The following is a 56,592-nucleotide window of genomic DNA, read 5'->3' as shown; positions in this document are numbered from 1 at the left end:
TACTACACCCGCACCACCTTCGAGTTCGTGCACGACGGCCTGGGCTCGCAGTCCGCGGTCGGCGGCGGCGGCCGCTACGACGGCCTGTCCGAGATGATCGGCGGCCCGGCGCTGCCGTCGGTGGGCTGGGCGCTGGGCGTGGACCGCACGGTCCTGGCCCTGGAGGCCGAGGGCGTCGAGCTGGACATCCCGCCGGTTGCGGAGGTCTACGCGGTTCCGCTGGGCGACGAGGCGAAGCGCGTGCTGTTCGGCGTCGTCACGCAACTGCGCGCGGCCGGCATCGCCTCGGACTTCTCGTACGGCGGGAAGGGCCTGAAGGCGGCGATGAAGGGCGCGAACCGCTCGGGTGCCCGCTTGGCGATCATCGCGGGCGAGCGGGACCTCGCCGAGGGCGTCGTCCAGGTCAAGGAGATGGAGTCGGGCGAGCAGACCGCCGTGGCTCTGGACGGGCTCATCGAGAGCGTGCGCGCGAAGCTCGCGTGAGGCTGGGAGGCCGGACGGGCATACCGTCCGGCCTCGTTCTCCGCGGGTGGCCGTACGCGGTTGCTTGCCGGCCGGGCTCAAAGAACCGTGCGGCAGAATGCACCGCATGACGACTACAGGCGAGAAAACCGTGCGGACCGTCGGCGCGAGCCGGGCGCTGGCCTGGCTGCTGGTGATAACCGGCGCGGCCGGGCTGCTCGCGGCCTGGGTGATCACGATCGACAAGTTCAAGCTGCTCGAGGACCCGAACTTCACCCCGGGCTGCAGCCTCAACCCGATCGTCTCCTGCGGCAGCATCATGAAGAGCGAGCAGGCCTCCGCCTTCGGGTTCCCCAACCCGATGATGGGCCTCGTCGCGTACGGCATCGTGATCTGCGTCGGCATGAGCCTGTTCGCCGGGGCCCGGTTCCGGCCCTGGTACTGGCTGACCTTCAACGCCGGGTGCCTCTTCGGCGTCGTCTTCTGCGCCTGGCTCACCTACCAGTCGCTGTACAACATCAATGCGCTGTGCCTGTGGTGCTGCCTGGCCTGGGTCGCCACGATCCTCCTGTTCTGGTACGTCACCGCGCACAACGTGCGCGAGGGCCTGCTGCCCGCCCCCGGCTGGCTGCGCGGCTTCCTCGACGAGTTCACCTGGGTCCTGCCCGTGCTGCACATCGGCATCATCGGCATGCTGATCCTGACCCGCTGGTGGGACTTCTGGACCTCCTGAGCCCGCCGGCTCTGTCAGCGGGAGCGCATAGGCTTCCGGTGTGGAACCAGACCTGTTCACCGCCGCAGCCGAAGACCGCCGGGAGAAGGATCCGGCGAGCTCGCCGCTCGCCGTCCGCATGCGCCCGCGCACGCTGGACGAGGTGGTCGGCCAGCAGCACCTGCTGAAGCCCGGATCGCCGCTGCGGCGGCTGGTCGGGGAGGGCGCGGGCGGCCCGGCCGGCGCCTCGTCGGTGATCCTGTGGGGCCCGCCCGGCATCGGCAAGACCACCCTCGCGTACGTGGTGAGCCAGGCGACGCAGAAGCGCTTCGTGGAGCTGTCCGCCATCACGGCCGGCGTCAAGGAGGTGCGGGCGGTCATCGAGGGCGCCAAGCGGGCGGCCGGGGGGTACGGCAAGGAGACCGTCCTCTTCCTCGACGAGATCCACCGCTTCAGCAAGGCCCAGCAGGACTCGCTGCTCCCGGCCGTGGAGAACCGGTGGGTGACGCTGATCGCGGCGACCACCGAGAACCCGTACTTCTCCGTGATCTCCCCGCTGCTGTCGCGCTCGCTGCTGCTGACGCTGGAGCCGCTGACCGACGAGGACCTCAGCGGGCTGCTGCACCGGGCCCTGGCCGAGGAGCGGGGGCTCGGCGGGGCCGTGTCCCTGCCGGCGGACGCCGAGGCGCACCTGCTGCGGATCGCGGGCGGCGACGCCCGGCGGGCGCTGACGGCGCTGGAGGCGGCGGCCGGGGCGGCGATCGCCAAGGGCGAGGACGAGATCACGCTGCGGACGGTCGAGGAGACCGTGGACCGGGCCGCCGTGGCCTACGACCGGGACGGCGACCAGCACTACGACGTGGCGAGCGCGCTGATCAAGTCGATCCGCGGCTCCGACGTGGACGCCGCGCTGCACTACCTGGCCCGGATGATCGAGGCGGGGGAGGACCCGCGGTTCATCGCACGGCGTCTGATGATCTCGGCGAGCGAGGACATCGGCCTGGCCGACCCGGCGGCCCTTCCGCTCGCGGTGGCCGCGGCCCAGGCGGTGGCGATGATCGGCTTCCCGGAGGCGGCGCTGACGCTGTCGCACGTGACGATCGCGCTGGCGCTGGCCCCGAAGTCGAACACGGCGACGACCGCGATCGGCGCGGCCCTCGCGGACGTGCGGGCGGGCCTGGCCGGAGCGGTGCCGGCGCACCTGCGCGACGGCCACTACAAGGGCGCGGCGAAGCTGGGGCACGCGGTGGGCTACGTCTACCCGCACGACGTGCCGGGGGCGATCGCCGCCCAGCAGTACGCCCCCGACGCGATCCACGGCAAGCGCTACTACGAACCGACCCGCTACGGGGCGGAAGCCCGCTACGCGGACGTCGTGGAAAAGGTCCGCGACCGCCTCCGCGGCACCGGCGCCTCCTGACCGCCCACCGGGCGCCGCCGGCCGACGCCCGGCGGCCTCATGCCGGAGCAGGCCCCAGCGTGGCCCAGGGGTCGGCGGGCCCGCCACCGCCCGGACGGCCGTCGGGGCGCCGGTTGATCCAGCCGAGGCCGCCGATGTCGAGCCGCAGGCGGGCGCGGGTGACGGCGACGTAGGCGAGGCGCGCCTCGGCATCGTCGATCTCGCCCGGCAGCGGATCCCCGTTCTCGTCGGTCTCCTCCGGGTCCACCGGTTCGGTGAAGTCCTCGCCGATGCGGACCGAGGCCCATTCACGGCCCTTGGCCTTGTGGGCGGTGGAGACCACGATCTCGGCACCCTGCTCGGCCGAAAGCCGCTCCACGGCGGCCAGGATGACCTCGACCCCGTGCTCGTCCACCAGATCGACGAGCGGCAGCAGGTCCCGGCCGGACGGGTCGTACTCGGCGTACTCCTGGAGCTCGCCCCAGGAGTCGAAGAGGATCAGCTCGGGGTGCGTCGTGCGCTTGCCGGCCTTGAGGTCGCGGGCGGCCCGGGCGAGGGCGCTGAGCGCCTCGCCGCCGCCGACGAGGGCGACCCTGCGGCCGCCCTCCAGCAGCCGCATCACTTCGAGCATGGCGCCGACATTGGACCGGCACAGGATCGCCTCCGGCTGCTCCACCCGCTCCAGCCGGGTGTCGATGGCCGGGGTCCCGGTAAGCCGGAGCGGTGAGGCGGCGAGGTGGAGCCACCGGTTGGCCTCCTCGGCGAGCGCGGAGCCGAAGCGGAAGGACCGGGACAGGGCCAGCTGCGTCCCGTCGAAGCCGGTCATCACGTCCCTGGCACCGCGCCATCCGTAGATGGCCTGGGCCGAGTCACCGACCATCACGAGCTGGGCGTGGTCGCGCTGCGCAGTGAAGATCTTCTCCACCACCGGGTTGGTGTCCTGGGCCTCGTCCAGCAGCAGGAAGTCGGCCGGGATGACCGGGTCGGTGAGGGCCCAGATCTTCAGGTAGTGGTCGTGGTCGAACCGGACCACGCCCTCGTGGGGGTTCTGCAGGTCCTCCCAGGCCTTGACCGCGTACGGCAGCACGACGTCGACGAGCTGGGCGTGCAGGTGCTCGGCCTCGATGCCGCGCAGCCGCGGGACGTGGTGGCGCCTGATGGTGCTGTCCGCGGACTGGCAGAAGCGGGTGACGGTCCGCAGCGCCGTGTAGGACAGCGCCTTGTTGGTGACGTTGCGCTCGCCGATGCGCACGCGCATGTTGACCGCGATGCCGAGTAAGGCGCCGGTCTTCCAGCCGGGGACCCTCGGGGCGTTCAGCCGGGAGGCGTAGTGGCGGCCCACCGCGCCGAAGGCGAGGGAGTGGGCGGTACGGCAGTCCACGGTGGCGGGGAACTTGCGGGCCGCGTCGACGGCGATGGACTTGTTGAAGGCGATGTACCGGCCGCGCGCGCCCGTGTCCTTCGCGAGCATGGCCAGGGTCGTGGTCTTGCCCGTCCCGGCGCCTGCCTGGAGCACCAGGTGGTCCCCGCGCCGGAAGGCGTCGACGGCCGCGCTCTGCTCGGGGGTCGGGACGGTCATGGGCTCCTCCGTGTCGCTGTGACGTCAGCGGGCGACTTCACGGTGGCACACGGAGATCATCCGTGTCCGGCGATCACGGTTTCCCCGGTCCTACGGAGCCGCCGCGAGCAGCGTCGGCCGCGCAGCCCGTGCGCTTCTCGGCGGGCACCGGGGTGAGCCACCCGGCGAGCCAGGCGAGCGCGGCCTTGGATACGATGGCCGCGGACGTCGGCGCCGTGCCGTGATCTCGGTCACGGGTGTGAGGTCGTCGTCCTGGGCGTGAGCGGCTGCCCCGGTGGCCGCAGCTTCCCCTGGTACCAGGGGAAGGCGCGCCCCCGCCCGGGGTGGCGGCCGAGCGGCCGGCATCCCTGTCCGGCCCTCCGCCTGGTCACGCGGCCTCTTCTGGTCGAAAGCACCCGGCGGCGTGAGGGATACTGAGGCGTTGGACTCTACGAGGGTTCGTACGCGTTCGGCTCCGGTGAGCTGCCGAACGCCTTCCCTGGGACGCGGCTGACCTTGCACATCGTCGTCGAAAGCGGATTCCGTTTCGTTGGAATCCGAACTCCGGTGCGCTCTGGGCAGGGGGATCCCATGTGGTCGAGACATTACGTCCTCCTCGACAAGGTAAGCCTCACCTAACTACATGGAGGTAGGTTCCCCGTGAACCAGAAGCGACCCAAGGTCAAGAAGTCGCGTGCTCTCGGCATCGCCCTGACGCCGAAGGCCGTCAAGTACTTCGAGGCCCGCCCCTACCCGCCGGGCGAGCACGGCCGTGGCCGCAAGCAGAACTCGGACTACAAGGTCCGTCTGCTGGAGAAGCAGCGTCTGCGCGCTCAGTACGACATCTCCGAGCGCCAGATGGCCCGCGCGTACGACCGCGCCAAGAAGGCCGAGGGCAAGACGGGCGAGGCGCTGGTCGTCGAGCTCGAGCGTCGTCTCGACGCCCTGGTCCTGCGTGCCGGCATCGCCCGCACCATCTACCAGGCCCGCCAGATGGTCGTCCACGGCCACATCGAGGTCAACGGCGCCAAGGTCGACAAGCCGTCCTTCCGTGTTCGTCCGGACGACGTCATCACCGTCCGCGAGCGCAGCCGCGAGAAGGTCCCGTTCCAGATCGCCCGCGAGGGTGGCTACGCAGGCGAGGGCGAGACCCCGCGCTACCTGCAGGTCAACCTGAAGGCCCTGGCCTTCCGCCTGGACCGCGACCCGAACCGCAAGGAAATCCCGGTCATCTGCGACGAGCAGCTCGTCGTCGAGTACTACGCCCGCTGATCCGGCGGCCGTAGCACCACAGGCTGGTCAGCCCGCCGGTTCCCCCTCGGGGAGCCGGCGGGCTTCCTTTTCCCCGCCCTGCGCCACGGTGGGTGCCGCCCCGGACGCCCTGCGTGCCCGGCCGCCCCGGCCGGTCCTGCATTCCGGTACGGCAGCGGATCTCCGGCGCGATAGGGTCGGAGAACGAATTTTCCTCCGTAGTGTCGACATGCAGAGAGCGGTGCAACGTGTCCGGTGGAGAGGTGGCCGGGATCCTCGTGGCCGTCTTCTGGGCCATCCTGGTCTCCTTCCTCGCCCTGGCGCTGGCGAGGCTGGCCCAGGTGCTCAAAGCGGCCACCAAGCTGGTGGCCGACGTGACCGAGCAGGCCGTCCCGCTGCTGGCGGACGCCTCCACCACCGTCCGCTCCGCGCGCACCCAGCTCGACCGGGTCGACGCCATCGCCAGCGACGTGCAGGAGGTCACCTCCAACGCCTCCGCCCTGTCCTCCACCGTGGCCTCCACCTTCGGCGGCCCGCTGGTCAAGGTCGCCGCCTTCGGCTACGGAGTGCGCAAGGCGCTCGGCCGGGACCGGGACGGGGCGCCGCGCGCCGCGGAGCGACGCACCGTGATCGTTGGCCGTACGGTGCCGGCGGCCCGGCGCCGCAAGCAGAAGGGCTGAAGACGCCGATGTTCCGCCGAGCCTTCTGGTTCACCGCAGGCGCTGCCGCCGGCGTGTGGGCCACCACCAAGGTCAACCGGCAGCTGAAGAAGCTGACGCCGGAGAGCCTCGCCGCCCAGGCCGCCGACAAGGCCGTCGAGGCCGGCCACCGCCTCAAGGACTTCGCCCTCGACGTCAAGGCGGGAATGATCCAGCGCGAGGACGAGCTGAACGACGCACTGGGGTTGCACCAGGACCCCGACCGGCCCGACAACGTCACCGCCCTGCCCGGGCCGCGGCGGACGCGGGCCATCGAGAACGACAAGCGCCTCCGGGCCACCGACCGACCGAACCTTACGTACATCAACCGGAATGAGGACCACTGATGGAGTCGGCTGAAATCCGCCGCCGCTGGCTGAGCTTCTTCGAGGAGCGCGGTCATGCCGTTGTCCCTTCGGCGTCGCTCATCGCGGACGACCCGACTCTGCTGCTGGTCAACGCCGGCATGGTCCCGTTCAAGCCGTACTTCCTCGGTGAGACCAAGCCGCCGGCCCCCCGGGCCACCAGCGTGCAGAAGTGCGTGCGCACCCCGGACATCGAAGAGGTCGGCAAGACCACCCGCCACGGCACGTTCTTCCAGATGTGCGGCAACTTCTCCTTCGGCGACTACTTCAAGGAAGGCGCCATCAAGCTCGCCTGGGAGCTGCTGACCACCCCGGTGGCCGACGGCGGCTACGGGCTGGAGCCGGAGAAGCTCTGGATCACCGTCTACCAGGACGACGACGAGGCCGAGCAGATCTGGCGCGACGTCATCGGCGTCCCCGCCGAGCGCATCCAGCGCCTGGGCAAGAAGGACAACTTCTGGTCCATGGGCGTCCCCGGCCCCTGCGGCCCCTGCTCCGAGATCAACTACGACCGCGGCCCCGAGTTCGGCGTCGAGGGCGGCCCCGCCGTCAACGACGAACGCTACGTGGAGATCTGGAACCTGGTCTTCATGCAGTACGAGCGCGGTGCGGGCGAGGGCAAGGAGGACTTCCCGATCCTGGGGGACCTGCCCTCGAAGAACATCGACACCGGCCTCGGCCTCGAGCGCCTGGCGATGATCCTGCAGGGCGTGCAGAACATGTACGAGACCGACACCCTGCGCGTGGTCATGGACAAGGCCACCGAGCTCACCGGCGTGCAGTACGGCGCCGCCAAGGAGACCGACGTCTCCATGCGCGTGGTCGCCGACCACATGCGCACCTCGGTGATGCTCATCGGTGACGGCGTCACCCCCGGCAACGAGGGCCGCGGCTACGTGCTGCGCCGCATCATGCGCCGTGCCATCCGCAACATGCGCCTCATGGGTGCCACCGGCCCGGTCGTGAAGGAGCTCATCGACGTCGTCATCGACACGATGGGCCAGCAGTACCCCGAGCTGATCACCGACCGCAAGCGCATCGAGACCGTCGCGCTCGCCGAAGAGGCCGCCTTCCTCAAGGCCCTCAAGGGCGGCACGAACATCCTCGACACCGCCGTCACCGAGACCAAGGCCGCCGGCGGCACCGTCCTCTCCGGCGACAAGGCGTTCCTGCTCCACGACACCTGGGGCTTCCCGATCGACCTCACCCTCGAGATGGCCGCCGAGCAGGGCCTGAGCGTGGACGAGGCCGGCTTCCGCCGCCTGATGCAGGAGCAGCGCGACCGCGCCAAGGCCGACGCCAAGGCCAAGAAGACCGGCCACGCCGACGTCTCCGCCTACCGCGAGATCGCCGACACCGCCGGCGGCACCGAGTTCACCGGCTACGTCACCAACCAGGGCGAGGCCACCATCGTCGGCCTGCTCGTCAACGGCGTCTCCGCCCCGGCGGCGTCCGAGGGCGACGAGGTCGAGGTCGTCCTCGACCGCACCCCGTTCTACGCCGAGGGCGGCGGCCAGCTCGCCGACCAGGGCCGGATCAAGCTCGACACCGGCGCCGTCATCGAGGTCCGCGACGTCCAGCAGCCGGTCCCGGGCGTCTCGGTCCACAAGGGCTCCGTCCAGGTCGGCGAGGTCACCGTCGGCGCCTCCGCCTACGCGGCCATCGACGTCAGGCGCCGCCGGGCCATCGCCCGCGCCCACTCCGCCACGCACCTGACCCACCAGGCGCTGCGCGACGCGCTCGGCCCGACGGCCGCCCAGGCCGGCTCCGAGAACAGCCCGGGCCGCTTCCGCTTCGACTTCGGCTCGCCGAACGCCGTCCCCGGCACGGTGCTGACCGACGTCGAGCAGAAGATCAACGACGTGCTCTCCCGCGAGCTCGACGTCACCGCCGAGATCATGAGCATCGACGAGGCGAAGAAGCAGGGCGCCATCGCCGAGTTCGGCGAGAAGTACGGCGAGCGGGTCCGCGTGGTCACCATCGGCGACTTCTCCAAGGAGCTGTGCGGCGGCACGCACGTCGGCAACACCTCCCAGCTGGGCCTGGTCAAGCTGCTGGGCGAGTCCTCCATCGGCTCCGGCGTGCGCCGTGTCGAGGCCCTGGTCGGCGTGGACGCCTACAACTTCCTCGCCAAGGAGCACACGGTCGTCGCCCAGCTCCAGGAGCTGGTCAAGGGCCGTCCGGAGGAGCTCCCCGAGAAGATCGCCTCCATGCTCGGCAAGCTGAAGGACGCCGAGAAGGAGATCGAGAAGTTCCGCGCGGAGAAGGTCCTGCAGGCCGCCGCCGGCCTCGCCGAGAACGCCCAGGACATCCGCGGCGTCGCGCTCGTCGTGGGCCAGGTCCAGGACGGCACCGGCGCCGACGACCTGCGCAAGCTGGTCCTCGACGTCCGCGGCCGCATCCAGGGCGACCGCCCGGCCGTCGTGGCCCTGTTCACCGTGGCGGGCGGCCGCCCGCTGACCGTGATCGCCACCAACGAGGCCGCCCGCGAGCGCGGCCTGAAGGCCGGCGACCTGGTCCGCACCGCCGCCAAGACCCTCGGCGGCGGCGGTGGCGGCAAGCCCGACGTCGCCCAGGGCGGCGGCCAGAACCCGGCCGCGGTCCCGGACGCCATCGCCGCGGTCGAACGCCTCGTGGTGGAGACGGTCTGACCATGACGCTGCGCCGCGGCCGCCGACTGGCCATCGATGTCGGGGACGCCCGGATCGGGGTCGCCTCCTGCGACCCCGACGGGGTGCTGGCCACCCCGGTGGAGACCGTCCCGGGCCGGGACGTCCCCGCCGCCCACCGGCGGCTGCGGCAGCTCGTCGCCGAGTACGAACCCCTGGAGGTCGTGGTCGGCCTGCCCCGCTCGCTCAGCGGGCGGGAGGGGCCGGCCGCGGCCAAGGTGCGCGCCTTCGCCGCGGAACTCGCCAAGGGCATCAAGCCGGTGGCGGTCCGCCTGGTGGACGAGCGGATGACCACCGTCACCGCCGCCCAGGGCCTGCGGGCCTCCGGGCGCAACGCCAAGAAGGGCCGGTCGGTGATCGACCAGGCGGCCGCTGTGGTGATCCTCCAGAACGCTCTTGAGACCGAACGGGTATCGGGTAATCCGCCCGGCGAGTGCGTCGAAGTGGTTGTCTGATCGCGATACGGTAACGTTCCGCGAGACGTGGCGGCATTCGAACAGTCGTCGCCCACCACTTCAGAGGCGGAACCGGGTGCCTGGCGGCCGTTGCCAGGCACTCCGTCTCGCGGCTCTAGGGGATCCATGACTGAGTATGGCCGGGGCTCTGGCCCCGAACCGTGGCACCCGGAGGACCCCTTGTACGGGGACCCCGGGTGGGGCGGGCACGAGGCCCAGCAGGGTCAGATGCCCTATGGCGGTGGCCCGCAGCAGCAGTATCCGCAGGAGCCGCAGTACCAGCAGCAGTACGTCCAGCAGGACCCGTACGCCCAGCACCCCCAGCACGCCGAGCAGCTGCAGGGCTATGCCCCGCAGCAGCCGCACCCGGCCCAGCAGATGCAGCAGCCGCAGCAGATGCAGCCCGTGCAGCAGATGCAGCAGCAGACGTACGCGGGCCAGGGCCAGGCCTGGGACACCGGCCAGCTCCAGTACGCCGACCCGGTCCAGACCGTCGACCCGGTCCAGATCGTCGACCCGTACGCGGGCGCGGAGCCGTACGCCCAGCAGCCCATCGGCGGCTTCCCCGGCGAGGCCCCCGACCTCTACGGCACCGACGAGGCCTACCCGCCGCCGCAGCCCCCGGGCCGCCGCCACCTCGCCCCCGAGCCGGGACTCGACGAGGAGGACGAGGACGCCTCGGACGGCGACGCCGACGCCCCGGCCGGCGGCGGCCGCCGCGCGGGCCGCGGCAAGGGCGGCAAGGGGAAGGGCAAGGGCAAGAAGAAGGACAGCCGGACCGCCTGCCTGGTCGCCGCGGTCGTGATCCTCGGCGTCATCGGCGGGGGCGGCTACTACGGCTACAGCTACCTCAAGGCGCGCTTCGGCGCCGCCGAGGACTACACCGGCTCCGGAACCGGTGAGTCCGTCGAGGTGGAGATCCCGCAGAACGCCACCCTGGCCCAGATGGGGCGCATCCTGAAGGAGCGCGGGGTCGTCGCCAGCACGGAGGCGTTCATCGCCGCCGCCCAGGCGAACAAGAAGGGCACCTCCATCCAGGCCGGCGTCTACACGCTGAAGAAGCAGATGTCGGCCATGTCCGCCGTCCAGGTGATGGTCGACCCGTCCAAGCTCAACGTCCTCACCATTCCCGAGGGCTGGCGCGCCGTCGAGATCTACAAGGCGATCGACAAGAAGCTCGGCAAGCCCGAGGGCACCACCGCGCAGATCGCCAAGCAGGAGTCCAAGGACCTCGGCCTGCCCGCGTGGGCCGCGAACAACGCGAAGATCCGCGACCCGCTGGAAGGGTTCCTCTACCCGGCGCGCTACGACCTGTCCAAGGACAGCACGCCGCAGTCCCTCCTCAAGCAGATGATCCGCAACGCGAACGACAAGTACGCGGCGATCGGCATCGAGGAGAAGGCGAAGGCGCTCGGCCTGGAGAACCCGCTCCAGCTGGTCACCGTCGCGAGCCTCGTCCAGGTCGAGGGCAACAAGCACGAGGACTTCCGCAAGATGTCCGAGGTCATCTACAACCGCCTGAAGAAGACCAACGACGTCACGAACCAGAAGCTCGAGTTCGACTCGACGATCAACTACCTCAAGAACACGAGCAACATCAACGTCACCCGCGAGGAGACGCGCAAGCTCGACGACCCGTACAACACGTACTTCTACAAGGGCCTGACGCCCGGACCGATCAGCAACCCGGGCAGCGACGCCATCAACGCCGCACTCGACCCCGACAAGGGCGGCTGGATGTTCTTCGTGTCGGTCGACGGCAACACGACGACCTTCACCAAGACGTTCGCGGAACACGAGAAACTGGTGGCGCAGTTCAACGAACGTCAGAGCAAGAAGTCGGGTGGGTAGGTAACAGATGTCACGCATACGGGCCGCGGTGCTGGGTTCGCCCATCGAGCACTCCCTCTCACCGGTGCTGCACCGCGCCGCGTACCGGGAGCTCGGCCTCGCCGAATGGTCGTACGACCGCTTCGAGATGGACGAGGCCGCGCTCCCGGGCTTCATCGCCGGGCTCGGCCCCGAATGGGCCGGCCTGTCGCTGACGATGCCGCTGAAGCGGGCGGTCATCCCGCTCCTCGACGGCATCAGCGACACCGCCGCCTCCGTCGAGGCGGTCAACACGGTCGTCCTCACCGAGGACGGCCGCCGCCTCGGCGACAACACGGACATCCCGGGGATCATCGCCGCGCTCCACGAGCGCGGCGTGGACCGGGTCGACAGCGCCGCCATCCTCGGCGCCGGCGCCACGGCCTCCTCCGCGCTGGCCGCCCTCCAGCGGATATGCACCGGCGAGATCACGGCGTACGTCCGCTCCCGGGCCCGCGCCGACGAGATGCACCAGTGGGGCGCGCGGCTCGGCGTGCGCATCCGCACCGCCGACTGGTCCCAGGCCCCGGAGGCCCTCGCCGCGCCGCTGGTGATCGCCACCACCCCCGCCGGTGCCACCGACGAGCTGGCCGACGCCGTCCCCGACGCCCCCGGCACGCTCTTCGACGTCCTGTACGACCCCTGGCCGACCGCGCTGGCCGCCGCCTGGTCGGGTCGCGGCGGGCGCCTGCTGGGCGGCCTGGACCTCCTGGTCCACCAGGCCGTGCTCCAGGTCGAGCAGATGACCGGCTGCCCCGCCGGACCGCTGGCCGCCATGCGCGCCGCCGGCGAGGCCGCCCTGCGCGACCGCCGCTGATCGGCCGGCCGCCGCGCACCTGATGAACTGCGGCGGCCGATATTGCCCCGCCGCAGCTCGACGGCCAGGCTGGGGCAGGTGCACCGCCGTCCGCCTGCTGGACCGGGGGGCGGCGCACCGGCCCGGACGTGGGAGGATCGGGTATGGCGGGTCCGGGCCGCGCACCCGGCCGCGCCGCCGCAGTACCAGGCGCGAGCATGAGGAGCATCGTTGAGCAGGTTGCGTTGGCTGACCGCTGGGGAATCGCACGGTCCGGCGCTGGTGGCGACGCTGGAGGGGCTTCCCGCCGGCGTTCCGGTCACCACGGAGCTGGTGGCCGACCACCTGGCGCGGCGCCGGCTGGGGTACGGCCGTGGTGCGCGGATGAAGTTCGAGCAGGACGAGGTGACCTTCCTCGGCGGCGTCCGCCACGGGCTCTCCCTCGGTTCGCCGGTGGCCGTGATGGTTGGCAACAGCGAGTGGCCGAAGTGGACGAAGGTCATGTCGGCCGACCCCGTCGACCCGGCGGAGCTGAAGGAGACCGGCCGCAACGCCCCGCTGACCCGGCCGCGCCCGGGCCACGCCGACCTGGCCGGCATGCAGAAGTACGGCTTCGACGAGGCCCGGCCGGTCCTGGAGCGCGCCAGCGCCCGGGAGACCGCCGCCCGCGTTGCCCTCGGCGCCGTGGCGCGCTCCTTCCTGAAGGAGGCCGCCGGCATCGAGATCGTCTCGCACGTGGTGGAACTCGCGGCGGCCAAGGCCCCGTACGGCGTCTACCCGACCCCGGCCGACGTGGAGAAGCTCGACGCCGACCCGGTGCGCTGCCTGGACGCGGACGCCTCGAAGGCGATGGTCGCGGAGATCGACCAGGCCCACAAGGACGGCGACACCCTCGGCGGCGTCGTCGAGGTCCTCGCCTACGGCGTGCCCGTCGGCCTCGGCTCGCACGTGCACTGGGACCGCCGCCTCGACGCCCGCCTCGCGGCGGCGCTGATGGGCATCCAGGCCATCAAGGGCGTGGAGGTCGGCGACGGCTTCGAGCTGGCCCGCGTGCCCGGCTCGCAGGCCCACGACGAGATCGTCTCCACCCCCGAGGGCATCAAGCGCACCTCCGGCCGCTCCGGCGGCACCGAGGGGGGCCTGACCACCGGCGAACTGCTGCGCGTGCGCGCGGCGATGAAGCCCATCGCGACCGTCCCGCGCGCCCTGGCCACCGTCGACGTCGCCACCGGCGAGGCGGCCGCCGCGCACCACCAGCGCTCCGACGTCTGCGCCGTGCCCGCCGCGGGCATCGTCGCCGAGGCGATGGTCGCGCTGGTCCTCGCCGACGCCGTCGTGGAGAAGTTCGGCGGCGATTCCGTCGCCGAGACCCGGCGCAACGTGCAGTCCTACCTCGACAACCTGCAGATCCGGTGACCGGTTCACCTCTGGTCGTCCTCGTCGGGCCCATGGGGTCCGGCAAGTCCACGGTGGGGGAGCTGCTGGCCCGGCGGCTCGGCGTCCCCTACCGGGACACGGACGCGGACATCGTCGCGGCGCAGGGCCGCCCGATCTCCGACATCTTCGTCGACGAGGGCGAGCCGTACTTCCGCGAGCTGGAGCGGCAGGCGGTCGCCACCGCCGTCGCCGAGCACACCGGGGTCCTCGCCCTCGGCGGCGGCGCCGTCCTGGACGCGGGCACCCGCGCCCTGCTGGCCGGCCTGCCCGTCGCCTACCTGTCGATGGACGTCGAGGAAGCCGTCCGGCGCGTGGGCCTGGGCGCCGCGCGCCCGCTGCTCGCCGTCAACCCGCGCCGCCAGTGGCGCGAGCTGATGGAGGCCCGCCGCCCCCTGTACACCGAAGTCGCGCGCGTCGAGGTACCCACCGACGAACGCACCCCCGAAGAGGTCGCCCAGGCGGTCCTCGACGCTCTGGAGTTGAAGGACGTATGACAGACCAGGTGACGCGGATCCACGTCGGCGCCAGCGCCGGCCACGACGCGTACGACGTACTGGTCGGCCGCCAACTGCTCGGCGAGCTCGGCGGCCTCATCGGTACGAAGGCCCAGCGGGTCGCCGTGATCCACCCCGAGGCGCTCGCCTCGACCGGTGAGGCGCTGCGCGACGACCTCGCCGAGCAGGGCTACGAGGCGATCGCCATCCAGGTGCCGAACGCCGAGGAGGCCAAGACGGCCGAGGTGGCCGCGTACTGCTGGAAGGCCCTCGGCCAGTCCGGCTTCACCCGCACCGACGTCATCGTCGGCGTCGGCGGCGGCGCCACCACCGACCTGGCCGGCTTCGTCGCGGCCACCTGGCTGCGCGGGGTGCGCTGGATCGCCGTGCCCACCACCGTCCTGGCGATGGTCGACGCGGCCGTCGGCGGCAAGACCGGCATCAACACGGCCGAGGGCAAGAACCTCGTCGGCTCCTTCCACCCGCCCGCCGGCGTCCTCTGCGACCTGGCGGCGCTGGAATCGCTGCCGGTCAACGACTACGTCAGCGGCCTCGCCGAGATCATCAAGGCGGGCTTCATCGCCGACCCGGCCATCCTCGACCTGATCGAGGCCGACCCGGCCGCCGCCCGCACCCCTGACGGCCCGCACACCGCCGAGCTGATCGTCCGCTCCATCCAGGTCAAGGCCGACGTGGTCTCCAGCGACCTGAAGGAGTCGGGGCTGCGGGAGATCCTGAACTACGGCCACACCCTCGCGCACGCCATCGAGAAGAACGAGCGCTACAAGTGGCGCCACGGCGCGGCCGTGTCGGTCGGCATGGTCTTCGCCGCCGAACTCGGCCGGCTCGCCGGCCGCCTCGACGACGCCACCGCCGAGCGGCACAAGCAGATCCTGGCCTCCGTCGGCCTGCCGCTGACCTACCGCGGCGACCAGTGGCCCAAGCTGCTGCAGACCATGCAGGTCGACAAGAAGTCCCGCGGCAACCTGCTGCGCTTCATCGTCCTGGACGGCCTGGCCAAGCCGACGGTGCTGGAGGGCCCCGACCCGGCCCACCTGATCGCCGCGTACGGCGAGGTGTCCGCATGAGCCGCAAGGTGCTCGTCCTGAACGGCCCCAACCTGGGCCGGCTCGGCTCGCGCGAGCCCGACGTGTACGGGGCCACCTCGTACGCGGGGCTCGTGGAGACCTGCCGGGAGCTGGGCGGGGAGCTGGGCTTCGACGTCGAGGTCCGCGAGACCAACGACGAGGGCGAGATCATCCGCTGGCTCCACGAGGCCGCCGACGGGAAGATCCCCGTGGTGATCAACCCCGGTGCCTTCACGCACTACTCCTACGGGATGCGGGACGCGGCCGCCCAGCGGACCGCCCCGCTGATCGAGGTGCACATCTCGAACCCCTACGCCCGCGAGGAGTTCCGGCACACCTCGGTCATCGCCCCGGTGGCGACCGGGACGGTGGCGGGCTTCGGCATCGGCTCCTACCGGCTGGCCCTGCGCGCCCTGGCGGAGGAAACCGCCGTCTGACGGCGCCGGGGGGCGCCGGTGGGCGCCGCTGCCTCCGCGGTCATATAACGTTCTCGCATCAGTCGGCCGGAACGAGACGGAGTGGCAGCGGATGCACCAGGGAGTCGGGGGCGCCAGCGGAGGCTGGGGCCCGCCGGGACACCAGCCGGCGGTGCCCCCGCAGCCGCCGATCCCCCCTGCGCCTGCGCAGGGGTGGCCGACGGTACCGCCGCCGGCTCCGCACGTGCCCCCGCACCTGCCGGCGCCCGGATCCGACGCGACCGGGCACATCCCGCTGCCGCCCGCCGCGGCCGCGGCGCCCGGCCACGGTCCGACCGGCGGCGGCACCGGCACCGCCGTGCTCGCCGTACTGCTGATCGGCCCGGCCGGCGCCGGCAAGACCACCGTGGCCCGGCACTGGGCGAGCACCCGCCCCGTGCCGACCGCGCACATCAGCCTCGACGACGTCCGCGAATGGGTCTGCTCCGGCTTCGCCGACCCGCAGGCCGGCTGGAACGACCACTCCGAGGCCCAGTACCGCCTGGCCCGCCGCACGTGCGGCTTCGCCGCCCGCAACTTCCTGGCCAACGGCATCTCCTGCATCCTCGACGACGCCGTCTTCCCCGACCGCCCCGTCGTGGGCCTGGGCGGCTGGAAGCGGCACGTCGGCCCCGCCCTGCTGCCCGTGGTGCTGCTGCCCGGACTGGAGATCGTCCTGGAGCGCAACGCCGAGCGCTCCGGCAACCGCCGCCTCTCCGACGAGGAGGTCGCGCGGATCCACGGCCGGATGGCCGGCTGGTACGGCTCCGGCCTGCCCATCATCGACAACTCCGACCTCGACGTGGAGGGCACCGCCCGCGCCCTGGACGAGGCCCTGGCCCGCGCGATCACCGCCCCCGCCCACTAGCCACCCCGGCCCGGCCCGGCCCCGTACGGCGGCTCCCATCAGGCCGGACGGGCCGGTCGCTCGTAGGCTCGAAGAATGTCAGACGTGTACGCGGCCCGTCGGGGCCTGCTTCGCGACCGCTGTGCCGCCGCCGGGAACGCCGCCGCACTGATCACGCGTCCGGCGAACGTCCGCTACCTCGCCGGAGGCTCCCCGCGCGGCGCCGTCCTCCTCCTCGGCCCGGACGGGGAGGACGTGCTGTTCACCGTCGGCCCGCCCAGCGGCGAGGCCGAGGAGGGCCGCCTCGACGAGCGGCTCCCCCTGAACGTGCTCCCCGTGCCCGGCGCCGACGCGGCGGTCGCCGCCGCCGACCTGGCCGGATCCGCCCGGGCCGACTCGCTCGCCGTGGAGGAGCACCACCTCACCGTCGCCCGCCACCGCGCCATCGGCTCCGTCGCGCCCGGGCTGCGCCTCGCCGACCTCGGCCATGCCGTCGAGCAGCAGCGCCTGGTCAAGGACGAGGAGGAGATCGCCTGCCTGCGGATCGCCGCCGAGATCGCCGACCAGGCCCTCGGCGAGCTGCTGGAGTCGATCCTCGTCGGGCGCACCGAACGCCACCTCGCGCTGGAGCTGGAGCGCCGGCTCGTCGACCACGGGGCGGACGGGCCGGCCTTCCCCACCTCCGTCGGCACCGGCCCCCATTCCGGCCGCTCCCGGCACCGGCCCTCCGACCGGCGCGTGGAGGAGGGCGACTTCCTGTCCGTCTGCCTCGGCGCCAACTACCGCGGCTACCGGTGCGAGATCGGCCGGACCTTCGTCATCGGCACCACCCCCGCGGACTGGCAGATCGAGCTGTACGAACTGGTCTTCGCGGCCCAGCGGGCCGGCCGCGAGGCCCTCGTGCCCGGCGCCGCCTACCGGGACGTCGACCACGCGGCGCGCTCCCTGCTCGACTCGGCCGGATACGGGGAAGCGCTGGCTCCGTGGACCGGACACGGCGTGGGCCTCGAAATCGACGAGGACCCGCAGCTTGCACCTACGGCAATGGGTAAACTGGACGCTTGCGTGCCGGTCACCGTCGAACCGGGGGTCCACCTTCCGGGCCGGGGCGGGGTCCGGATCGATGACACGCTCGTCGTACGCCCCGAGGCGGACGGCGGTCCCGAGCTACTCACCATTACGACCAAGGAGCTGCTCGCGCTGTAGTCCGGTGTGCCGGGCCGTGCGTGCACCCGCGGTCTTCCAGTGCAGGAGATTCCGCAACCGTGGCTTCCACGAACGACCTCAAGAACGGCATGGTGCTCAAGCTCGAAGGCGGCCAGCTCTGGTCCGTCGTCGAGTTCCAGCACGTCAAGCCCGGCAAGGGCCCGGCCTTCGTGCGCACCAAGCTCAAGAACGTGCTGTCCGGCAAGGTCGTCGACAAGACCTTCAACGCGGGTGTGAAGGTCGACACGGCCACCATCGACCGCCGCGACATGCAGTTCTCCTACATGGACGGCGAGTACTTCGTCTTCATGGACATGGAGACCTACGACCAGCTGCACGTCGACCGCAAGGCCGTCGGCGACGCCGCCAACTTCCTCGTCGAGGGCTTCACCGCCACCGTGGCCCGCCACGAGGGCGAGGTGCTCTACGTCGAGCTCCCCGCCGCCGTCGAGCTGACGATCGAGCACACCGACCCCGGCGTCCAGGGCGACCGCTCCACCGGCGGCACCAAGCCCGCCAAGCTGGAGACCGGCCACGAGATCCAGGTCCCGCTCTTCGTCACCACCGGCGAGAAGGTCAAGGTCGACACCCGCACCAGCGACTACCTCGGCCGGGTGAGCAGCTAACCGTGGCTGCCCGCAGCAACGCGCGCAAGCGCGCCTTCCAGATCCTGTTCGAGGCCGACCAGCGCGGGGTGCCCGTGCGGGAGGTCCTCGCGGACTGGGTCCGTCACTCGCGGTCGGACGACCGGCAGCCGCCGGTCAACGCCTTCACGATGGACCTCGTCGAGGGCTACGCCGACAAGGTGAAGCGCATCGACGACCTGATCGTGACCTACGCCGTGGACTGGGAGCTCGACCGCATGCCGGTCGCCGACCGGAACATCCTGCGGCTCGGGGCGTACGAGCTGATCTGGGTGGACGACACCCCGGACGCCGTGGCCATCGACGAGGCCGTGCAGCTGGCCAAGGAGTTCTCCACGGACGAGTCGCCCTCGTTCGTGAACGGACTGCTGGCCCGCTTCAAGGACCTGAAGCCGAGCCTGCGCCGGGGCGAGTAGCCCTGAGCGACCCGGCACGACGGAGGGCCCGCAGCGCGATCGCGCTGCGGGCCCTCCGTCGCATCCGCGGGTCTCCGGGGGAAGGAACCGGTGAGGGCCGGGAGCCACACCAGGCTCCCGGCCCTCACCGGTAACGTTTCTGCTGGTCCTGGGGCCGAGGACTACGCGTCCTCGTGCGCCACCGCCCGCCGCGCGTCGGCGTCCAGCACGCCCCAGCTGATCAGCTGCTCGGTCAGGACCGAGGGGGACTGGTCGTAGATCACGGCCAGGGTGCGCAGGTCGTCCTGGCGGATCGACAGCACCTTGCCGTTGTAGTCCCCGCGCTGGCTCTGGATCGTGGCCGCGTAGCGCTGCAGCGGGCCGGCCTTCTCGGCGGGCACGCCGGCCAGCCGCTCCAGGTCCAGGCGCAGCTTCGGCGGCGGCTCGGCGGCCCCGCCGGGGGTCGTACCCGGCAGCAGCTCCTGCACCGGCACACCGTAGAAGTCCGCCAGCTCGGCGAGGCGCTGGACGGTCACGGCGCGGTCCCCGCGCTCGTACGAACCGACCACCACGGCCTTCCACCGGCCCTGGGACTTCTCCTCGACACCGTGGAGGGAGAGGCCCTGCTGGGTGCGGATGGCGCGGAGCTTGGCCCCGAGCTGTTTGGCGTATTCGCTGGACATAACGCTCCCGGACGCTGTGACGCTGTAACTACATGGACACTGCGACTGCATAACTACGGGCGGCTCCGCCGCGCGGTCTGGTAACTCACTGTGAGGTTACGCAGCGTTACTTGGCTGCGTCAAGCCGAATGCCGTCCCACGCCCCCCGGCGACGCCCGCCCCCGATCCCCCTGGTACCGTGGACGGCGTTACAACAGACGTCCTTTAAGGTCCGTCCCGTGAGGCGGAGAAGGAGGTCCTTTTCCATGGACGCTCAGGCTGCTCAGAACGTCGGTGCTCCCGACGCCCCCGGCATCGAGGCGATGCGCCCCGTGCTCGAGGCGCAGGACATCGCGCGGGTCCTGACCCGCATCGCCCACGAGATCGTCGAACGCGCCAAGGGCGCCGACGACGTGGTGCTCCTCGGCATCCCCACCCGCGGCGTGTACCTCGCCCGCCGGCTGGCCGCCAAGCTCGAAGAGATCACCGGCACGAAGATCGCGGTCGGGTCCCTCGACATCACCATGTACCGCGACGACCTGCGGATGAAGCCGGCCCGCGCCATCGGCCGCACCGAGATCCCGGGCGACGACATCGACGGCCGCCTCGTCGTCCTCGTCGACGACGTCCTCTTCTCCGGCCGCACCATCCGCGCCGCCCTCGACGCCCTCGGCGACCTCGGCCGCCCCCGCGCCGTGCAGCTCGCCGTCCTCGTCGACCGCGGCCACCGAGAACTGCCGATCCGCGCCGACTACGTCGGCAAGAACCTCCCCACGTCGCTGCGGGAGATCGTCAAGGTCCAGCTCCAGGAGGAGGACGGCCGTGACGCCGTGCTGCTCGGCCAGCGGACCGCCACGGCAGCAGGGCTGTAGCCCGCACGCCTGCCGGGCCCCCGTGCCGGGGCCCGTGCGCACCCCTGCCTGCCCGCAGCCGGCAAGCCCTCCGCCGAAGACCTCCACCACCTACGGAGCACCCAGATGAAGCGCCACCTCATCTCGGCCGCCGACCTCACGCGCGACGACGCCGTCCTCATCCTCGACACCGCCGAGGAGATGGCCCGGGTCGCCGACCGGCCGATCAAGAAGCTGCCCACCCTGCGCGGCCGCACGATCTGCAACCTCTTCTTCGAGGACTCCACCCGCACCCGGATCTCCTTCGAGGCCGCCGAGAAGCGCCTGTCCGCAGACGTCATCAACTTCGCGGCCAAGGGTTCCTCGGTTTCCAAGGGCGAATCCCTCAAGGACACCGCCCAGACCCTGGAGGCGATGGGCGTCGACGCCGTCGTCATCCGCCACAGCGCCTCCGGCGCCCCCTATCGGCTCGCCAACTCCGGCTGGATCGACGCCCCCGTCATCAACGCCGGCGACGGCACCCACCAGCACCCCACCCAGGCCCTGCTGGACGCCTTCACCATGCGCCGCCGCCTCGTCGGCCGCGACGCCGGCCTCGGCAAGGACCTCGCCGGCCGCCGCATCACCCTCGTCGGCGACGTCCTGCACAGCCGCGTCGCCCGCTCGAACGTCGACCTGCTGCACACCCTCGGCGCCGAGGTCACCCTCGTCGCCCCGCCCACCCTCGTCCCCGTCGGCGTCGAGACCTGGCCCTGCGAGGTCTCGTACGGCCTCGACGAGGTGCTGCCCAAGTCCGACGCCGTCATGATGCTGCGTGTGCAGCGCGAACGGATGAACGCCGCGTTCTTCCCGACCGAGCGCGAGTACTCCCGCCGCTACGGGCTGGACGCCGCGCGGATGGCGAAGATGCCCGAGCACGCCATCGTGATGCATCCCGGCCCCATGGTCCGCGGCATGGAGATCACCGCCGAGGTCGCCGACTCCGACCGCTGCACGGTCGTCGAGCAGGTCGCCAACGGCGTCTCCATCCGCATGGCCGTCCTGTACCTGCTGCTCGGCGGCTCCGAGCCCGCCGTCACCACCACCCCCGCCGCCCGCACCGCCGAGGAGAACAAGTAACCATGAGCAAGATCCTTATCCGCGGCGCGAAGGTCCTCGGCGGCGAGGCGCAGGACGTCCTGATCGACGGCGAGACCATCGCCGAGGTCGGGGGCCAGCTCTCCGCCGACGGCGCCACCGTCATCGAGGCCGCCGGCCAGGTCCTCCTCCCCGGCCTCGTCGACCTCCACACCCACCTGCGCGAGCCCGGCCGCGAGGACTCCGAGACCGTCCTGACCGGCACGCGCGCGGCGGCCTCCGGCGGCTACACCGCCGTCTTCGCCATGGCGAACACCTTCCCCGTCGCCGACACCGCCGGCGTGGTCGAGCAGGTCTACCGCCTCGGCCAGGAGGCCGGCTACTGCGACGTGCAGCCCATCGGCGCCGTCACCGTCGGCCTGGAGGGCAAGAAGCTCTCCGAACTCGGCGCGATGCACGAGTCCGCCGCCCGCGTCACCGTCTTCTCCGACGACGGCAAGTGCGTCGACGACGCCGTGATCATGCGCCGCGCCCTGGAGTACGTGAAGGCCTTCGGCGGCGTCATCGCCCAGCACGCCCAGGAGCCCCGCCTGACCGAGGGCGCCCAGATGAACGAGGGCATCGTCTCCGCCGAGCTGGGCCTGGGCGGCTGGCCCGCCGTCGCCGAGGAGTCGATCATCGCCCGCGACGTCCTCCTCGCCGAGCACGTCGGCTCCCGCGTCCACATCTGCCACCTCTCCACCGCCGGCAGCGTCGAGATCGTCCGCTGGGCCAAGTCCCGCGGCATCGACGTCACCGCCGAGGTCACCCCCCACCACCTCCTCCTCACCGACGAGCTGGTCCGCTCCTACAACCCCGTCTACAAGGTCAACCCGCCGCTGCGCACCGAGCGCGACGTGATGGCCCTGCGCGAGGCGCTCGCCGACGGCACGATCGACATCGTCGCCACCGACCACGCCCCGCACCCGCACGAGGACAAGGACTGCGAGTGGGCCGCCGCCGCCATGGGCATGGTGGGCCTGGAGACCGCACTCTCCGTCGTCCAGCAGACGATGGTCGAGACCGGCCTGCTGGACTGGGCGGGCGTCGCCGAGCGCATGTCCTTCGCCCCGGCCCGGATCGGCGGCCTGTCCCACCTCCACGGACGCCCCGTCTCGGCTGGTGAACCCGCGAACCTGACCCTGGTCGATACCTCGTACCGTGGTGTGGTGGACCCCGCACACTTCGCCTCCCGCAGCCGCAACACGCCCTACGAGGGCCGCGAGCTGCCGGGACGCGTCACTCACACCTTCCTGCGGGGCCGTACAACGGTCGTGGACGGGAAGCTCGCGTGACACCTGCAGTAATCCAACTGGCCGCCGAGGCCGCCGAACGCAAGTCGGCGGAGGTGACGGACTGGGGCGCCCGCATCGCGTGGGTGATCGGCCTGCTCGTCTTCATCGCCTTCGTCTACTGGCTCATGCGGCAGGGCTGGAAATGGCGCGGAGCCCTGCAGAGCGATCTGCCCGAGCTCCCCGCCGCCCCCGGCGGCCTGCCCGAGCACCGGCTCGCCCTCACCGGCCGGTACCACGGGTCCACCACCGCCGGGCAGTGGCTCGACCGGATCGTCGCCCACGGACTGGGCGTGCGCAGCCGGGTCGAGCTCACGCTCACCGACGCGGGCCTGGAAGTGGTCCGTCCGGGTGCCAACGACTTCTTCGTACCGGCCGCACAGCTGCGCGGCGCCCGCCTCGACAAGGGAATCGCGGGCAAGGTACTCACCGAGGGCGGTCTGCTCGTCGTCACCTGGGCGCACGGCGACACGCTGATCGACTCCGGATTCCGCTCCGACCGGGCGGCCGAGCACGCCGCCTGGGTCGAGCACATCACCACTCTCGCAACACAGCACTCATCCATCACGACGGAAGGCGCCGAACGATGACGACCTCCACCAGGGGAGCAGCCAAAGCTCCCGCCGTACTCGTCCTGGAGGACGGTCGGATCTTCCGCGGCCGCGCCTACGGCGCAGTGGGGGAGACCTTCGGCGAAGCCGTCTTCTCCACCGGCATGACCGGCTACCAGGAGACCCTCACCGACCCGTCCTACCACCGGCAGGTCGTCGTGATGACCGCCCCGCACGTGGGCAACACCGGTGTCAACGACGAGGACCCCGAGTCCTCCCGCATCTGGGTCTCCGGCTACGTCGTCCGCGACCCCGCCCGCGTCCCCTCCAACTGGCGCGCCCAGCGCTCGCTGGACGAGGAGCTCGCCGCGCAGGGCGTCGTCGGCATCAGCGGCATCGACACCCGCGCCCTGACCCGCCACCTGCGCGAGCGCGGCGCCATGCGCGTCGGCATCTTCTCCGGCGAGGCCGTCGAGGGCGTCCGGGACGAGGCCCTGCTGGCCCGCGTCCAGCAGGCCCCCCAGATGAAGGGCGCCAACCTCTCCGCCGAGGTCGCCACCAAGGAGGCGTACGTCGTCCCCGCGATCGGCGAGAAGAAGTTCACCGTCGCCGCCGTCGACCTCGGCATCAAGGGCATGACCCCGCACCGCATGGCCGAGCGCGGCATCGAGGTGCACGTCCTGCCCGCCACCGCCACCGCCGAGGACATCTACGCGGTCTCCCCGGACGGCGTCTTCTTCTCCAACGGCCCCGGCGACCCGGCCACCGCCGACCACGCGGTCTCCGTCATGCAGGGCGTCCTGGAGCGCAAGACCCCGCTGTTCGGCATCTGCTTCGGCAACCAGATCCTCGGCCGCGCGCTCGGCTTCGGCACCTACAAGCTGAAGTACGGCCACCGCGGCATCAACCAGCCGGTCCAGGACCGCACCACCGGCAAGGTCGAGGTCACCGCGCACAACCACGGCTTCGCCGTCGACGCGCCCCTCGACAAGGTTTCCGAGACCCCCTACGGCCGCGCCGAGGTCTCCCACGTCTGCCTCAACGACAACGTGGTGGAGGGCCTCCAGCTGCTCGACCAGCCGGCCTTCAGCGTCCAGTACCACCCCGAGGCGGCCGCGGGCCCGCACGACGCCGCGTACCTCTTCGACCGCTTCGTTTCTCTGATGGAGGCCGAGCGTGCCTAAGCGCACCGATATCCAGTCCGTCCTGGTCATCGGCTCCGGCCCGATCGTCATCGGCCAGGCCGCCGAGTTCGACTACTCCGGTACCCAGGCCTGCCGCATCCTCAAGGCCGAGGGCCTGCGGGTCATCCTGGTGAACTCCAACCCCGCGACGATCATGACCGACCCGGAGATCGCCGACGCCACGTACGTCGAGCCGATCACCCCCGAGTTCGTCGAGAAGATCATCGCCAAGGAGCGCCCCGACGCGCTCCTGCCGACCCTCGGCGGCCAGACGGCCCTGAACACCGCCATCTCCATGCACGAGCAGGGGGTGCTGGAGAAGTACAACGTCGAGCTCATCGGCGCCAACGTCGAGGCCATCAACAAGGGCGAGGACCGCGACCTCTTCAAGGAGGTCGTGGAGCGGGTCCGCGAGAAGATCGGCCACGGCGAGTCCGCCCGCTCGGTCATCTGCCACTCCATGGACGACGTCCTCAAGGGCGTCGACACCCTCGGCGGCTACCCGGTCGTCGTGCGCCCCTCCTTCACCATGGGCGGCGCCGGCTCCGGCTTCGCCCACGACGAGGAGGAGCTGCGCCGCATCGCCGGCCAGGGCCTGACGCTCTCCCCGACCACCGAGGTGCTCCTGGAGGAGTCCATCCTCGGCTGGAAGGAGTACGAGCTCGAGCTGATGCGCGACAAGGCCGACAACGTCGTGGTCGTCTGCTCCATCGAGAACTTCGACCCGATGGGCGTCCACACCGGCGACTCGATCACCGTCGCCCCGGCGATGACGCTGACCGACCGCGAGTACCAGCGCCTGCGCGACATCGGCATCGCGATCATCCGCGAGGTCGGCGTCGACACCGGCGGCTGCAACATCCAGTTCGCGGTGAACCCGGTCGACGGCCGCATCATCGTCATCGAGATGAACCCGCGCGTCTCGCGCTCCTCGGCGCTCGCCTCCAAGGCCACCGGCTTCCCGATCGCCAAGATCGCCGCCAAGCTGGCCGTCGGCTACACGCTCGACGAGATCCCCAACGACATCACCGAGAAGACCCCGGCCTCCTTCGAGCCGACCCTCGACTACGTCGTCGTCAAGGCCCCGCGCTTCGCCTTCGAGAAGTTCCCGGTGGCCGACGCCACCCTCACCACCACCATGAAGTCGGTCGGCGAGGCCATGGCCATCGGCCGCAACTTCACCGAGGCCCTCCAGAAGGCCCTGCGCTCCCTGGAGAAGAAGGGCTCGCAGTTCGCCTTCACCGGCGAGCCGGGCGACAAGGACGAGCTGCTGGCCCTGGCGGTCCGCCCGACCGACGGCCGCATCAACACCGTCATGCAGGCCATCCGCGCCGGCGCCACCCAGGAGGAGGTGTTCGACGCCACCAAGATCGACCCGTGGTTCGTCGACCAGCTCTTCCTGATCAAGGAGATCGCCGACGAGCTCGCCGCCGCCGAGAAGCTCGACCCCGAGCTGCTCGCCGAGGCCAAGCGCCACGGCTTCTCCGACGCCCAGATCGCCGAGATCCGCGGCCTGCGCGAGGACGTCGTCCGCGAGGTCCGCCACGCCCTCGGCGTCCGCCCGGTCTACAAGACGGTCGACACCTGCGCCGCCGAGTTCGCCGCGAAGACCCCGTACTTCTACTCCTCCTACGACGAGGAGTCCGAGGTCGCGCCCCGCGAGAAGCCCGCGGTGATCATCCTGGGCTCCGGCCCGAACCGCATCGGCCAGGGCATCGAGTTCGACTACTCCTGCGTCCACGCCTCCTTCGCCCTGAGCGACGCCGGCTACGAGACCGTGATGGTCAACTGCAACCCGGAGACCGTCTCCACCGACTACGACACCTCCGACCGCCTGTACTTCGAGCCCCTCACGCTCGAGGACGTGCTGGAGATCGTCCACGCGGAGTCCCTCGCGGGCCCGATCGCCGGCGTCGTCGTCCAGCTCGGCGGCCAGACCCCGCTCGGCCTCGCCCAGGCGCTCAAGGACAACGGCGTGCCGGTCGTCGGCACCTCCCCGGAGGCCATCCACGCCGCCGAGGACCGCGGCGCCTTCGGCCGGGTCCTGGCCGAGGCCGGCCTGCCCGCCCCCAAGCACGGCACCGCGACCACCTTCGCGGGTGCGAAGGCCATCGCCGACGAGATCGGCTACCCCGTCCTCGTCCGCCCGTCCTACGTGCTCGGCGGGCGCGGCATGGAGATCGTCTACGACGAGGCGCGCCTGGAGGCGTACATCGCCGAGTCCACCGAGATCTCCCCGACCCGCCCCGTGCTGGTCGACCGCTTCCTCGACGACGCGATCGAGATCGACGTCGACGCCCTCTACGACGGCACCGAGCTCTACCTCGGCGGCGTGATGGAGCACATCGAGGAGGCCGGCATCCACTCCGGCGACTCCGCCTGCGCCCTGCCCCCGATCACCCTCGGCGGCTTCGACATCAAGCGCCTGCGCGCCTCCACCGAGGCCATCGCCAAGGGCGTCGGCGTCCGCGGCCTGATCAACATCCAGTTCGCGATGGCAGGCGACATCCTGTACGTCCTCGAGGCCAACCCGCGCGCCTCCCGCACCGTCCCCTTCACCTCGAAGGCGACCGCGGTCCCGCTCGCGAAGGCCGCCGCCCGCATCTCGCTCGGCGCCACCATCGCCGACCTGCGCGCCGAGGGCATGCTCCCGAAGACCGGCGACGGCGGCACCCTGCCCCTGGACGCGCCGATCTCCGTCAAGGAGGCCGTGATGCCGTGGTCGCGCTTCCGCGACATCCACGGCCGCGGCGTGGACACCGTCCTCGGCCCGGAGATGCGCTCCACCGGCGAGGTCATGGGCATCGACTCGGTCTTCGGCACGGCGTACGCCAAGTCGCAGGCCGGCGCCTACGGCCCGCTGCCCACCAAGGGCCGCGCGTTCATCTCCGTCGCCAACCGCGACAAGCGCTCGATGATCTTCCCGGCCCGCGAGCTCGTCGCCCACGGCTTCGAGCTGCTCGCCACCTCGGGCACCGCCGAGGTCCTGCGCCGCAACGGCATCAACGCCACCGTCGTGCGCAAGCTCAGCGAGGGCGAGGGCCCGGGCGGCGAGAAGACCATCGTCGGGCTGATCCACGACGGCCAGGTCGACCTGATCGTCAACACCCCGTACGGCACCGGCGGCCGCCTCGACGGCTACGAGATCCGCACGGCGGCGGTGGCGCGCGGCGTCCCCTGCCTGACCACGGTCCAGGCGCTCGCCGCGGCCGTCCAGGGCATCGAGGCGCTCGGCCACGGCGGCGTGGGCGTCCGCTCGCTCCAGGAGCACGCGGAGCGCCTGATCGCGGCCCGCGACTAGCAAGTCCGTACGAGGAGGGGGACACCACGAGCGCAACGCGCGGCGGTGTCCCCCTCTTCATGAGCGCACGAGGGACATTTCGGACGATGTACAAGCTCTTCTTCAACCTGGTCTTCAAGCGGATGGACGCCGAGAAGGCCCACCACCTGGCCTTCCGCTGGATCCGCCTGGCCGCCCGCACGCCCGTGCTGCGCACCTTCGCCGCGGCCGCCCTGGCCCCGCGGTACAAGGAGCTGCGCACGGAGGCCCTCGGCCTGCGCATGCACGGCCCCTTCGGCCTCGCCGCGGGCTTCGACAAGAACGCCGTCGCCATCGACGGCATGGCCATGCTCGGCTTCGACCACGTCGAGATCGGCACCGTCACCGCCCAGGCCCAGCCCGGCAACCCCAAGAAGCGCCTCTTCCGGCTCGTCCCGGACCGCGCGCTGATCAACCGGATGGGGTTCAACAACGACGGATCGGCGGCGGTCGCCCAGCGCCTCGCCGCCCGCCGCCCGGTCTTCAAGACCGTCGTCGGCGTCAACATCGGCAAGACCAAGGTCGTGCCCGAGGAGGAGGCCGTCGGCGACTACGTCACCTCCACCGAGCGCCTCGCCCGCCACGCCGACTACCTCGTCGTGAACGTCTCCTCGCCGAACACCCCCGGCCTGCGCAACCTCCAGGCCACCGAGGCACTGCGGCCGCTGCTGACCGCCGTGCGCGAGGCCGCCGACCGCACGGTCGCCGACCGCCGCGTCCCGCTCCTGGTGAAGATCGCCCCCGACCTCGCCGACGAGGACGTCGACGCCGTCGCCGACCTCGCCCTGGAGCTCGGCCTGGACGGCATCATCGCCACCAACACCACCATCGCCCGCGAGGGCCTGGGCCTGAAGTCCGACCCGGCCCTCGTCAAGGAGACCGGCGGCCTGTCCGGCGCCCCCGTCAAGCAGCGCTCCCTGGAGGTCCTGCGCCGCCTGTACGCCCGTGTGGGGGACCGCCTGGTCCTCGTGGGCGTCGGGGGCGTCGAGAACGCCGAGGACGCCTGGCAGCGCATCCTGGCCGGCGCGACGCTCGTCCAGGGCTACAGCGCCTTCATCTACGAGGGCCCCTTCTACGCCCGCGCCATCCACAAGGGCCTGGCCGCCCGCCTGGCCGCAAGCCCCTACGCCACCCTCGCCGAGGCCGTCGGCGCCGAAACCCGAAAGGCCGCCGCCAAGTGACTCCCTCCTTCGGTACCCGCCTGCGCTCCGCCATGGACGAGCGGGGCCCCCTGTGCGTCGGAATCGACCCGCACGCCGCCCTGCTGGCTTCCTGGGGGCTGAACGACGACGTCGCCGGCCTGGAGGCCTTCTCCCGCACCGTGGTCGAGGCGCTGGCCGACTCCGTGGCGGTCTTCAAGCCGCAGGCGGCCTTCTTCGAGCGGTTCGGCTCGCGGGGCCTGGCGGTGCTGGAGCGGACCGTGGCCGACGCCCGGGCCGCGGGCACCCTGGTGGTCATGGACGCCAAGCGCGGGGACATCGGCTCGACGATGGCCGCCTACGCCGAGGCCTTCCTCCGCAAGGACTCGCCGCTCTTCTCGGACGCGCTGACCGTCACCCCGTACCTGGGCTACGGCTCGCTGAAGCCGGCCGTGGACCTGGCCCGCGAGTCCGGCGCCGGGCTCTTCGTGCTGGCCCTGACCTCCAACCCGGAGGGCGCCGAGGTGCAGCGGGCGGTCCGCGAGGACGGCCTGACGATCGGCGCGACCATGCTGAAGCACCTGGCCGAGGAGAACGCCGGGGCGGAGCCCATGGGCTCCTTCGGCGCGGTGGTCGGCGCCACCCTCGGCGACCTCTCCTCCTTCGACCTGGACATCAACGGCCCGCTGCTGGCCCCCGGCATCGGGGCCCAGGGCGCCGCCGCCGCGGACCTCCCGCAGGTCTTCGGCGCGGCGGTGCGCAACGTCGTCCCGAACGTCTCGCGGGGGGTCCTGAAGCACGGGCCGGACGCCGCCGCCCTGCGGGACGCGGCCGCCCGGTTCGCCGGGGAGATCCGCGAGGCCGTCTCCGCCTGAGCCGCCCGGCCGTCGTACGGCCGCCGTAAGGTCGTCGTACGGTCTGACGAAAATCGAACGTCTTTCACCGGACAAATCCAGGGTGGAATGTCCGTGATGTACGGTTCAGTGGAGGCTGACCAGGACTTTTCGTCCGTTCTCGCTGACTGGAGCGGCCTTGGCCGCTAGTCTCCGACCAGAGTGAACGAGCAGCGAACGAGTTCCACCGCTGTTCGGGCATTCGCCTGGTGTGGCGCCCTAGGGTTCCCCACCGGTCCGTATCCGACAGTTCGACATCCGAGGTGACGTAGGCGTGGCTCTTCCGCCCCTTACCCCTGAACAGCGCGCAGCCGCGCTCGAAAAGGCCGCCGCGGCTCGCCGGGAGCGGGCCGAGGTGAAGAATCGACTCAAGCACTCCGGCGCCTCCCTCCAGGAGGTCATCAAGACGGGTCAGGAGAACGACGTCATCGGCAAGATGAAGGTCTCCGCCCTGCTGGAGTCCCTGCCGGGCGTGGGCAAGGTCCGCGCCAAGCAGATCATGGAGCGCCTCGGCATCTCCGAGTCCCGGCGTGTCCGAGGTCTCGGCTCCAACCAGATCGCCTCCCTGGAGCGTGAGTTCGGCACCCCTGCCGGCTGACGCGTCGCCCGGAGTTCCTCCGGCGTTCTCAGGCAGTCCCGAGAACCTGGATAATCGCTCTATGGCAGCAGAGGTTCGTCCGCGGCTGACCGTGCTCTCCGGCCCTTCGGGGGTCGGCAAGAGCACGGTCGTCGCGCATATGCGCAAGGTCCACCCCGAGGTGTGGCTCTCGGTGTCGGCCACCACCCGCAAACCGCGGCCCGGTGAGCGACACGGAGTCCACTACTTCTTCGTCAACGACGACGAGTTCGACAAGCTGATCGCCAACGGCGAGCTGCTGGAGTGGGCCGAATTCGCGGGCAACCGCTACGGCACCCCGCGCGGCGCGGTGTCGGAGCGCCTGGAGAACGGCGAACCCGTCCTCCTGGAGATCGACCTCCAGGGCGCCCGGCTCGTCCGCGAGTCGATGCCCGAGGCCCAGCTGGTCTTCCTGGCCCCGCCGAGCTGGGAGGAGCTGGTCCGCCGGCTCACCGGCCGCGGCACCGAATCCGCCGAGGTCATCGAACGCCGGCTGGCCACCGCCAAGGTCGAGCTCGCCGCCGAGTCCGAGTTCGACACCACCCTGGTCAACACCTCCGTCGAGGACGTGGCACGTGAGCTGCTAGCCTTGATGGACGTTGTGTGACCGTTGATCGGTTGACAGGTGTACAACCGCAAGACGTACAACCGGTCGACGTCTGATCTTTCATCCATCTTCGGAAGGTAGAGCGTGTCCTCTTCCATCACTGCGCCCGAGGGCATCATCAACCCGCCGATCGACGAGCTGCTCGAGGCCACGGACTCGAAGTACAGCCTCGTGATCTACGCGGCCAAGCGCGCGCGTCAGATCAACGCGTACTACTCGCAGCTCGGTGAGGGTCTGCTCGAGTACGTCGGCCCGCTGGTGGACACCCACGTCCACGAGAAGCCGCTTTCGATCGCGCTGCGCGAGATCAACGCGGGCCTGCTGACCTCCGAGGCCATCGAGGCCCCGGCCCAGTAAGGCACCGAGGAAAGTCCTTGCACCACAGGCCCGGCAGCACACCTGCCGGGCCTGTGGTGTGTCATAGGTGTGTCACCCGCCGCCCCACCGGGCGGGTCGCCGGGATGTGTCGCGAGAAGGGCGCTGTGTGGTGCGCAATCCGAAGGTCGTGCTCGGGGTCAGCGGCGGTATCGCCGCGTACAAGGCGTGCGAGCTGCTGCGACGGCTGACCGAGTCCGGACACGACGTGCGCGTGGTGCCCACCGCGTCCGCCCTGAACTTCGTCGGCGAGGCCACCTGGGCCGCCCTCTCCGGCCACCCGGCCGGCACCGAGGTCTGGGAGAGCGTCCACGAGGTCCCGCACGTGCGCATCGGACAGGGCGCCGACCTCGTCGTCGTCGCGCCCGCCACCGCCGACATGCTGGCCAAGGCCGCCCACGGCCTGGCCGACGACCTGCTGACGAACACGCTGCTCACCGCGCGCTGTCCGGTCGTCTTCGCCCCCGCCATGCACACCGAGATGTGGGAGCACCCCGCCACCCAGGAGAACGTGGCCACGCTCCGCCGCCGCGGCGCCGTCGTCATCGAGCCGGCCGTCGGCCGGCTCACCGGCAAGGACACCGGCAAGGGGCGCCTGCCCGACCCCGAGGAGATCTACGAGGTCTGCCGCCGGGTCCTGGCGCGCGGCGCCGCCGAGGCCGACCTGGCCGGGCGGCACGTGGTGATCAGCGCGGGCGGCACCCGCGAGCCGCTCGACCCGGTCCGCTTCCTCGGCAACCGCTCCTCCGGCAAGCAGGGCTACGCGCTCGCCCGCACCGCCGTCGCCCGCGGCGCCCGGGTCACCCTCGTCGCGGCCAACACGGCCCTGGCCGACCCGGCCGGGGCGGACGTGGTGCGCGTCGGGACGGCCGTCCAGCTGCGCGAGGCCGTGCTCAAGGCAGCGGCGGACGCCGACGCCGTGGTCATGGCCGCGGCCGTCGCCGACTTCCGGCCGGCGGAGTACGCCTCCGGCAAGATCAAGAAGCAGGACGGGCAGGACCCCGCCCCCGTCGCGCTCGTCCGCAACCCCGACGTCCTCGCCGAGGTCTCCGCCGACCGCGCCCGCGAGGGCCAGGTCGTGGTGGGCTTCGCCGCCGAGACCGACGACGTCCTGGCCAACGGGCGCGCCAAGCTCCGGCGCAAGCGATGTGATCTTCTCGTCGTGAACGAGGTCGGGGAATCCAAGACCTTCGGTTCCGAGGAGAACGAGGCGGTGATCCTGGGCTCCGACGGAGCGGAGGTGCCGGTGCCCTACGGTCCGAAGGAAGCCTTGGCGGACGTGATTTGGGACCAGGTCGCCGCGCGCCTCGCGCCCCGCGGCGCGTGAACGACGGCCCTTCTCCAACCCGACTCCATGAGCCAGAATGGAGTGCCGCAGGTCACAGGGCTCCCAGAACGCGAGACGGGTGGTCCGCCGAACGGTGGCGACCGATAAACTGCATTCGGAACGTGTCCGGGCGCAGCCCCCGGTAGTGTTTCGCCAAATGATCAGCCAGCAGCCGCTGCAACCCCAGGGAGCGATGTGTCCCGCCGCCTGTTCACCTCGGAGTCCGTCACCGAGGGCCACCCCGACAAGATCGCTGACCAGATCAGCGACACGATCCTCGACGCACTCCTCACCGAGGACCCGACCTCGCGTGTGGCCGTGGAGACGCTCATCACCACCGGTCTCGTGCACATCGCAGGCGAGGTGACGACGAAGGCGTACGCGCCGATCGCGCAGCTCGTGCGCGACAAGATCCTCGAGATCGGCTACGACTCCTCCAAGAAGGGCTTCGACGGCGCCTCCTGCGGCGTCTCGGTGTCCATCGGCGCGCAGTCCCCGGACATCGCGCAGGGCGTCGACACCGCGTACGAGAAGCGCGTCGAGGGCGACGAGGACGAGCTCGACAAGCAGGGCGCCGGCGACCAGGGCCTGATGTTCGGCTACGCGTGCGACGAGACCCCCGAGCTCATGCCGCTCCCGATCAACCTCGCGCACCGGCTCTCCCGCCGCCTGTCCGAGGTCCGCAAGAACGGGACCATCCCGTACCTGCGCCCCGACGGCAAGACCCAGGTGACCATCGAGTACGACGGCGACAAGGCCGTCCGCCTCGACACGGTCGTCGTCTCCTCGCAGCACGCGTCCGACATCGACCTGGACTCGCTGCTCGCCCCCGACATCCGCGAGTTCGTCGTCGAGCACGTGCTCAAGGAGCTCGTCGAGGACGGCATCAAGCTCGACACCGAGGGCTACCGCCTGCTGGTCAACCCGACCGGCCGCTTCGAGATCGGCGGCCCGATGGGCGACGCCGGCCTCACCGGCCGCAAGATCATCATCGACACCTACGGCGGCATGGCCCGCCACGGCGGCGGCGCCTTCTCCGGCAAGGACCCGTCGAAGGTCGACCGCTCCGCCGCGTACGCGATGCGCTGGGTCGCCAAGAACGTGGTCGCCGCCGGCCTCGCCTCGCGCTGCGAGGTCCAGGTCGCGTACGCCATCGGCAAGGCCGAGCCCGTCGGCCTCTTCGTGGAGACCTTCGGCACCGCCAAGGTGGACGTCGCGAAGATCGAGGAGGCCATCGCGGAGGTCTTCGACCTCCGCCCGGCGGCGATCATCCGCGACCTCGACCTGCTGCGCCCGATCTACGCCCAGACCGCCGCGTACGGCCACTTCGGCCGCGAGCTGCCGGACTTCACCTGGGAGCGCACGGACCGCGTGGCCGCCCTCCGCGAGGCCGCCGGCCTGTAAGGCCCCCGCACCAGCCCGAAGGGCCCCGGACCCCGGTCCGGGGCCCTTCGGCGTCCCCGGCCGGTTGGTTCACGCTGGTCCGGCCCGCCCGTGCCTTCTGCCGGCCTGGCGCGTGTGGGCTGCGGGCCGGCTTGGGTGCCGTCCAGGGGCCGCGCGGTGCGCCGTTCCGGCTTTGCCGGCATCCCTGCCCCATCCGGGCCGGTCCCCGACGGGTTCCGCCCCCGCGGGTCCGGGCTGCGCCCCTTCCCGCCCGCGCCGACCCGGCGGCGTGGGGCGGCTGCGGGTTCGGGCCGTGCCGGTTTCGGGCCGATGGGGCCTCGGGAGCGGCCCTCGGGGGACGGCGTTGTCGGTGGGCTTTGGTAAGAATGCGGGTGTGAGCAGCGAGAACGAGGCCGGCCGGCGGGGCGGGGACGGGAGTCCCGGGGGACCGCCCGAACAGCTCGCGCTCATCCGCGAAATGGTCGCCGAGGCCAAGGCCAGGGCCCCCAAGGCCAAGCCCCGCACCTGGCGCGGCGCCGCCCTCGCCAAGGAGCTCCCCGTCGCCCGCGTCCTCGTCAACAAGGGCGTCCTGCACCTCGACCAGCTCTGGGACTACGCCGTCCCCGAGGAGCTGTCCGAGGCCGCGCAGCCCGGCGTCCGCGTCCGCGTCCGGTTCGGGGCCGGCTCCCACCACGTCCACGGCGGCCGCCGCGAGGGAGGCGGGCTCATCGACGGGTTCATCGTCGAGCGCCGCGCCGAGTCCGACTACAGCGGAGCCCTCGCGGCCCTCGCCCACGTCGTCTCGCCCGAGGTCGTCCTCACCCCCGGCATGCTCGCGCTCGCCCGCGCCGTCGCCGACCGGTACGCCGGAAGCCTCGCCGACGTGCTCCAGCTGGCCCTGCCCCCGCGCAACGCCCGCGCCGAGTCCAAGCCCTCCCCGGCCCCCCTGCCCCCGCCCCCCGCGCCCGACCCGGCCGGCTGGGCCCGGTACGGCGCCGGCCCCGCCTTCCTGCGCGCCCTCGCCGGCGGCGGCATCCCGCGCGCCGTGTGGACCGCCCTGCCCGGCCCCGGCTGGGCCGACGAGCTGGCCCGCGCCATGGCCGCCACCCTCGCCTCCGGCCGCGGCGCCCTCGCCGTCCTGCCCGACGGGCGGACCGCCGCCCGCGTCGACGCCGCCCTCACCGCCCTGGTCGGCGAGGGCCGGCACGCCCTGCTCACCGCCGAATCCGGCCCCGAGAAGCGCTACCGCCAGTGGCTCGCCGTCCACCGCGGCTCCGTTCGCGCCGTCATCGGCACCCGCGCCGCCATGTTCGCGCCCGTACGCGACCTCGGGCTGGTCGCCGTCTGGGACGACGGCGACTCCAGCCACAGCGACGACAACGCGCCCTTCCCGCACGTACGGGAGGTCCTGGAGCTGCGCGCCGTCAGCGACGGCTGCGGATTCCTCGCCGGCAGTACCAGCTGCACCGTGGAGGCCGCCCAGCTCGTCGAATCCGGCTGGGCCCGCCCGCTCGTCGCCGACCGGGAAACGGTCCGCGCCTGCGCCCCGCGCATCCGCACCGTCGGCGACGAGCTCCTCGCCCGCGACGAGGCCGCACGGGCCGCCCGGCTGCCCAGCCTGGCCTGGGAGACGGTCCGGGACGGGCTGAAGACCGGCCCGGTGCTGGTCCAGGTGCCCCGCCGCGGGTACGTGCCCCGGCTCGCCTGCGAACGCTGCCGCACCCCGGCCCGCTGCACGGTCTGCGCGGGCCCGCTGGAGGCCCCGGACGCGCGGGACCTGCAGTGCGGGTGGTGCGGCCGGCCGGAGCCCGCCTGGCACTGCGAGGAGTGCGGCTCGTTCCGGCTGCGCGCCCGGGTCGTCGGCGCCCGCCGCACCGCCGAGGAGCTGGGCCGGGCCTTCCCCGCCGTGCCCGTACGGACCTCGGGGCGCGACCACGTCCTGGACGAGGTGCCCGACCGGCCGGCGCTGGTGGTGTCCACCCCGGGCGCCGAACCGGTCGCCGCCGGCGCCGGGTACGCGGCGGCGCTGCTGCTGGACGGCTGGGCGATGCTGACCCGGCCGGACCTGCGGGCCGGGGAGGACGCCCTGCGCCGGTGGATCGCGGCCGCCTCGCTGGTACGGGGGGACGGTCAGGTCGTCGTGGTCGCCGAGCCGACGCTGCGGCCGGTCCAGGCGCTCGTGCGGTGGGACCCGGTGGGCCACGCGGTGCGGGAACTCGCGGAGCGGGCTCAGCTCGGCTTCCCGCCGGTCTCCCGGATGGCGGCGGTGGCCGGGCGCGGCGAGGCCGTGGAGTCCTTCCTGGCCGCTGCACAGCTGCCGCCGGACGCGGAGGTGCTGGGCCCGGTGCCGCTGCCCGGGCGGCGCGGGGAGCCCTCGCCGGGGGAGCGGGCCCTGGTCCGGGTCCCGCCGGGCAGCGGGGCGGCCCTGGCCGCGGCCCTGAAGGCGGCCCAGGCGGCCCGTCTGGCCCGCGGCGTCCCGGCCTCGGAGCGGGTCCGGGTGCGGATCGACCCGCCGGACATCGGCTGAGGCGGCGGAGCCGGGGCGGCCGGTGCCCGGGGCGGCCGGTGCCCGGGGCGGTGGGTGCCCCGGCGGTGGGTGCCGGGCAGCCGAACGCCCCCGCGGGGGCGGCGTGGGGGGCCGCTCCCGCGGGGGCGCGTCGCAGGGGCCTCGGCGCTGGCCTCGGCCCCGGTCTCGGTGTCAGCCGTACATGCCGGCGGGGGTCGGCGTCCCGGCGGCGGGCGGCGGATCAGCCGTTGCGGGGCCCGGGGAAGGCAGCTGAGCGGGACCCGGCCCCGGCCGCCTGGGACTCCTCGCGCAGCGGCTGCGGCGGCACGGACCGGGCCGCGGGCACCGTCGGGAGCGGGCCGATGGTCCGCGTGGTGGTCCCCTCCGCCAGCGGCTCGGCGGCCTCCGCGGCCTGGGCGCGGCGGGCCCCGTACCGGCGGTGCACCGCCTGCTTGGTGACGCCGAGCGCCGAGCCGACCGCGTCCCAGGAGAAGCCGAGCGAGCGGTCGAAGTCCACGGCGGCGGTGACCAGCGTCTCGACGCTGTCGCGCAGCTCCTGGGCGAGGCGGACGGTGGGCGCGGGGGCGCGGCCGTAGACGACGAAGCCCGTGGAGGGACCGGAGCGGCGCGGGCGGTACACGTTGCCGAGCTGGGCGGTGAGCGTACGCAGAGCATCCACCTGCCGGCGAACCCGCTCGATGTCCCGCACCAGGAGGTGCAGGCTGGCCCGTGCTTGGGCGTCGTGGGTGGCGTGGTCGGCCATGAAGAAGCCTCTCGAACCGGTGCTGAAGAGCGGATCGGGCCGCAGACACCGTTCTCGTCGTTCTGGTAGCGGCCCGGTTTCGGTCAATCTCTCTTGACCAACGCGCCACCGGGCGAGGAAGTCACGCTCCGGGGGCGTGTCGGCATATGCGAGGGGCGCGGCGGTGTACGTACGCCCCCTGAAGGGGCGGATGAGGCGAATGGGGCGGTGTGAGCGGGGGTTTCGGCTGGGCTGTGGGCTGTGCGCTGTGGGCTGTGGGCTGTGGGCTGTGGGCTGTCGGCTGTCGGCTGTGGGCTGTGGGCTGTGGGGCTCTGGGTGGGGAGCCTGGCGGGCCGGGGGCCGGCAGCGGGGCGGGGGGCCAAGCACGTTGGCGCGGGGCAAGCGGGTCGGCGGGAGCGCGAGCCACGCGAGACAGCGAGTCGGCGGGGTCCCGGGCGCGTCGGCGAGGAGCGGCTGCCGCCCGGGCGCCCCGGGGGCGTACCGGCCCCATAGACTGGTGTGCTGCTGACAGCCGAGATAGCGAGGTAGGACCCCAGTGAAGCTCGTCTTCGCAGGCACCCCCGAGGTCGCCGTGCCCGCCCTGGACGCCCTGATCGCCTCCGGGCGCCACGAGGTCGCCGCCGTCGTCACCCGGCCCGACGCCCCGGCCGGCCGCGGCCGCCGGCTCGTCGCCAGCCCCGTCGCCGAGCGCGCGGAGGAGGCCGGGATCGAGGTCCTCAAGCCCGTCCGGCCGCGCGACCCGGAGTTCCAGGAGCGGCTGCGCGAGATCGCCCCCGACTGCTGCCCGGTCGTCGCGTACGGCGCCCTCATCCCCAAGAGCGCCATCGACATCCCCCGCCACGGCTGGGTCAACCTGCACTTCTCGCTGCTCCCGGCCTGGCGCGGCGCCGCCCCCGTCCAGCACTCGATCATGGCCGGCGACCAGGTCACCGGCGCCTCCACCTTCCGGATCGAGGAAGGCCTGGACTCCGGGCCCGTCTACGGGGTCCTGACCGAGGAGATCCGCCCCACCGACACCAGCGGCGACCTGCTCACCCGCCTCGCCTTCGCCGGCGCCGGACTGCTCGCCGCCACCATGGACGGCATCGAGGACGGCACCCTGCGCGCCGTGGAGCAGCCCGCCGAGGGGATCTCCCTCGCGCCCAAGATCACCGTCGAGGACGCCCGCATCGACTGGACGGCCCCCGCGCTGCGCGCCGACCGCGTGGTGCGCGGCTGCACCCCCGCGCCCGGCGCCTGGACCGTCTTCCGCGGCGAGCGGCTCAAGGTGATCTCCCTCGGGCTCGTCCCCGACCGCACGGACCTGGAGCCGGGCGTGCTGGCCCCGGCGAAGAACCACGTCCACGTCGGCACCGGCTCGCACGCCGTGGAGCTGCTCTGGGTGCAGCCCCAGGGCAAGAAGCCGATGCGCGGCGCCGACTGGGCCCGCGGGGTGCGCATCGCGCCGGGCGAGCGGCTGGGCGGGGCCGACGTAGGCTGAGAGCAGCCGTAGGCCGTGTCGCCATCCTTTGATGTCGTCGTCGCCATCCTTTGATGTCGTCTGAATCACCCCTTTTGTCTCGTATCTCCGGAGCACCTTTCACGTGAGCGAACAGCCCCGCCGTCGTCCCGCCGCAGCCGGCGGCAAGCAGCCCAAGCCGTACCGCCGGCCCAAGAAGGACCCGGTCCGGATGCTGGCCTTCGAGGCACTGCGGGCGGTGGACGAACGCGACGCGTACGCGAACCTCGTGCTCCCCCCGCTGCTGCGCAAGGCCCGCCAGAACGAGGACTTCCAGGCCCGCGACGCCGCCCTGGCCACCGAGCTCGTGTACGGCACGCTGCGCCGGCAGGGCACGTACGACGCCGTCATCAGCGCCTGCATCGACCGGCCGCTGCGCGAGGTGGACCCGCCGGTGCTGGACGTCCTCTCGCTCGGCGCCCACCAGCTGCTCGGGACCCGCATCCCGACGCACGCGGCGGTCTCGGCCACCGTCGAGCTGGCCCGGGTGGTCCTGGGCGACGGGCGCGCCAAGTTCGTGAACGCCGTACTGCGGAAGATCGCCGCGCAGGACATGGACGCCTGGCTCGAGCAGGTCGCCCCGCCGTACGAGGACGACGCCGAGGAACACCTCGCGGTCTACCACTCGCACCCCCGGTGGGTCGTCAGCGCCCTGTGGGACTCCCTCGGCGGAGGACGGGCCGGCATCGAGGACCTGCTGGAGGCCGACAACGAGCGGCCCGAGGTCACGCTCGTCGCCCGGCCGGGGCGCTCCACGCCCGAGGAACTGATCGCCGCGGTCGGCGAGGACGCGGCGCTGCCGGGGCGCTGGTCCCCGTACGCCGTCCGGATGGCCGAGGGCGGCGAGCCGGGCGCGCTGGAGGCGGTGCGCGAGGGGCGCGCCGGCGTCCAGGACGAGGGCAGCCAGCTCGTGGCCATGGCCCTGGCGGCGGCCCCCGTCGAGGGCCGCGACGAACGCTGGCTCGACGGCTGCGCGGGACCGGGCGGCAAGGCCGCCCTGCTGGGGGCGCTGGCCGCAGAGCGCGGGGCGTTCCTCCTGGCCTCCGAGAAGCAGCCGCACCGGGCGCGCCTGGTCGAACGGGCGCTGGCCGGCAACCCGGGCCCGTACCGGGTCATCGCCGCGGACGGCACCCGGCCGGCGTGGCTGCCCGGTTCCTTCGACCGGGTGCTGATGGACGTGCCGTGCTCGGGGCTGGGCGCGCTGCGCCGCCGCCCCGAGGCGCGGTGGCGGCGCCGGCCGCAGGACCTGGAGGGCTTCGCGCCGCTGCAGCGCGCCCTGCTGCGGGAGGCGCTGGCCGCGGTGCGGGTCGGCGGGGTCGTCGGCTACGCGACGTGCTCGCCGCACCTGGCCGAGACCCGGGTCGTGGTGGAGGACGTCCTGCGCGGCCGCGGCGCGGGCGCCGGCCCGGTCGCCGCCGAACTGATCGACGCCCGCCCGTACATGCCGGGCGTCCCGGGCCTGGGCGACGGCCCGGACGTCCAACTGTGGCCCCACCTCCACGGCACGGACGCGATGTACCTGGCCCTGCTGCGGCGGACGGCGTAGCGGCGGGGCGGGGGGCGCGGGGCCGGGGGGCGGGGTCACGGCGGACCGGGGTCGGGGTGTGTCCGGGGGCGTCCCGGCCGCCCATTGTCCTTCCGGTGCGGGCCGGCCTCTCAAGGGCGCTCCTTCGTCGCGTCGCTTCGCGATGGCCTTCGGCCACCCTTGACAGACCGGCCCGCCCCGGAATGCCAAAGAGCTGCCGGGAAGCCCCCGAAGGATGGCCAGGGGGTCATGTCCAGCCTTCTCCCTCGTCAGAGAGCGCAGTCCGGGTTCCGATGTGCAGAATCCTTCCTCCCCGCATCGCGATCCCGCCCAGCCCCGGGCATACGGGTAGCCGAGCCCCAAAACCCGCCCGCGATGCATCTCCGCGGCCGAGGGGCTTCCACCTGCGCCAGACTTCAATGAGATGACCATCGGCAGCGGGGAGCGCCCCAGATCGCTACGCGCTCCTCTTTTCTCGGCGTCCGGCGGCCGTCTGGGGCTGATGGACGCGGCAGATCGCTACGTGGTCCCGCACGCCTCGGCGGTCGACGACCGTCCGTGGCCGGTGGGCGCGGTAGATCGCTGCATGCTGCCTCTTGCCACTTCAGCGACCTGGACGCTGCCGAGGCGCTGCGGGTCAGTCCTCCTCCGCCCAGTCCAGTCCGAGTGTTTCGGCGAGTCGCTCCAGGGCTTTCTCGGTACGTCCGTAGGCGGCGAGCGCGAAGTCGCCCTCTCCGGTGTTGTGCGCGACGATGACGTCGAGGCCGCCGAAGTACTCGGTGTGCGCGCCGAGTTCGCGCCACGGGAGGAATCCCATCGGTTGCAGGTGGGTTCGGAGCCGGGTCACCACCTCGGGGTCGACCTCCCCGTCCTCGACGATGTGCCCGTAGTGGGCGGGCAGTCGGGTGACGGCCAGTTGCAGGAGGAACTCGGAGACCGAGTGGCTCTGGAGCAGCCAGACCGGTTCGTATTTGTCGTCGAGCCCGCTGACGAGCACCTGCGGGTCGGCGAGATGGGCATGGGCCGCGGGGTAGCCCCACTCGTTGCAGTACTGGTTCTCGGCCATGAACACGCAGACGCGCTGGTCGTCCCCGGGTCCGACGAACGGGTTGCCGCTGGGCAGCCCGCCGGAGGTGCCGTAGCCGCTGGGGTCGGGGCGGACCGTGGGCGGCCAGACCGGGTTGGTCTCGTAGGCCTCCCACAGGTCTGCGAGGGAGTTGAACGGCAGATCCCACCACTCGTCCAGCGCGGCGGGCACAGCGAGCGAGCGGTCGACGTCGTCCGGGGTGGCGGCCTTCAGGTTGGCGACGTACTCCTTGTGCTCGTCCGGCGCATCCCGCCGCCGTCGCTCCCGGGGCCGGGGTCGGTAGCCCCACTCCTCCTGGAACCGGCGCAGCAGCTCCCACCTCGTGTCGGAACCCCCGGCGCTGCGCGTCTGCTCCAGCAGTTCGTGGAAGCGTCCGTAATCGATCTCTGTCACGGACGCAGATCGTCAATCTGGCTTCACTGCGACAGGAGTTCGACGAAGCGGTCCAGAGCGCGATCGGTGCGGTGGCGGTCGCCGGTGGCGGTGAGGTCGAACAGCAGACCACGGACGACGGCCATGATCAACGTGGGTGTGACGGTGTCCCCGGGACCGGCGGAGACGTCGCGGAAGGCGGCACCGAGCGTGTCGAACCAGTCCGTGATCGCCTGGCCCTGGTCGGGGTAGTTCTCGGGGTGGGCCAGGCCGTCGGCATGCACCTCGAAGAACAGCCGCACGAACGGCGCACGTTCGTCCGCGCTGATCCACGCCCAGATGCCGCGCAGCCGCTCCGGCACGGAGCCCGTCGCCGCCGGAAGCTGCTCGGCCAGGCGCACCGCACCTCGGCGGCGGGCCTCGGCGAGGACCGCCGCGACCAACTCCTGTTTGCTCCCGAAGTCGTAGAGCAGCATCCGTGGGCTGGTGTCGAGAGCCGCGGCCAGTGGCCGCAGGCTCAGCCCGGCCAACCCGTGCGCCAGCACGTAGTCGGTCGCCCGCGCCAGTGTGCCCTCACGGCGGGCGGGATCTGCGGGTCGCCCCACGGTGGATCTCCTGCACTTCGAAACGGCGTCAGCGAATATATGGTACGACTGTTTCAATAATGAGGGGGATCGCCATGCACACCTTCGACCGAGCGCTCGTCCTGGGCCCCGGGGGTCACGTCGGCACGGCCTGGCTGGCAGGGCTGGCCTACGGGTTGCGCCGCGACGGCGTGGATCTGGGCGAAGCCGACCTGATCGTCGGCACGTCGGCCGGGGCGATCGTCGGCACGCTGCTCGCCACCGGGCAGGACCCGGGGCGGCTCGCGACTTCGGCTCGCCGACCCGCTCACCGGCTCAAGGCGGATCCCGCGCGGACGGGTGAGGTGTTCGCCGTGCTGGGCGACCGCAGCCTGGAACCCGGCGAGGCAAGGCGCCGCGTCGGCCGGATCGCGCTCGACAGCGCCGACCCCCAGGCCGATCAGGCGCTGATCGCGGGGCGCGCCGCCTTGATCGGTGCGGACACGTGGCCGGAGCGACGCCTGCTGATCACCGCCGTGGACGCAACCACCGGCGAGCCCGTTGTGTGGGACCGCGACAGCGGCGTGCCACTGGTGAACGCAGTGGCGGCGAGCAGCGCCTTCCCGGGCGCAGCGCCACCGGTGGCCATCGACGGCCGGCGCTACATGGATGGTGCGCTGCGATCGGGCCCCAACGCCGACCTCGCTGCCGGAGCGCGCACGCTGGTCGTGGTCGAGCCGATGGCGCACCTTTTTCCCCGCGAGCCACTCGACCAGCAGCTGGCGGCCGTGGGCGCGGACACCGTGGTGACCATCGGCCCTGACCCCGCCGCGGTACGCGCCTTCGGCTCGGACCCGGGCGACCTGGCAGCCTGGGGACCGGCCTACCAAGCGGGTCTTCGCCAGGCCGACGAGGCCGGCGCCCGGCTCCGCTCCACGTGGAGGACAGCACCCGAGACGGCCTGACACGCCCACCGGCCACGGCCGGCCGTGGGCCGCCGAGACGTGCCCGTGTGGCGATCTGGTGCGCTACCGGCCACAGACGGCCGGCAGTCGCCGAGAAGAGAGGAGCGCGTAGCGATTCGGGGCGCTCCCCGCTCCTTGCAGCCATTTTGTTGGCGTCCGGGGCGGGTTGGATCCCATCCCGGCTGTCGCTTAAGCCTGTTAGGGACATGCATCACGATCGCCGCGAAGGCCATCTTCGTCTGGGACGGCATAAGAGGTGATCGGTGAGCGCGGTGAGCCGGACCGCGTTGCGGCCGAACCCCTTCATGCTTGCTGCTATCGAGGCTTTACAAACTCCGACCAGGCAAGTGGGTACCCCCAAGCAAGCGCCCACCGACCTCGGACGTGTGAAGGCCACACTGGAGGGCCAGGAACGAGCCGCGGACGGGACTGGGCGCCTAAGGGCCGTTACCGTGAGCTGCCGCTGCTTGCCATTGGCCCGAAGTGCCAGCCAGTGGTCAATGCGAAAGCGATCTCTCCTTAAGAGAGCACCTCGGCTTGATATCCGAGCAGCATCCGCTCGAAGGCCCCGGGGAGCTGCCCATAAGTGGCGGCGATGCCGCTGCCCAAGGAGATCAATGCACCGTTCTCGTCCATCGCGAGGAAGGCCACGCCCTCCGCCTGCTCTCCGATCGGGAACAGTGACAGGCCGAGCTCTTCGCCCCATTCGAGGAAAACTTCCTCCTCTCCCTCACAAACCGACGGGTCGAGCAGGAACGGCGTCCGCGCACATTCGACGCCCGGACCGGAGAACACGAAGCGCAGGCCGCCGAACTTCGCCAGAAATGCCCGAGCCGCGGCATGCGCCACCAAACCGCCTGCCTCCAGCGGCCCAACCCACCTACACACATCCACGGACCGTTCCGGGTCCCATCCCCCTGCCCGCAGCTCCTCCTCGACCGCAGGGGAATACCCGTCAATGAAGTTCGATGATTCCTTCGACATCGTCCAAGTGTATAGCGTCATCCATTCCTCCCACCGTCGTGAAGTCGAGATCGAACGCGTCCTCAAGTGCTACACAGCTGTCGCAAGGGCCGACTCGACCTCCGTGATCCTTATGCGTCATGTTGTTACGGATCTTGACCGCAGCCACCCGTGCACCAAACGGGTTCTGCCCCTCGTTTAGCGCCTGCGACAGGCACACCGGCAGACCGCACTTCCCGTGTATGGCGCCGCCCGCCCTCTCGAGTGGAGGAACCGCGTTTAGTACTTCCTGGACGAAGGGGTGGAGTGGGCGCTGCTCACCGCTGCTGGTGGCCGAGTACATTCGACCGTTTGCGAGCTCCAGGGCTTCAGCAACCTTCGGACGAGTCCGGCTCGAAAAATCCTTCTTGTTGAGCGAGGTTTTGTCGGCTGTTTCCCTTGCCTTGCTCAGGACGGCCGATCCGTCAGACGAATCACCGCCGGACGCGCCGCCCTCACCTTGTGGCGCCTTGGGGGTACCAGCAGCAGGTTCAGTAGGGGCAGCGGTTTCTGGGGCGTTCCCGTGTGCGGTCTCCTTCGTCGAGGGGCTGGGGACGTCGTCATCAAGGAGCTTTTTCAGTGGTGCGGCGCTGCCTTCGGCGGCTGTCTCTGCCGCCCTCGCAGCGGCGCGGTATCCCTTGACCAGCTTGTAGGCCCCGACGCCGTCTACGGCCAGTGAGCCGATGACGCCGCCCCAGTAGCCCTGCTGGTACGTCTCAGAGCTCGTGTCGATGCCGAAGAGTTCGGCGCTGGGATTGTCACCCCAGAGGTTGGGCACGTCGTAGTCGCTGCCCTCCCAGCCCGTCCAGTCGTTGAACTCTTCGTTGTCGCCGTTCCAGATGTCGACGCAGTTGTCGAGGAGCCAGCCGCCCGGGTTGAGGAAAAGTTCGTTACCGCCGCCGAAGATTCCGTCGAACAGCCCGGAGAACGCGTCTTCGAACCAGTCGAGCCCCGGGAAGAGTCCGGTCGGGTCGCTCATGTTGACCGGGTCGTTGCCTGCGTAGGCGTAGCCGCCCATCTGGTTCGGGTCGCCGGCTTCGAAGACCGGGTCGCAGCTCAGGAACCGGCCTATGACGGGGTCGTAGTTGCGGGCGCCGAGGAGGCTGAGGCCGGTGGCCGTGTCCGTGGGCTGGCCCAGGTAACCGCGGTTGTCGGCCCAGGCCGGCGGGGGCCGGGCCTCGCTGCGCTCCGTACGGGTCGAAGGCCCGGCGAGTGACGTTCAGAGTGGCCGCGTCGACCTGGAGCTGGGACGTGTTCTGCGGGTTGGTGGCCTGGTAGACGACCGCGCCGGTGGAGGAGCGGGTGATCTTGGTGCCGTCGGGTCCCTTGTGTTGCGCAACCCTGCGACCGTGCTCGACGCCTTGTTCAGGGTGAGCTGTTCTGCGCCTCCGAAGAGATACAGCGTGTCGCCGTCCGGCCCTCGCTGGATCAGCAGATCGCCGTCGGCGTCGTACAGGTAGTTGGAGGCCTGAGTTCCGCCCGCGGGCTTGGGGGTGACGACGGTGTCCGTACGGCCCTTGGCGTTGTAGGTGAACGTCTGGATGGTGGCCGCGGCGGCGCCGACCTTGGTGTCTCGGCTGGTGGTGTTGCCGACGGCGTCGTAATGCGGGGCGAGAGTAGTCGTGCCGTCCGGCCCCGTAGTGGTGATCGCGGTCGCCGTGTTGGGCTGGGCGGCCGGTGCGGTGCCGTTACCGGGGTAGGTGATGTTCTGGGTGACGTTCTTGAGCGGGTTGCCCGCCGTGTCGTGCTTGACCTGCTGGGTTCGGTCGCCGAGCAGGTTGTACGTGTAGGTCTGCCAGTATGGATTGGGTCCGCCGATCGTGGCGGCAGCCGGCTGTGCGGTGGTGCACTTGGATATCTGGCCCGGCTTCGCGGCTGCGAGGCCCTTGGTGTCGGTCCATGCCTGGGCCAGACGGTTCTGGCCGTCGTACTGGAAGCACTGCGTGTCGGTGCCGGTGACCGCGCCTCCGCTGGACTGGACCGTGGACGTACCGGTGAGGTTTCCTGCTTCCTGAGGCTGCGGAGCCCAGGGCCAGGGCGCCGGTCCGCATGAAGCGGAAGATGGCGGTCATACGGCCCCGGAGGGGTCTGGGGTGAGGTGCTGGCGGAGGCTGGCGCCGAGGACGCTGTTGGCGCCGACCGTGGTTAGGGCCAGCAGCCACCCCGCCCGCCACCCACAGCCAGACCCCCGGTCCAGCACCGGCACCAGCAGCGCCGCCGGCGTGAGGCTCAGAACTGAGCTCCCGCGCGAAGAGGCCCGGGAGCATGGTGTTGAGGACGGCGCTGCCCGGGTTGCTGAAGGTGGAGCCCGCCCGTAGCTTCGGGTGGCCCAGGAGGTGGCGCAGCCCCTCGCGGATCTGGGTCAGGAGCGGGGTCCGGGGGCCGCGGAACAGGACAGGGCGAAGGGTGCGGCGGGGGTGGCGACGAGGGCTCCGGCCGCCCTGCGGCCGGCGATGTTCGCGACGGCCCTCAGCGTGACGACCGCCGCGTTGGCGCGGGGCAGCCGGCGCCAGGGATCAGCTGGAGCAGCACGCTCTGCGAGCCGATGTCGGAAGGGCGGCGCGCGGGCGAGGTCGGCGGTGATCAGGACGCGGCTGGTGCGCAGCCGTTCGATCCAGGTGCCGTCCGGGAGGCCGATCAGGAGGAAGGCGGTGGCGGCCAATGGCGTTGTGGCCGGTGTTGGTGGGGAGGTGCTTGAGAGTGGCGGCGGAGAAGAGGAAGTCCTTGCTGAGCCAGGGGGAGGTCGCTGGCTGTCTGTCGGGCGTGCCCTGGGCACCGGGTGTTCCATACGTGCCGCGCGGGTGGGCGGTTTCGGCTCGGGCGACGGCATCTAGCAACCGTCGCCGGAGCTGATTTTGAAGGGTTACTTAACTGTTCGCCTGTGATTGTTTAAGAGTGCTGCTTGTGATGTCAGATGCGGGGTCATGGCCGGAAGTGGGCGGGGGCATGGCAGGCTTGGGGCATGGCCGCTCAGATTTCTCCCAGCATCCTGTCCGCCGACTTCGCCCGCCTCGCCGAGGAGGCCAAGGCCGTCGAGGGCGCCGACTGGCTGCATGTCGACGTCATGGACAACCACTTCGTCCCCAACCTCACCCTCGGCATGCCCGTCGTGGAGTCCCTGAGCAGGGCCACCGACACGCCGCTGGACCTGCACCTGATGATCGAGGACCCGGACCGCTGGGCCCCCCAGTACATCGAGGCCGGCGCCGGCTCCGTCACCTTCCACGCCGAGGCCGCCGCCGCGCCGGTGCGGCTCGCGCGGGAGATCCGGGCCAAGGGCGCCCGGGCGGCCATGGCGCTCAAGCCGGCGACGCCGATCGAGCAGTACGAGGACATCCTGCCCGAGCTGGACATGGTGCTGATCATGACGGTCGAGCCGGGCTTCGGCGGCCAGCCCTTTCTCGACATCATGCTCCCGAAGATCCGCCGGACCCGGGAGCTGATCGCCAAGCACGGCCTGGACCTGTGGCTCCAGGTCGACGGAGGGGTCTCGGCCACCACGATCGAGCGGTGCGCCGAGGCCGGCGCGGACGTGTTCGTCGCGGGGAGCGCGGTATACGGGGCTGTCGATCCGGCCGCCGCCGTCCGTACGCTGCGCGAGCAGGCGGACGTCGCGATCGCCGCGGCGCCCTGGGTCTGCGACCACTGAGAGCACCGGAGCGACCACGCCGGACGAGGCTTGGAGGACAGGTCGGTGAACGGCAGCTGTCCAGGCTGATCAACGGCCGTCGGATCTGACAGGATGAACGACGAGTCGAGAGTGTGAACAGCAGTAGCAGTGAGGAGAGCGCGGTGTCGGCAATGTCGGCGGGACGGTCAGCCCTGCGGATGGGACCCGCGGAGCTGGTGCAGGCGGCGGCCATGGCCCGCCGCTTCTACCTGGAGGGCAAGTCCAAGATCCAGATCGCCGAGGAGTTCGGCGTGAGCCGCTTCAAGGTGGCCCGGGTCCTGGAGACCGCCCTCGAGCGCGACCTCGTGCGGATCGAGATCCGGGTGCCGGCCGAACTGGACGCGGAGCGCTCCGACGCGCTCCGGGCTCGGTACGGGCTGCGGCACGCGGTCGTCGTCGAGTCCCCCGCCGACACGAGCGAGGACGCCCCGGACCCGGAGAACCTCGGCGCCGTCGCGGCCGACCTGCTCGGCGAGCTCGTCAGCGAGGGCGACGTCCTCGGCCTGGCCTGGGGCCGGTCCACCATCCACATGGCCGCCTCGCTGCACCGGCTCCCTCAGTGCACCGTCGTGCAGCTGACCGGCGTGTACGACGCCGGTACCGCCGAGCGCGGCTCGGTGGAGGCCGTGCGGCGCGCCGCGCAGGTCTCCGGCGGCGACGCGCACCCCATCTACGCCCCGATGCTGCTGCCCGATCCGGCCACCGCGGCCGCGCTGCGCAGCCAGACCGGGATCGCGCGGGCCTTCGAGTACTTCGACAAGGTGACCGTCGCGGCGGTGTCCATCGGCTCCTGGGAGCCGGGGATCTCCACCGTCCACGACATGCTGACCGACGAGGAGCGGGCGCACTACGCCTCGCTCGGCGTCGCGGCCGAGATGTCCGCGCACCTCTTCGACAAGGACGGGCGCCGGGTCGGGCGGGACCTCGGCGAGCGCTGCATCACCGTCGAGGCGGACCGGCTGCGGCGGATCCCCGAGGTCGTGGCGATCGCGGGCGGGCTGCGCAAGGCGGCGGCGATCGGCGCGGTGCTGCGGTCGGGCCTGGTCACCAGCCTGGTCACGGACACGGCCGTCGCGGACTACCTGCTGACCGAGTCGGAGCCGGGCCTGCGGCCCGCGCTGGACCGCGCCGACCCGGACGAGTGACCGGCCGGGCCACGGGCTCCGGCCGGCGGGTGGTGTGATTCGCCGGCGCATCGGATGTTTGGCACGATCGGTGCATGATCGTGCGGAACGCGCCCCGGGCCCGGCTGCTGCTGCGCCTGCTCGGGGCGGTGTTCCTCTGCGTCGCCCTCGTTGCCGCGGCCGGCTGCGCCGGTTCCGGGGGCGGTTCCTCCTCTCACTCCGCCTCTCCCTCCGCCTCCGCCCCCGCCACGCGGCCCGCCTGGGCGCGGGGCATGGCGACCGTACGGGCCGACGCGCTGCCGCCGCAGGCGCGCGAGGTGCTGAGGCTGATCGACAAGGGCGGCCCGTACCCGTACCGGCAGGACGGAGCCGTGTTCGGGAACTTCGAGAAGGTGCTGCCCCGGCACGAGCGCGGCTACTACCACGAGTTCACGGTGAAGACGCCCGGGGAGCGCGACCGCGGGGCCCGGCGGATCGTGACCGGCCGGGGCGGGGAGTTCTACTACACGGACGACCACTACGACACCTTCAAGGCGGTGCTGCGATGACCCTCGATCCGCAGCCGCTCGCCCCGGCCCTGGCCGCCGCCGAGCGGGCCGGATGGGCGACCGTACGGGTCGACCTCGACGGCGTACGCGACAAGGCCGGGCTGATGCGCCGCTGGGAGGCGGCCCTGCGGCTGCCCGACTGGTTCGGGGGGAACTGGGACGCGCTGGCCGATGCGCTGATCGACCTGTCGTGGCTGCCGCCGGCGCCGGGCCGGCTGCTCGCCGTGACCTCCTGGCAGGGCTATGCCGCGGCCCGGCCCGCCGACTGGGAGACGCTGCGGGAGGTACTCCGGGAGGCCGTGGCCCACTGGCGGGAGGCCGGGGGCGCGGACGGGGCGCTCGAGGTGGTGCTCGCCGACGCGCCGTGACGGGGGCGGGCGCCGTGTTCGGCGCCCGCCCCCGTCACGGGGCCGTTCGTCCCCGAGCCCTGCGTACGGGCGTCCGGGTCAGTTCTTGGGGATCCACGGAGGGGTCTGGCCCCAGGACCAGATCGGGATCTTGGCCGCGTCCACGGGGGGCGGGTTGGGCCCCGAGTAGATCAGGGCCATCCGGGTGCCCCACTCGATGTAGTACGCGAAGACCGCGCGGAATTCGGGGTCGGTGGGCAGGCCCACCTCGTCGGCCGTGTCCATGAGCAGGTCCACCCAGCGGCGGCGCTGCTTCTCGGTGATGCCGCGGCCCAGGTGCTTGGTGGCCATGTGCTGGTGGCCGCCGTGGTGCGCGGTGTAGTCGGCCGGGCCGCCGAAGACCTCCGACAGCCAGACCGCGACGTGCTGCGGATGTTCCGCGTCCATGCCCGCGAAGACGGGCGCCAGGATCTCGTCCTGCAGGGCGTGGGCGTAGAAGGCGACCGTGAGGCGGTGCATCGCCTCGGCTCCGCCCATCCACTCGTAGATGGTCGGAGTGGTTCCGGGTGTGGTGCTGCTCATGACTGGGGTGCGGCCTTTCCGGGGCCGGCCACGTCGGTGACGCGGTAGTGCTGCATCTCCTCGATAGCCTTGACGTAGGGGCGGATCGCGTTGAAGAAGGCCGGGAAGTGCTCGCCCTTGCGGAAGCCGTTCAGGTGCGCGTCGACCGAGGTCCAGCGGATGCGCAGGACGTAGTGCTCGCGGTCGTTCTCCTCCTCGCAGCGGGCCAGCTCGTAGTCGATGCACTCGGGCGATGCGGCCAGGGCCTCGGCGGCCTGCCGGTACGAGTCCTCGAAGGCCTGCTGGTCGTCCAAGGCGATCCGGTAGCGGATGTATTCGACGGTGGTGGTCATGCTGCGTGCCTCTCCCTGAGTCGGGCGTCGGTCGCGGCCAAGCCTGGCGCGATCATGCCCCGGAACGGGGCCCTTTCGTCATTCCGACGCAGACTTCTGGGAGTCCGTGCGGTCGGGGCCCTCCTCGCGCACCTTGCGGACCCGGGCCAGGGAGTCGCGCAGCTCGGTCAGCCACTCGTCCGTGTTGCGCCCGACCAGGCGTACGCACCAGGCGAGGGCGTCGGCCCGGCTGCGGGCCACCCCGCCCTCGACCAGGGTGTCGAGGACCTGGCGTTCCGGCTGGCGCAGGCGCGTCATCACCGGAACCGCCAGGTGGGTGAAGAGGATGCGGTCGTCCCCGGACTGGACGGCCCAGGCGACCTTGCGGCGGTAGAGCTCCTCCGCCTGCCGGGCCACCTCCATGCGCTGTTCGCGGGTGCGTTCGCGGAACGCCTTGACCGACTCGTTGGCCGGGAGGGTGCCGACGACCGTGATCTCCTCGCGGTCGACGGCCACCTCGACCAGGGACTCGTAGACGTCCACCGGGAGGCGGTCCGCGAACCAGGTGCGCAGCTGCTCGCTCTGCTCTGCTGTAATCATGTAATCAACGTTGCATCCGTTCACAGCTTGATCGCAAGCAATCCGCGTTCGCTCTGGGCTGCGTTCGCTCTCAGCCCATCGAGCGGTACCGGTGGATGAGCGAGACGGCCATCGCCCCCTCTCCCACGCCCGAGGCGACGCGCTTGACCGAGTGGGCGCGGACGTCGCCCGCCGCGAAGACGCCCGGCACGCTGGTCTCCAGCGGGTAGGGGGCGCGCTCCAGGCTCCATTCCGCGGGCAGTTCGCCGCCGTTGGCGATCAGGTCGGAGCCGGTCAGGACGAAGCCGTATTCGTCGCGCTCGACCACGCCCGACAGCCATTCCGTGTGCGGGCGGGCGCCGATGAAGGTGAACATGAAACGGGCCGGGACCTCGGTGTTCTCGCCGCTGTCGGCGTCGTGGAGGGTGAGCCGCTCCAGGTGCTCGCCGCCGTGGAGGGCAACCACGGTGGTGCGGACCCGCACCTCGATGTTGGGGGTGCGCTCGATCTCGTCGATCAGGTAGCGGGACATGCTGGCGTCCAGCGACTCCGCGCGGACCAGCACCGTGACCTTGGCCGCGTACTTGGCGAAGTGCACCGCCGCCTGCCCCGCCGAGTTCGCGCCGCCCACGATGTAGACGTGCTGCGAGATGCACGCCGAGCTCTCCGTGGTGGCCGCGCCGTAGTACAGGCCCGCCCCCTCGAAGCGCTCGGCGCCCGGCGCCTGGAGGCGGTTGTACGAGACCCCCGTGGCCAGCAGCACCGTCTCGGCGCTGATCTCCGTGCCGTCCGCCAGCGTCAGGATCTTTGCCGGGTCGTCGCGGGTCAGCGAGACGACCTCCACCGGGTGCAGGATCTCGGCGCCGAACCGCGAGGCCTGGATGGTGGCCCGGCGGGTCAGGTCCCCGCCGGACAGGCCGGAGGGGAAGCCGAGGTAGTTCTCGATCAGGCTGGAGGTGCCGGCCTGCCCGCCCGGGGCGCGCGAGTCCAGCATCAGCGTGGACAGGCCCTCGGAGGCCGCGTACACGCCGGCCGCCAGGCCCGCCGGGCCGGCCCCGACGATCACGCACTCGTAGTGCGGGCGGGAGGCGGTGGTGGCCAGGCCCAGGCGCTGGGCGAGCTCGGTGTCGGTGGGGGCGGAGAGCACCGCTCCGTCGGGGAAGCGGACGAGGGGCAGGGCGGCGCCGGGCTGGGCAGCGATCAGGGTGAGGGCCTCGGGGTCCCGCTCGACGTTGAGGAAGCGGAACGGCTGGCCGTTGCGGGTGAAGAAGTCGCGGACGGCGTGGGTGCCGGGGGAGACGAGGTGGCCGGCGACGATGATGCCGTCGTAGGCGGGCCGGTAGGTGGCCAGCCAGTCGGACAGCAGGTCGTCCAGGACCGGGAAGAGCCGCTCGTGCGGCGGGTCCCAGGGCTTGAGCAGGTAATAGTCCAGCCGGACCCGGTTGATGGCGGTGATCGCCGCGTCGGTCTCCGCGTACGCCGTGAGCAGCACGCGGCGGGCGTCGGGGAAGCGGCTGACGGCCTCCAGGAGGAACTCGACCCCGGTGACGTCGGGCATCCGCTGGTCCACCAGGAACAGGGCCGGGTCGTGGCCGCGCTCGTCGAGGGAGTCCAGGATCTTCAGGGCATCGGCGGCCGAGGAGGCGCCGAGGACCCGGTAGCGGTCGCCGTAGGCGCTGCGCAGGTCCCGGCGGACGGCCCGCAGCACCTGCGGGTCGTCGTCCACGGCGAGGATGACGGGCTTGCGGCTCTCCGCGCGCTCGGCAGTGGCCGCGCCGGTGGTGGCGGCCGTGGCAGCGGGGGCGCCGGCGGCAGGGCTCTCGGGGGCCGCGCTCATGCCGCTTCCAGCATCAGCTTGTCGGCGTAGCACCACGCCCACGTCTCGCCGGGCTCGTGCGAGGCCGCGATCGGGTGGTCGGTGGTGCGGAAGTGCCGGGTGGCGTGGCGGTTCTTGGAGGAGTCGCAGCATCCGACGTGCCCGCAGGACAGGCACATCCGCAGGTGCACCCAGGTGTCGCCGAGGGCGAGGCACTCCTCGCAGCCCTCGGTACCCGGCTCCACCGGGCGTATCTGATCGAGATGTGTGCACAACAGGTCCGTCATCGTCCCCGTCCCTCTCCTCTTCTGCGCGCGATCGTCCTCCGCGCGCCCGTGGTTCACGGCGCGTCCAGACCATAGGCGGGGGATGCGCGAATGGTTCAGCGATTCGGCCGAGGTCAGGAAGTCCCGGGGCTACTTCATGACGTCCGCGGGCGACTAGGTGAGGTGGCCCGAGAAGGTGCCGTTCTACCTCACGAAGTCGCACACGGGCGCTTTGACGCTCAAGCCGTCCACAAGCAGTGTGGTGGACGCAAACGACAACAGGCGGCGCCTGGAGGAATCTGTGAGCAGAAAGATTCTGGTCATTGTCTCCGAACACGGTTACTGGGCCGAGGAACTGATAGGGCCGGTGTCGAAGTTCGACGAGCGCGGCTACGAGGTCGTATTCGCCACGCCGACCGGAAAGCGCGCGCACGCACTTCCGCCGAGCCTCGACGCGAACTTCGTCGACCCCCCGCTGGGCCGCTCGGTCACCACCGAGGAGAACGCCCGGCTGGGCCGCGAGTTCGAGCAGTCCAGCCGGCTGGACTCGCCGCTCGACATCGAGGCCTGGGTGCCCGAGCGCCCGTACACGAGCGACGAGGGCTACCTGCGCAAGCTGGAGCAGTACCACCGTGATCTGGAGAAGCTCGAGTCGGACATCGCCGGCTACGACGCGATCCTCATCGTGGGCGGCAGCGGCCCCATCGTCGACCTCGCCAACAACGAGCGGGTGCACGCCCTGATCCTGGCCTTCAAGAACGCCGGCAAGGTCGTGGCGGCCGAGTGCTACGGCGTGGCCTGTCTGGCCTTCGCCCGCGACTGGGGCGACCGCAGGAGCATCATCTGGGGCAAGCACGTGACCGGCCACTGCAAGGAGTACGACTACAAGGACGGCACCGGCTTCCTCGGCACCGACTTCAACATGGGTCCGCCGCCGTACCCGCTGGAGTACATCCTGCGCGACGCGACCGGCCCGCGCGGGGCGTACCACGGCAATTTCGGGCACCCGCTGTCGGTGATCGTCGACTACCCGTTCGTGACGGGCCGGTCCACCCCGGATTCGTACCTCACCGGGCAGAAGATCGTGGAAGTCCTGGAGGAAGGCCTCACCCGCTACGGGTGGTGAACCGGGAAACTCCGGAAACTCTTCGGGAAAGAAGGGGAATTCATGGGAGCCACTCCCGGACGGGAAAGGCTGATCGAGCAGTTCAAGGCCGACGGCCTGACGGTTATGTTCGGAAATCCGGGGACGGTGGAACAGGGATTCCTCGACGCGGTCGACGCGGCGGAGGACTTCCGGTACGTCCTCGCCCTCCAGGAAACCGTGGCCGCCGGCATCGCCGACGGCTACGCCCGGGCCACCGGCGGTGCGGCCCTGCTCCAGCTGCACTCCGGTGTGGGCCTGGGCAACGGCATCGGCATGCTCTACCAGTCGCTGCGCGGCCACACCCCGCTGGTCGTGGTCGCCGGCGACGCCGGGGTCCGCTACGACGCGATGGACGCGCAGATGGCCTGCGACCTGGTGTCACTGGCCAGGCCCGTCACCAAGTACGCGACCCGGGTCACCGACCCGCGCTCGGTACTGCGCACCGTGCGCCGGGCGGTCAAGATCGCCCTGACGCCGCCGCGCGGCCCGGTGTTCGTGGCGCTGCCGATGGACGTGCTGGACGAGCTCAACTCCGAGCCGGTCCTGCCCACCGCCGTCCCGCTCACGGACGTCGCACCCTCCCCGGCCTCGGTGGGGCGGGCGGCGGAACTGCTCGCCTCCGCGGAGCGGCCCGTCATCCTGGTCGGTGACGGGGTGGCGCTCTCCGGGGCGCAGCGCGAACTCGCCGCCGTCGCCGAGCTGCTGGGCGCGGATGTGTACGAGGTGGACTCCTCGGAGGTGAACCTCGCGGCCTCGCACCCGCTGCGCCGCGGCCAGACCGGCCACATGTTCGGCCCGCACAGCAAGGAGCTCGTCGCCGGGGCGGACGGCGTGCTGATCGTGGGGACGTACGTCTTCCCCGAGGTCTTCCCCGAGCTGGACAGCCCCTTCCGGGCGGGCGCCAAGGTCGTCCACATCGACCTGAACGCCTACGAGATCGCCAAGAACCACCCGGTGGACCTGGGGCTGGCCGCCGACCCGCGGTACGCGCTGCGCGCGCTGGCCGGCGTACTGGAGGAGCGGCTGAGCCCGCAGCGGCGGGCGGCCGCGGCCGCCCGGCTGGACGCCCGCACCCGGGAGCGGGCGCTGGCGCAGCGCTCCGGGCAGGCTCAGGACGACGGCACGCCGATGGCGGTCTTCCTGCGGACGTTGGCCGAGCGCACCGGCGGGGACCTGATCGTCTTCGACGAGGCGCTGACCACCTCCCCGCTGGTGACCCGGTACCTGCCGCCGGAGCGGCCGGGGGACTACCACCTGACCCGCGGAGGCTCGCTGGGCGTCGGCTTCCCCGGCGCGGTCGGCATCAAGCTGGCCCGCCCGGACCGCCTGGTCGTCGGCTTCGCGGGCGACGGCGGGGCGATGTACACGTACCAGGCGCTGTGGACCGCGGTGCGGCACGGCGCCGACGCCAAGTTCGTGGTGTGCAACAACCGCAAGTACCGGCTGCTGGACGACAACATCGCCCAGTACTGGCGGGAGCGGGAGATCCCCGAGCACGGCTTCCCGGGCTCCTTCGACCTGTCCCGTCCGGAGATCGACTTCGCGGGCCTGGCCCGGTCGCTCGGCGCCGACGGGATGCGGGTCGAGAAGCCCGACGAGGCGGTCGCCGCGGTGGGCCGGATGCTGGAGCACCCCGGTCCGTTCCTCGTCGACATCCAGATCTGATCCGACCAGAGCAGTCACCCAGCACGGACAGGAGGACACCGCATGCCCGCCGAGCGGCAGCTCACCGAGGACGCGATCCGCACGTTCGCCGAGAACTGGTACGTGGCGCTGGACCGGCACGCGCCGGCCGGCGAGGTGCTC

General features: G+C 71.8%; 55 protein-coding genes and 1 pseudogene (2 of these 56 cut by a window edge). 42 read left to right on the top strand and 14 right to left on the bottom strand.

The window, feature by feature from the left end:
* From hisS to AB0953_RS27450, 3 genes are all read left to right on the top strand, one after another.
* Window positions 1-483, top strand: the 3' portion of a protein-coding gene (gene hisS / locus AB0953_RS27460) for a histidine--tRNA ligase (protein WP_362175909.1). 780 nt of this gene lie to the left of the window's left edge; only the last 483 of its 1,263 coding nucleotides appear in the window; its start codon lies beyond the left edge, outside the window; the stop codon is at window positions 481-483.
* Window positions 484-580: 97 nt separating this feature from the next.
* Complete coding sequence (locus AB0953_RS27455; protein WP_366862241.1) at window positions 581-1,195, top strand: vitamin K epoxide reductase family protein; 615 nt, start codon at window positions 581-583, stop codon at window positions 1,193-1,195.
* Between the two features lie 40 nt (window positions 1,196-1,235).
* Window positions 1,236-2,594 carry a replication-associated recombination protein A gene (locus tag AB0953_RS27450; protein WP_366862240.1) on the top strand — a complete coding sequence of 453 codons (1,359 nt, stop codon included), beginning with the start codon at window positions 1,236-1,238 and terminating at the stop codon, window positions 2,592-2,594.
* Between the two features lie 37 nt (window positions 2,595-2,631).
* On the opposite strand, the gene AB0953_RS27445 is transcribed toward AB0953_RS27450, so the two are convergent.
* On the bottom strand, window positions 2,632-4,152 hold the full coding sequence (locus AB0953_RS27445; RefSeq protein WP_366862239.1) for a UvrD-helicase domain-containing protein: 1,521 nt from the start codon (window positions 4,150-4,152) through the stop codon (window positions 2,632-2,634).
* 639 nt (window positions 4,153-4,791) lie between these two features.
* Between AB0953_RS27445 and rpsD the strand changes: the two genes are divergently transcribed.
* The 15 genes from rpsD to nusB all read left to right on the top strand — a co-directional run bounded on the left by rpsD (window position 4,792) and on the right by nusB (window position 18,821).
* A complete protein-coding gene (gene rpsD, locus AB0953_RS27440) occupies window positions 4,792-5,403 on the top strand; it encodes a 30S ribosomal protein S4 (protein ID WP_361909097.1) in 612 nt (203 codons plus the stop codon).
* A gap of 227 nt (window positions 5,404-5,630) precedes the next feature.
* Window positions 5,631-6,062 (top strand): DUF948 domain-containing protein, encoded by a 432-nt coding sequence (locus AB0953_RS27435; RefSeq protein ID WP_366862238.1) that lies wholly within the window; start codon window positions 5,631-5,633, stop codon window positions 6,060-6,062.
* 8 nt (window positions 6,063-6,070) lie between these two features.
* Complete coding sequence (locus tag AB0953_RS27430) at window positions 6,071-6,427, top strand: DUF6167 family protein (RefSeq protein WP_366862237.1); 357 nt, start codon at window positions 6,071-6,073, stop codon at window positions 6,425-6,427.
* Window positions 6,427-9,096, top strand: coding sequence for an alanine--tRNA ligase (gene alaS / locus AB0953_RS27425; protein ID WP_366862236.1), 2,670 nt, complete (start codon window positions 6,427-6,429; stop codon window positions 9,094-9,096). The genes AB0953_RS27430 and alaS overlap by 1 nt, the downstream gene beginning before the upstream one ends.
* Window positions 9,097-9,098: 2 nt before the next feature.
* Window positions 9,099-9,569, top strand: a complete 471-nt coding sequence (gene ruvX, locus AB0953_RS27420; RefSeq protein ID WP_366862235.1) for a Holliday junction resolvase RuvX — start codon at window positions 9,099-9,101, stop codon at window positions 9,567-9,569.
* Between the two features lie 126 nt (window positions 9,570-9,695).
* Complete coding sequence (gene mltG, locus AB0953_RS27415) at window positions 9,696-11,420, top strand: endolytic transglycosylase MltG (protein WP_366862234.1); 1,725 nt, start codon at window positions 9,696-9,698, stop codon at window positions 11,418-11,420.
* A gap of 7 nt (window positions 11,421-11,427) precedes the next feature.
* Complete coding sequence (locus AB0953_RS27410; protein WP_366862233.1) at window positions 11,428-12,255, top strand: shikimate dehydrogenase; 828 nt, start codon at window positions 11,428-11,430, stop codon at window positions 12,253-12,255.
* Between the two features lie 210 nt (window positions 12,256-12,465).
* Window positions 12,466-13,650, top strand: coding sequence for a chorismate synthase (gene aroC, locus AB0953_RS27405; protein WP_366862232.1), 1,185 nt, complete (start codon window positions 12,466-12,468; stop codon window positions 13,648-13,650).
* Complete coding sequence (locus tag AB0953_RS27400) at window positions 13,647-14,165, top strand: shikimate kinase (protein ID WP_366862231.1); 519 nt, start codon at window positions 13,647-13,649, stop codon at window positions 14,163-14,165. Before aroC ends, AB0953_RS27400 begins: the two co-directional genes overlap by 4 nt.
* Window positions 14,162-15,253, top strand: a complete 1,092-nt coding sequence (gene aroB / locus AB0953_RS27395; RefSeq protein WP_361909123.1) for a 3-dehydroquinate synthase — start codon at window positions 14,162-14,164, stop codon at window positions 15,251-15,253. The genes AB0953_RS27400 and aroB overlap by 4 nt, the downstream gene beginning before the upstream one ends.
* Window positions 15,250-15,690 (top strand): type II 3-dehydroquinate dehydratase, encoded by a 441-nt coding sequence (gene aroQ, locus AB0953_RS27390; protein ID WP_366862230.1) that lies wholly within the window; start codon window positions 15,250-15,252, stop codon window positions 15,688-15,690. The genes aroB and aroQ overlap by 4 nt, the downstream gene beginning before the upstream one ends.
* 91 nt (window positions 15,691-15,781) lie before the next feature.
* Entirely contained in the window at window positions 15,782-16,576 is a 795-nt protein-coding gene (locus AB0953_RS27385; protein WP_366862229.1) for an AAA family ATPase, read from the top strand.
* Between the two features lie 75 nt (window positions 16,577-16,651).
* The gene (locus AB0953_RS27380) at window positions 16,652-17,761 is read left to right on the top strand and encodes an aminopeptidase P family protein (protein ID WP_366862228.1); all 1,110 of its coding nucleotides are present in this window, start codon (window positions 16,652-16,654) and stop codon (window positions 17,759-17,761) included.
* 59 nt (window positions 17,762-17,820) lie between these two features.
* Window positions 17,821-18,387: an elongation factor P gene (efp, locus tag AB0953_RS27375; RefSeq protein WP_366862227.1), complete on the top strand. Its 567-nt coding sequence runs from the start codon at window positions 17,821-17,823 to the stop codon at window positions 18,385-18,387.
* A gap of 2 nt (window positions 18,388-18,389) precedes the next feature.
* Window positions 18,390-18,821, top strand: a complete 432-nt coding sequence (nusB, locus tag AB0953_RS27370) for a transcription antitermination factor NusB (protein WP_366862226.1) — start codon at window positions 18,390-18,392, stop codon at window positions 18,819-18,821.
* Window positions 18,822-18,982: 161 nt separating this feature from the next.
* Here nusB and bldD read toward each other — a convergent pair whose 3' ends face one another.
* The gene (gene bldD / locus AB0953_RS27365) at window positions 18,983-19,483 is read right to left on the bottom strand and encodes a transcriptional regulator BldD (protein WP_030841550.1); all 501 of its coding nucleotides are present in this window, start codon (window positions 19,481-19,483) and stop codon (window positions 18,983-18,985) included.
* Window positions 19,484-19,728: 245 nt separating this feature from the next.
* On the opposite strand from bldD, the gene pyrR reads away from it, so the two are divergent.
* The 14 genes from pyrR (at window position 19,729) to AB0953_RS27295 (ending at window position 36,642) form a co-directional block, all read left to right on the top strand.
* On the top strand, window positions 19,729-20,334 hold the full coding sequence (pyrR, locus tag AB0953_RS27360; RefSeq protein WP_366862225.1) for a bifunctional pyr operon transcriptional regulator/uracil phosphoribosyltransferase PyrR: 606 nt from the start codon (window positions 19,729-19,731) through the stop codon (window positions 20,332-20,334).
* A gap of 105 nt (window positions 20,335-20,439) precedes the next feature.
* A complete protein-coding gene (locus tag AB0953_RS27355; RefSeq protein WP_366862224.1) occupies window positions 20,440-21,432 on the top strand; it encodes an aspartate carbamoyltransferase catalytic subunit in 993 nt (330 codons plus the stop codon).
* A gap of 2 nt (window positions 21,433-21,434) precedes the next feature.
* Window positions 21,435-22,724 carry a dihydroorotase gene (locus AB0953_RS27350; protein WP_366862223.1) on the top strand — a complete coding sequence of 430 codons (1,290 nt, stop codon included), beginning with the start codon at window positions 21,435-21,437 and terminating at the stop codon, window positions 22,722-22,724.
* A complete protein-coding gene (locus AB0953_RS27345; RefSeq protein WP_366862222.1) occupies window positions 22,721-23,311 on the top strand; it encodes a hypothetical protein in 591 nt (196 codons plus the stop codon). The genes AB0953_RS27350 and AB0953_RS27345 overlap by 4 nt, the downstream gene beginning before the upstream one ends.
* Complete coding sequence (carA, locus tag AB0953_RS27340) at window positions 23,308-24,456, top strand: glutamine-hydrolyzing carbamoyl-phosphate synthase small subunit (protein WP_366862221.1); 1,149 nt, start codon at window positions 23,308-23,310, stop codon at window positions 24,454-24,456. The genes AB0953_RS27345 and carA overlap by 4 nt, the downstream gene beginning before the upstream one ends.
* On the top strand, window positions 24,449-27,757 hold the full coding sequence (gene carB / locus AB0953_RS27335) for a carbamoyl-phosphate synthase large subunit (RefSeq protein ID WP_366862220.1): 3,309 nt from the start codon (window positions 24,449-24,451) through the stop codon (window positions 27,755-27,757). Before carA ends, carB begins: the two co-directional genes overlap by 8 nt.
* An 86-nt stretch (window positions 27,758-27,843) precedes the next feature.
* Entirely contained in the window at window positions 27,844-28,956 is a 1,113-nt protein-coding gene (locus AB0953_RS27330) for a quinone-dependent dihydroorotate dehydrogenase (protein WP_366862219.1), read from the top strand.
* Window positions 28,953-29,789 (top strand): orotidine-5'-phosphate decarboxylase, encoded by an 837-nt coding sequence (gene pyrF, locus AB0953_RS27325; RefSeq protein ID WP_366862218.1) that lies wholly within the window; start codon window positions 28,953-28,955, stop codon window positions 29,787-29,789. Before AB0953_RS27330 ends, pyrF begins: the two co-directional genes overlap by 4 nt.
* A 292-nt stretch (window positions 29,790-30,081) precedes the next feature.
* Window positions 30,082-30,405, top strand: a complete 324-nt coding sequence (locus AB0953_RS27320) for an integration host factor (RefSeq protein WP_008740406.1) — start codon at window positions 30,082-30,084, stop codon at window positions 30,403-30,405.
* A 61-nt stretch (window positions 30,406-30,466) separates the two neighbouring features.
* A complete protein-coding gene (gene gmk / locus AB0953_RS27315; RefSeq protein ID WP_366862217.1) occupies window positions 30,467-31,030 on the top strand; it encodes a guanylate kinase in 564 nt (187 codons plus the stop codon).
* An 84-nt stretch (window positions 31,031-31,114) separates the two neighbouring features.
* The gene (gene rpoZ / locus AB0953_RS27310) at window positions 31,115-31,387 is read left to right on the top strand and encodes a DNA-directed RNA polymerase subunit omega (protein ID WP_004948662.1); all 273 of its coding nucleotides are present in this window, start codon (window positions 31,115-31,117) and stop codon (window positions 31,385-31,387) included.
* 130 nt (window positions 31,388-31,517) lie between these two features.
* Window positions 31,518-32,732 (top strand): bifunctional phosphopantothenoylcysteine decarboxylase/phosphopantothenate--cysteine ligase CoaBC, encoded by a 1,215-nt coding sequence (coaBC, locus tag AB0953_RS27305; RefSeq protein ID WP_366862258.1) that lies wholly within the window; start codon window positions 31,518-31,520, stop codon window positions 32,730-32,732.
* 195 nt (window positions 32,733-32,927) lie between these two features.
* Window positions 32,928-34,136: a methionine adenosyltransferase gene (gene metK, locus AB0953_RS27300; protein ID WP_366862216.1), complete on the top strand. Its 1,209-nt coding sequence runs from the start codon at window positions 32,928-32,930 to the stop codon at window positions 34,134-34,136.
* 373 nt (window positions 34,137-34,509) lie between these two features.
* Complete coding sequence (locus AB0953_RS27295) at window positions 34,510-36,642, top strand: primosomal protein N' (RefSeq protein ID WP_366862215.1); 2,133 nt, start codon at window positions 34,510-34,512, stop codon at window positions 36,640-36,642.
* A gap of 220 nt (window positions 36,643-36,862) precedes the next feature.
* Here the strand turns inward: AB0953_RS27295 and AB0953_RS27290 are convergent, their stop codons facing one another.
* Window positions 36,863-37,384, bottom strand: a complete 522-nt coding sequence (locus tag AB0953_RS27290; protein ID WP_366862214.1) for a hypothetical protein — start codon at window positions 37,382-37,384, stop codon at window positions 36,863-36,865.
* Between the two features lie 535 nt (window positions 37,385-37,919).
* On the opposite strand from AB0953_RS27290, the gene fmt reads away from it, so the two are divergent.
* Together fmt and AB0953_RS27280 are read left to right on the top strand one after the other, a co-directional pair.
* Window positions 37,920-38,864 (top strand): methionyl-tRNA formyltransferase, encoded by a 945-nt coding sequence (fmt, locus tag AB0953_RS27285; protein WP_366862213.1) that lies wholly within the window; start codon window positions 37,920-37,922, stop codon window positions 38,862-38,864.
* Window positions 38,865-38,967: 103 nt separating this feature from the next.
* Window positions 38,968-40,428 (top strand): transcription antitermination factor NusB, encoded by a 1,461-nt coding sequence (locus AB0953_RS27280; protein WP_366862212.1) that lies wholly within the window; start codon window positions 38,968-38,970, stop codon window positions 40,426-40,428.
* Window positions 40,429-41,044: 616 nt separating this feature from the next.
* Here the strand turns inward: AB0953_RS27280 and AB0953_RS27275 are convergent.
* Both AB0953_RS27275 and AB0953_RS27270 read right to left on the bottom strand, forming a co-directional pair.
* The gene (locus AB0953_RS27275) at window positions 41,045-41,887 is read right to left on the bottom strand and encodes a hypothetical protein (RefSeq protein ID WP_366862211.1); all 843 of its coding nucleotides are present in this window, start codon (window positions 41,885-41,887) and stop codon (window positions 41,045-41,047) included.
* A gap of 23 nt (window positions 41,888-41,910) precedes the next feature.
* Window positions 41,911-42,471, bottom strand: a complete 561-nt coding sequence (locus AB0953_RS27270; RefSeq protein WP_366862210.1) for a TetR family transcriptional regulator — start codon at window positions 42,469-42,471, stop codon at window positions 41,911-41,913.
* Window positions 42,472-42,545: 74 nt separating this feature from the next.
* Here AB0953_RS27270 and AB0953_RS27265 point away from each other — a divergent pair, with 74 nt between their 5' ends.
* Window positions 42,546-43,394 (top strand): patatin-like phospholipase family protein, encoded by an 849-nt coding sequence (locus AB0953_RS27265; RefSeq protein ID WP_366862209.1) that lies wholly within the window; start codon window positions 42,546-42,548, stop codon window positions 43,392-43,394.
* Between the two features lie 519 nt (window positions 43,395-43,913).
* Here AB0953_RS27265 and AB0953_RS27260 read toward each other — a convergent pair.
* The 4 genes and pseudogenes from AB0953_RS27260 to AB0953_RS27245 all read right to left on the bottom strand — a co-directional run bounded on the left by AB0953_RS27260 (window position 43,914) and on the right by AB0953_RS27245 (window position 47,058).
* Complete coding sequence (locus tag AB0953_RS27260) at window positions 43,914-44,378, bottom strand: SUKH-3 domain-containing protein (RefSeq protein WP_366862208.1); 465 nt, start codon at window positions 44,376-44,378, stop codon at window positions 43,914-43,916.
* Window positions 44,350-45,375 (bottom strand): YwqJ-related putative deaminase, encoded by a 1,026-nt coding sequence (locus tag AB0953_RS27255; RefSeq protein WP_366862257.1) that lies wholly within the window; start codon window positions 45,373-45,375, stop codon window positions 44,350-44,352. The genes AB0953_RS27260 and AB0953_RS27255 overlap by 29 nt, the downstream gene beginning before the upstream one ends.
* Window positions 45,367-45,543 (bottom strand): annotated as a pseudogene (locus tag AB0953_RS27250) (RHS repeat-associated core domain-containing protein); the annotation flags it as partial. The pseudogene AB0953_RS27250 and the gene AB0953_RS27255, both read right to left, overlap by 9 nt.
* 1,215 nt (window positions 45,544-46,758) lie before the next feature.
* Window positions 46,759-47,058, bottom strand: coding sequence for a hypothetical protein (locus tag AB0953_RS27245; RefSeq protein WP_366862207.1), 300 nt, complete (start codon window positions 47,056-47,058; stop codon window positions 46,759-46,761).
* Between the two features lie 300 nt (window positions 47,059-47,358).
* Here AB0953_RS27245 and rpe point away from each other — a divergent pair, with 300 nt between their 5' ends.
* From rpe to AB0953_RS27225, 4 genes are all read left to right on the top strand, one after another.
* Window positions 47,359-48,045: a ribulose-phosphate 3-epimerase gene (gene rpe, locus AB0953_RS27240; protein ID WP_366862206.1), complete on the top strand. Its 687-nt coding sequence runs from the start codon at window positions 47,359-47,361 to the stop codon at window positions 48,043-48,045.
* Window positions 48,046-48,197: 152 nt separating this feature from the next.
* On the top strand, window positions 48,198-49,211 hold the full coding sequence (locus tag AB0953_RS27235; RefSeq protein WP_366862256.1) for a sugar-binding domain-containing protein: 1,014 nt from the start codon (window positions 48,198-48,200) through the stop codon (window positions 49,209-49,211).
* 74 nt (window positions 49,212-49,285) lie between these two features.
* A complete protein-coding gene (locus AB0953_RS27230; protein ID WP_366862205.1) occupies window positions 49,286-49,738 on the top strand; it encodes a ribonuclease domain-containing protein in 453 nt (150 codons plus the stop codon).
* A complete protein-coding gene (locus AB0953_RS27225) occupies window positions 49,735-50,106 on the top strand; it encodes a barstar family protein (RefSeq protein ID WP_366862204.1) in 372 nt (123 codons plus the stop codon). Before AB0953_RS27230 ends, AB0953_RS27225 begins: the two co-directional genes overlap by 4 nt.
* A gap of 78 nt (window positions 50,107-50,184) precedes the next feature.
* Here AB0953_RS27225 and AB0953_RS27220 read toward each other — a convergent pair whose 3' ends face one another.
* The 5 genes from AB0953_RS27220 to AB0953_RS27200 form a co-directional block, all read right to left on the bottom strand.
* A complete protein-coding gene (locus tag AB0953_RS27220) occupies window positions 50,185-50,667 on the bottom strand; it encodes a group II truncated hemoglobin (RefSeq protein ID WP_366862203.1) in 483 nt (160 codons plus the stop codon).
* Window positions 50,664-50,999: an antibiotic biosynthesis monooxygenase family protein gene (locus AB0953_RS27215; RefSeq protein WP_366862202.1), complete on the bottom strand. Its 336-nt coding sequence runs from the start codon at window positions 50,997-50,999 to the stop codon at window positions 50,664-50,666. Before AB0953_RS27215 ends, AB0953_RS27220 begins: the two co-directional genes overlap by 4 nt.
* A gap of 78 nt (window positions 51,000-51,077) precedes the next feature.
* Entirely contained in the window at window positions 51,078-51,578 is a 501-nt protein-coding gene (locus AB0953_RS27210; RefSeq protein ID WP_366862201.1) for a hypothetical protein, read from the bottom strand.
* A 70-nt stretch (window positions 51,579-51,648) separates the two neighbouring features.
* The gene (locus AB0953_RS27205; protein ID WP_366862200.1) at window positions 51,649-53,394 is read right to left on the bottom strand and encodes an FAD-dependent oxidoreductase; all 1,746 of its coding nucleotides are present in this window, start codon (window positions 53,392-53,394) and stop codon (window positions 51,649-51,651) included.
* Window positions 53,391-53,660 (bottom strand): UBP-type zinc finger domain-containing protein, encoded by a 270-nt coding sequence (locus AB0953_RS27200; protein ID WP_361912558.1) that lies wholly within the window; start codon window positions 53,658-53,660, stop codon window positions 53,391-53,393. Before AB0953_RS27200 ends, AB0953_RS27205 begins: the two co-directional genes overlap by 4 nt.
* A 280-nt stretch (window positions 53,661-53,940) precedes the next feature.
* On the opposite strand from AB0953_RS27200, the gene AB0953_RS27195 reads away from it, so the two are divergent.
* The 3 genes in view from AB0953_RS27195 to AB0953_RS27185 are tightly spaced (at most 42 nt apart) and all read left to right on the top strand, a layout consistent with a single transcriptional unit that may run on beyond the window.
* Window positions 53,941-54,765, top strand: a complete 825-nt coding sequence (locus AB0953_RS27195) for a type 1 glutamine amidotransferase domain-containing protein (protein ID WP_366862199.1) — start codon at window positions 53,941-53,943, stop codon at window positions 54,763-54,765.
* 42 nt (window positions 54,766-54,807) lie between these two features.
* Entirely contained in the window at window positions 54,808-56,451 is a 1,644-nt protein-coding gene (locus AB0953_RS27190) for a thiamine pyrophosphate-binding protein (RefSeq protein ID WP_366862198.1), read from the top strand.
* Between the two features lie 42 nt (window positions 56,452-56,493).
* Window positions 56,494-56,592: the beginning of a nuclear transport factor 2 family protein gene (locus tag AB0953_RS27185; RefSeq protein WP_366862197.1), read on the top strand. Its footprint extends 336 nt past the window's final position; 99 of the gene's 435 nt are visible here — the first part of the coding sequence; it begins with the start codon at window positions 56,494-56,496; the stop codon falls past the right edge of the window.

This window comes from Streptomyces sp. NPDC046866 (genome assembly GCF_040704625.1).
In the GTDB taxonomy this organism is placed as follows: Bacteria; Actinomycetota; Actinomycetes; order Streptomycetales; family Streptomycetaceae; genus Streptomyces.
This window is presented reverse-complemented; position numbering and strand designations above follow the sequence as displayed.

What these genes read in the sequence shown, in the direction of transcription:
- AB0953_RS27455 (WP_366862241.1), top strand. Translation starts at nt 581, where the DNA reads ATGCACCGCATGACGACTACAGGCGAGAAAACCGTGCGGACCGTCGGC.
- AB0953_RS27445 (WP_366862239.1), bottom strand. Translation starts at nt 4,152, where the DNA reads ATGACCGTCCCGACCCCCGAGCAGAGCGCGGCCGTCGACGCCTTCCGG.
- AB0953_RS27430 (WP_366862237.1), top strand. Translation starts at nt 6,071, where the DNA reads ATGTTCCGCCGAGCCTTCTGGTTCACCGCAGGCGCTGCCGCCGGCGTG.
- alaS (WP_366862236.1), top strand. Translation starts at nt 6,427, where the DNA reads ATGGAGTCGGCTGAAATCCGCCGCCGCTGGCTGAGCTTCTTCGAGGAG.
- ruvX (WP_366862235.1), top strand. Translation starts at nt 9,099, where the DNA reads ATGACGCTGCGCCGCGGCCGCCGACTGGCCATCGATGTCGGGGACGCC.
- mltG (WP_366862234.1), top strand. Translation starts at nt 9,696, where the DNA reads ATGACTGAGTATGGCCGGGGCTCTGGCCCCGAACCGTGGCACCCGGAG.
- AB0953_RS27410 (WP_366862233.1), top strand. Translation starts at nt 11,428, where the DNA reads ATGTCACGCATACGGGCCGCGGTGCTGGGTTCGCCCATCGAGCACTCC.
- aroB (WP_361909123.1), top strand. Translation starts at nt 14,162, where the DNA reads ATGACAGACCAGGTGACGCGGATCCACGTCGGCGCCAGCGCCGGCCAC.
- aroQ (WP_366862230.1), top strand. Translation starts at nt 15,250, where the DNA reads ATGAGCCGCAAGGTGCTCGTCCTGAACGGCCCCAACCTGGGCCGGCTC.
- AB0953_RS27385 (WP_366862229.1), top strand. Translation starts at nt 15,782, where the DNA reads ATGCACCAGGGAGTCGGGGGCGCCAGCGGAGGCTGGGGCCCGCCGGGA.
- AB0953_RS27380 (WP_366862228.1), top strand. Translation starts at nt 16,652, where the DNA reads ATGTCAGACGTGTACGCGGCCCGTCGGGGCCTGCTTCGCGACCGCTGT.
- bldD (WP_030841550.1), bottom strand. Translation starts at nt 19,483, where the DNA reads ATGTCCAGCGAATACGCCAAACAGCTCGGGGCCAAGCTCCGCGCCATC.
- pyrR (WP_366862225.1), top strand. Translation starts at nt 19,729, where the DNA reads ATGGACGCTCAGGCTGCTCAGAACGTCGGTGCTCCCGACGCCCCCGGC.
- AB0953_RS27355 (WP_366862224.1), top strand. Translation starts at nt 20,440, where the DNA reads ATGAAGCGCCACCTCATCTCGGCCGCCGACCTCACGCGCGACGACGCC.
- AB0953_RS27350 (WP_366862223.1), top strand. Translation starts at nt 21,435, where the DNA reads ATGAGCAAGATCCTTATCCGCGGCGCGAAGGTCCTCGGCGGCGAGGCG.
- carA (WP_366862221.1), top strand. Translation starts at nt 23,308, where the DNA reads ATGACGACCTCCACCAGGGGAGCAGCCAAAGCTCCCGCCGTACTCGTC.
- AB0953_RS27330 (WP_366862219.1), top strand. Translation starts at nt 27,844, where the DNA reads ATGTACAAGCTCTTCTTCAACCTGGTCTTCAAGCGGATGGACGCCGAG.
- gmk (WP_366862217.1), top strand. Translation starts at nt 30,467, where the DNA reads ATGGCAGCAGAGGTTCGTCCGCGGCTGACCGTGCTCTCCGGCCCTTCG.
- AB0953_RS27290 (WP_366862214.1), bottom strand. Translation starts at nt 37,384, where the DNA reads ATGGCCGACCACGCCACCCACGACGCCCAAGCACGGGCCAGCCTGCAC.
- AB0953_RS27265 (WP_366862209.1), top strand. Translation starts at nt 42,546, where the DNA reads ATGCACACCTTCGACCGAGCGCTCGTCCTGGGCCCCGGGGGTCACGTC.
- AB0953_RS27260 (WP_366862208.1), bottom strand. Translation starts at nt 44,378, where the DNA reads ATGTCGAAGGAATCATCGAACTTCATTGACGGGTATTCCCCTGCGGTC.
- AB0953_RS27255 (WP_366862257.1), bottom strand. Translation starts at nt 45,375, where the DNA reads ATGAGCGACCCGACCGGACTCTTCCCGGGGCTCGACTGGTTCGAAGAC.
- rpe (WP_366862206.1), top strand. Translation starts at nt 47,359, where the DNA reads ATGGCCGCTCAGATTTCTCCCAGCATCCTGTCCGCCGACTTCGCCCGC.
- AB0953_RS27235 (WP_366862256.1), top strand. Translation starts at nt 48,198, where the DNA reads ATGTCGGCGGGACGGTCAGCCCTGCGGATGGGACCCGCGGAGCTGGTG.
- AB0953_RS27230 (WP_366862205.1), top strand. Translation starts at nt 49,286, where the DNA reads ATGATCGTGCGGAACGCGCCCCGGGCCCGGCTGCTGCTGCGCCTGCTC.
- AB0953_RS27225 (WP_366862204.1), top strand. Translation starts at nt 49,735, where the DNA reads ATGACCCTCGATCCGCAGCCGCTCGCCCCGGCCCTGGCCGCCGCCGAG.
- AB0953_RS27220 (WP_366862203.1), bottom strand. Translation starts at nt 50,667, where the DNA reads ATGAGCAGCACCACACCCGGAACCACTCCGACCATCTACGAGTGGATG.
- AB0953_RS27215 (WP_366862202.1), bottom strand. Translation starts at nt 50,999, where the DNA reads ATGACCACCACCGTCGAATACATCCGCTACCGGATCGCCTTGGACGAC.
- AB0953_RS27210 (WP_366862201.1), bottom strand. Translation starts at nt 51,578, where the DNA reads ATGATTACAGCAGAGCAGAGCGAGCAGCTGCGCACCTGGTTCGCGGAC.
- AB0953_RS27205 (WP_366862200.1), bottom strand. Translation starts at nt 53,394, where the DNA reads ATGAGCGCGGCCCCCGAGAGCCCTGCCGCCGGCGCCCCCGCTGCCACG.
- AB0953_RS27200 (WP_361912558.1), bottom strand. Translation starts at nt 53,660, where the DNA reads ATGACGGACCTGTTGTGCACACATCTCGATCAGATACGCCCGGTGGAG.
- AB0953_RS27190 (WP_366862198.1), top strand. Translation starts at nt 54,808, where the DNA reads ATGGGAGCCACTCCCGGACGGGAAAGGCTGATCGAGCAGTTCAAGGCC.